Below are 56,101 nucleotides of genomic sequence, written 5' to 3'. Positions count from 1 at the left end.
TCGGTTTCGCGACATCGACGACGGCCCGGCGCAACCTGCCCGACGGCCTGACGCAACTCGATGACCGCGACCTCATGGGCGACGGGCGCATCTTCACCGAAGTCGGCACCGGCGATTTCCGTACGCTGTCCAGCGTCATCGACCTGGGCGAGGCCGACGCGATCTCGGACCAACCGATCATTGCCGTCGACTACCGCGTCGGCGGCACCCGCGAACGCCCGACGCTGGCCTTCGCCACCGTCGATGCGACAAACCAGGTCCGCGTCAGCCGCTCGCGCATCCAGGTCAACATGATGACCAACGAACGCACGGTGACGACCACGACCTCGGACCTGCCATCGCTCAACCTCGCGCCCGGCGTCGCGGTCACGCGCATCCTGCTTTCGGGCACCGGCGACCGGGCGATCGTCTCCACCGACGACGGCTTCGTGCACCGCTACGATCTTCGCAACATGGACGCCCCGCAACTGGCCGAATCGCGCCGCGTCGGCGACGCGGGCGTGGCGGTGACGGCGATGACCTTCCTATCGGGCGAGGATTCGCTCGTCGTCGGCTCCGAGGACGGCGAGATCAATGTCTATTTCCGCCTGCAGACCGGCACCTCGGCCACCACCGACGGGCGCGAACTGGTCCGCGCCCGCACCCATGTCCCCATGCCCGCCGCCATCGTCGATCTGTCCGAGGCGCAGCGGCAGAAGGAATTCGTCGCCGTCGATGCGCAGGGCAATGTCTGGGTCTACCATTCGACCTCGGATCAGATCCTCTTCGAACTCGCGCGTTCGGGCGACGTCACCACCGACTCGACCGCAATGATCTTCCCGCGCTCGAACGGCGTGATGCTGGTCAGCCAGGGCGGCGAGGTCGAGGCCTGGCAATACAACCAGCGCCACCCCGAAGTGACCCTGCGCGTCCTCTTCGGCCGCATCTGGTACGAGGGCTACATGGAGCCCACCTTCGTCTGGCAATCCACCGCCGGCACCGACCTGGCCGAGCCGAAGTATTCGCTGGTCCCGCTGATCTTCGGCACGATGAAGGCCGCCTTCTACGCCATGCTCTTTGCCGTGCCGATCGCGCTGGGGGCCGCCATCTACACCTCGGAATTCGTCGACCGGCGGGTGCGGGCGACCGTCAAGCCGATGATGGAGATGATGGAAAGCCTGCCCACGGTGGTTCTCGGCTTCATCGCCGCGCTGGTGCTGGCGCCGCTGGTCGAGGAGTGGATCGGCGCGGTGCTGGTCGGGTTCTTCGCGCTGCCGATGGGGCTGATGCTGGGCGCCTTCGCCTGGCAGATGCTGCCGCCCAACCTGGCGATCCGGCTGGACGGGTTTCCGAAATTCTTTCTGATGGGCGCCTCGATCCTGATCACCGCGCAGGTGGCGATCTGGCTGGGCCCCCTGTTCGAACAGGTGCTCTTCTACGGCGACTTCAAGCAATGGACGACCGGCCGCGTCGGCACCGGCACGCCCTTCATGTTCCTGATCCTGCTGCCGCTCTCGTACCTGATCGTCGCCTGGTCCTTCCGCAAGCTGCTCGGCCACCAGTACCGCGCGTTCCTGGGCGACCGCGAGCGCGCCGCCGCCGGCCGCATCGACGCGCTGCGCTGGCTGGTGATGCTCGCCGCCGCGCTGGTCCTCTCCTACGCCTTCGCCGCCCTGCTCACCGCCATCGGCTACGACCCGCGCGGCGGCTTCATCGACAGCTACCAGCAGCGCAACGCGCTGGTCGTCGGCTTCATCATGGCCTTCGCCGTGATCCCCAACATCTACACCCTGGCCGAGGATGCGCTGAACGCGGTCCCCGGCCACCTGCGCGCCGCCTCGCTCGCCTGCGGCGCGACGCCCTGGCAGACCTCGCTCTGGGTGGTGCTGCCGACTGCCGCCTCGGGCGTCTTCTCGGCGGTGATGATGGGCATGGGCCGCGCCGTGGGCGAGACGATGATCGTGGTCATGGCCGCCGGCAACACGCCGATCATGGAATGGAACATCTTCTCGGGCCTGCGCACGCTCTCGGCCAACATCGCGATCGAGCTGCCCGAGGCCGTGAAGGACGGCACCAACTACCGCGTCCTCTTCCTCGCCGCGCTCACGCTCTTCATCATGACCTTCGTCATCAACACACTCGCCGAACTGGTCCGCCAGCGCTTCCGCAAGCGCGCCTTCCAGCTCTGACCCGGGGACCGCCATGACCACCTCCACCGACCACGACATCCCCGCCTCGGGCGGCGCCGGCCTTGCCGGGATCGCGGCGCGCGAAAGCGTCAGGGGCGGCCGGCGCGTGCGCCGCTTCTCGGCCGACATCTCGGCCGTGGGCGAACCCGGGCTCTGGGCGCTCGGTGGCGCGCTGGCGCTGGGGATCATCCTGATCGCGGGCTTTCTGGCATTCATCGCATGGAACGGCATCGCCACCTTCTGGCCGAAACCCATCGAACAGGTCGAACTGCGCGATGGGGATGTTCTAGCAGGCGTCGTGCGCCGGGGTGGCACCTACCGCGTCGGCGCCGACGTTCTGCCGCGCCTCTCCGACGAACAGCGGGCCGAGATCGAGGGCGACCTCGGCTTCGCCAACCGCACCCTCTACCAGACCGCCAACTACGACCTCTATGGCGACGATTTCCGCTGGGTGTCGGAATTCGAGGTGGCAAATGTCACCAGGCCCGCCGATTTCCACTATTTCGAACGCCAGACCTGGGGCGTCTTCATCGGCCGCGTCGCCGGACTGACCATCGACGGCGAGGCGCGCGCCTTCGACCCGGCGCTGATGGAACGCGAACAGGCCGCCGCCCGCGACCGCTTCCACGACATCCGCCAGTTGGAACAGCGCGACATCGGCCGCATCAACCACCAGATCGAACGCGAACGCCTCAACCAGCGCCGCGCCGTCCTGCGCCAGGGCGAGGAGGCCGCCGCCCCCACCGTCGCCGCCAGCCAGGCCCGCATCGCCGAGTTGCAGGCCGAATTCCAGATCCTGCAGACCCGCGTCAACGAGATCCGCGAAAACGACCGCCGCTACCGCGTCCAGATGGAGGAGGTCGGCGGCCGCACCGTCGATACCGAACTCAGCCAGATCGTGCGCTACTTCGCTGCGAACCAGCTCTCGCTTCTCGACAAGATCGGCATCTACTTCTCGCGCTGGTGGGAATTCGTCTCGGCCGAACCGCGCGAGGCCAACACCCAGGGTGGCGTTCTGCCCGCGATCTTCGGCACCGTCGCCATGACCCTTCTGATGGTGGTCTTCGTGGCCCCCTTCGGCGTCATCACCGCGCTTTACCTGCGCGAATACGCCAAGCAGGGGCGGCTGACCTCCATCGTGCGGATCTCGGTCAACAACCTTGCCGGCGTGCCTTCCATCGTCTACGGGGTCTTCGGGCTGGGCTTTTTCGCCTACACGATGGGCGGCACCATCGACCAGCTTTTCTACCCCGAGAACCTGCCCAACCCGACCTTCGGCAAGGGCGGCATCCTCTGGGCCTCGCTGACGCTGGCGCTGCTCACCGTCCCGGTGGTCATCGTCGCCTCCGAAGAAGCACTCGCCGCCGTGCCGCGCTCGATGCGCGAAGGCTCGCTCGCCTGCGGCGCGTCGAAATGGCAGACCATCCGCTACGTCGTCCTGCCCAAGGCCCTGCCCGGCATCATGACCGGCATGATCCTGGCGATGGCGCGCGGCGCGGGCGAGGTCGCACCCCTGATGCTGGTCGGCGTCGTCAAGCTGGCCCCGGCCCTGCCCATCGACACCTTCTTCCCCTTCATCCATCTCGACCGCAGCTTCATGCACCTGGGCTTCCACATCTTCGACGTGGGCTTCCAGTCGCGCAACTCCGAGGCCGGCAAGCCCATGGTCTTCGTCACAACGCTGCTGCTGCTGGCGCTGATCGTGGCGATGAATGCCACCGCCATCATCATCCGCAACCGGCTCAAGCGCCGCTACGCCACCGGCCAGTTCTGAAACGGATACCCAGATGAACACGACCCTCGACATCGAACCCACCGACTACCACATCACCCGAAGCCCCGACGGCCCGGTGCTGGAGATCAAGGATTTCAACCTCTGGTACGGACAGGCGCAGGCGCTCTTCGACTGCAACCTCGACATCCAGAAGGGCATGGTCACGGCCCTGATCGGACCCTCGGGCTGCGGCAAGTCAACCATGCTGCGCTGCCTCAACCGGATGAACGACCTGGTCGACGACCTGCGCATCGACGGCCGGATCCTCGCCGACGGGTTCGACATCTACGGCCCCGGCGTCGACGTGATCGCGCTCAGGAAACGCATGGGCATGGTCTTCCAGAAGCCCAACCCCTTCGCCATGTCGATCTACGACAACATCTCCTACCCGCTGCGCGTCGACGGCGTCACCCGCAAGTCGGTCCTGGATGAGACAGTGGAACGCGCGCTCCGCTCCGCCGCCCTCTGGGACGAAGCGAAGGACCGGCTGCAGGAAAGCGCGCTTGGCCTCTCGGGCGGCCAGCAGCAGCGCCTGTGCATCGCGCGCGCCGTCGCCTCCGACCCCGAGGTGCTGCTGATGGACGAGCCCTGCTCGGCCCTCGACCCGATCGCCACGGCGAAGATCGAAAGCCTGATCACCGACCTGCGCGGCCAGTATTCCATCGTCATCGTCACCCATTCGATGAGCCAGGCCGCCCGCGTCTCGGACAACACCGCCTTCATGTATCTGGGCCGCATCATCGAATACGGCGAAACCGAAACCATCTTCACCCGGCCGCACAAATCCCGCACCAATGATTATGTGACCGGGAGGTTCGGATGAACGACGATGCAGGCACGCGACGTTGACACGCTGATCGCCGCGCTGCCCGACCCGGTGCTTCTGGTCGGGCGCGACGGGCGGGTGCAGGCCGCCAACCAGGCGGCGACGGAACTGCTGGGCGGCCAGATCCGCGGCGCCCAGATCCGCGCCCATCTGCGCCAGCCCGAGGTCGCGGCGATGCTCGACCGCGCGCTCGCCGGCGATGCGGGGGCTTCCGCGCGCTTCGTCACCGCCTCGACCAGCGCCGAGACGGTCTGGCAGGTCACCGCCCGCCCCGCCGGCCCCGGCGCGCTGGTCTTCAGCTTCCGCGACGTCTCCGACCGCGAGGCCGCCGAGGCGCAGCGCCGCGAATTCGTCGCCAACGTCAGCCACGAGCTGCGCTCGCCCCTGACCGTGCTCGCCGGCTTCATCGAGACGCTGCAGGGTCCCGCCGCGCAGGACGCCGCCGCGCGTGCCGAGTTCCTGGCGATCATGGCCCGCGAGGCCGAGCGGATGACCGGCCTCGTCGCCGACCTGCTGTCGCTCTCGCGCGTCGAGGGGGCGGCGAAGATCCGCCCGCGCACGCCCGTCGCGCTCGACATGGTGCTGCGCGCCACGCTCGCCGCCCTGCGCCCGCAGATCGAAAGCGCCGGCCTCAAGGTCACGTTGACCCTGCCCGACGACCTGCCCGAGGTGCCGGGCGATTACGACCAGCTGGTGCAGGTCTACCACAACCTGGTGGAAAACGCGGTGAAATACGGCGCCACCGGCGGCGCGATCGAGATCCTCGCCGACACGCTGCCCACCGCACCGGGGGTCGAGGGGCCGGTCCTGCGCATCAGCGTCACCGACCACGGCGACGGCATCGACCCGATCCACATCCCCCGCCTGACCGAGCGTTTCTACCGCATCGACCGCGCACGCTCGCGCGAGCAGGGCGGCACCGGGCTGGGTCTCGCCATCGTCAAGCACATCCTCAGCCGGCACCGCGGCCGGCTCTGCATCCGCAGCGCGCCGGGCGCGGGGGCGACCTTCACCACGCTCCTGCCCGCATTCCCGGCCGCCCCGCCCGACACCCCGGCCGAACCCGCCCCCGACACCGTCACCGAACCGTCACATCCCGCCGCTAAGGCTGCGGTGAAATGAAAGCTCGCCCATGACCAAGCCGCATATCAACTCCGCCTTCGACCGCGATCTGGAAACCATCCGCCTGGGCGTGCTGGCCATGGGTGGCCATGTCGAGGAGGCGATCCTGCGCGCCGCCCGCGCGCTGGAAACCCGCGACGAGGATCTGGCCGCCGAGGTCGTGCGCGGCGACAAGGTCATCGACGCCGCCGAGGAGGAGATCAACAGCCAGGTGGTGCGCCTTCTGGCGCTGCGCCAGCCGCAGGCGGACGACCTGCGCTCGGCCGTCGCGGTGATGAAGATGGCGGGCGATCTGGAACGGCTGGGCGATTATGCCAAGAACATGGCCAAGCGCGTGCCCGTCCTGATCGCCAGCCCGGTGATCGAGGGCGCGGCAGGCGCGCTCCGCCGCCAGGCGCGCCTCGTCGGGCAGATGCTCAAGGACATGCTCGACGCCTTCGCGCGCATCGACGCCGCACTCGCCCGCGATGTCGTCACCCGCGATGTCGAGGTCGACGACATGACCAACGCGCTTTTCCGCGAATTCATCACCCACATGATGGAAGACCCGCGCAACATCACCCCCTGCCTGCACTACATCTTCATCGCCAAGAACATCGAACGCATGGGCGATCTGGTCACCCACGGCGCCGAACACGTCATCTACGTGGCCGAGGGCGCCCAGGCCGAGCCGCGCGTGAAGGGCCATTCCACCGCCACCATCGCCATGCCGAGGGACTGATCCGATGCAGGAGACCGAGAAGCCGCTGGTTCTGGTGGTCGATGACGAACCGGCGCAACGGGCGCTGCTCAGCTACAACCTGAAGGCCGCGGGCTTCCGCGTCGCCACCGCCAACGACGGCGAGGAGGCGATGCTCGCCGTGGCCGAGGAAGCGCCCGACGTGATCCTGCTCGACTGGATGCTGCCCCGCCTCTCGGGGCTGGAGGCCTGCCGCCAGATCAAGGCCACGGCCGGCGGCCGGCAATCGGCCGTGATCATGGTCTCCGCCCGGTCCGAGGAGGCCGACCGCGTCCGCGGCCTCGACACCGGCGCCGACGACTACATCGTGAAGCCCTATTCGGTGGCCGAACTGCTGGCGCGGGTGAAGGCCAACCTGCGCCGCGTGCGCCCCACCGCCGCCGGCGCCGTGCTCGAGGTCGGCGACGTCCGGCTGGATACCGAAAGCTACCGCGTCACGCGTGGCGGCATGGCCGTCCACCTGGGCCCGACCGAATTTCGTCTGCTCGCCGCGCTGATGGAACGCCAGGGCAAGGTCTGGACGCGCGAGGCGCTGCTCGACCGCGTCTGGGGGCGCGACATCTACATCGACACCCGCACCGTCGACGTCCATGTCGGCCGCCTGCGCAAGGCGCTCTGCATCCACGGCGGTGCCGACCCGATCCGCACCGTCCGCGGCGCCGGCTACGCGATGGATTGACCGCGCACGGAATTTTCCGGCGCAACCGGGCCTTGACCTTCCCGCAACCGGAAGCCCCATATCCCTGAAATCGGGCCGCCGAAGCGGCAACACAGCAGGGACCAGACCATGACAACCGCCCGCAAGACCCTCGTCGCCACCGCCCTGGCCGGCCTTCTGATCGGCACCGGCTGGACCGCCGCCTCGCTCGCCGGATCGCACGGCCAAGGGCACGGTCACGGACACTACCAGACCCAGCAGGAAACCCAAGGGCACGGTCAAGGCCATGGCCAGGGCCATGCGACCGGCCACGGCGCCCACCACGGCGGCGCGGCGCAGCCCGACATCCCCGCGGATGCGACCCCCTCGACCCGCGCCTATCTGGAAGCCAACGACCGGATGCATGCCGACATGGACATCGCCTTCAGCGGCGACGCCGATGTCGATTTCGCCCGCGGCATGATCCCCCACCACGAAGGCGCCATCGCCATGGCCCGGATCGTGCTGGAACATGGCCAGGACCCCGAAATCCGCGCCCTCGCCCAAGCGATCATCGCCGACCAGGACGCCGAGATCGCCTTCCTGCGCACCTGGCTGGCCAACCACGGCCACTGAACCCGCGCCGCGCCCCCTCCCCGCCGCGACCGGCCAAAAAGCCAACGGAAGTTCTCCCGCCCCTCGTCAGGCTGTGCGCGTTCCGCGCACGAACCTTCCTCGCGTTGGCCCGGGCGCCGCGCGCTTCGCGCGCGGCGAAAAGAGGCTCCGCCGCCAAGGTCGGGCTGGCCCTTCTTGCCGCGGACTTTTCCTGTCCGAAAATATCCCGGGGGGTGAACTGGCGCAGCCAAGAGGGGGGCAGCGCCCCCTTCTTCGGTTTGGTTACAACCCCAAACTCGCAGGCTGAGCCGTTACCAGAACCCTGCCGCACCGTTCGGAACTGCCATACGTTTGCCATACGCTTGCCAGCCGCTTGCCATACGCCCGCCAGCCCCTGCCGACGGGCGGCGGAAGGCCCTTATCGCCCCCGCCGGAGCACCCGAAACGCCCCCCGTCCGGCGCTACTGCGTGATGCGCCCCTCGATCGCCGGGCTGTACGGGGCGTGGCGCGCAAGGTACTCGGCCAGCGCATCGGCCATGTCGATGGCGGTGTCGTAACCCTCCTGCCCGTCGCTGGCGAGCATCGCGTAGCCGTCCCCGCCGCGGGCCATGAAGTTGTTGGTAACAAGGCCATAATTCGCCTCGGGGTCGATCGGCACCCAGCCGTCTTCGGTCGCCACCTCGACCCCGGACACCCGCCCCGCGTTCGGCGCGACGCCGGTGTCCAGCCGGAACCGCATCCCCGCGACCTGCGGAAACCGCCCCGCCCCTTCCTCGATCCCGTTCACGCCATGCTCCAGCGCCGCGACCAGCGTCCGCCCCGGCACCTGCATCGTGTAAAGCGTGTTCTGGAACGGCAGCACCGTCAGCACGTCCCCCACCGTCACCATCCCCGCCTCCAGCGACGCCCGCAGCCCGCCGCCATTGGTCAGCGCTATGGTGATCGCGGGATTGCCGACGCGCTCCAGCATGGCGTTGGTCACCGAATTGCCCATCTCGCACTCCATCGCCCGGCAGCTTTCGCGGCTGCCGTCGATCGAGGCGGCCACCTCGGCGATCTCGGTGCGCTTCAACTCCTCGATCGGCCCGGCCAGCGCCGCCACGCGCGTCGCCACGTCCTCGGCCGGCTCGAAGCTCGCGTCCAGCAGCACCGTGTCGCCCTCGGCGGCGATCACCGCGCCGTCCTCGTCGAATTCCACCGACAAATCGCCCAGATAGCGCGAGAAGGCATAGGCCTGCACGATCGGCACCGCGCGCCCGTCCGGCGCTTCGACCATCGTCGCGTAGTCCGGCGTGCCCTCGACCGTGTTCGACAGAAGCGTGTGACTATGCCCGCCGATGATCAGCGAGATCCCCTCGACCGCGGCGGCGATGCGCTGGTCCTGCACGAAACCCATATGCGACAGCACGATGATGCGGTTCACCCCCGCTTCGCGCAGCCGCGCCACCGCGCCCTCCAGATGCAGGGTCTCGTTCTCGAACGTCACCGGCTCGGGCGAGGACAGGAAGACCGTATCCGGCGTGGTGATCCCCAGGATGCCGACCCGCGCCGCGCCCGCCTCGACTATCAGGTGATCGCGCACCAGGTCCTTCAGCGGGTGGCCCTCCGGCACCACGACATTGCCGGCGACGATCGGAAACGCCGCCTCGGCCAGCATCTCGGCCAGCGCGTCCGGGCCGTTGTTGAACTCGTGATTGCCCAGCGTCATCGCGTCGAAGCCGATCATGTTCATGATTTCGACCTCGGCCTTGCCGCGATAGGTCGTGTAGAAGAGCGTGCCTTGCGACTGGTCGCCGGCATCCAGCGTCAGCACCGGCACGCCCTCGGCGCCCAGTTCCTCGCGCCGCGCGCGGATCGCCCCGGCCAGCCGCGGCGCGCCGCCAAAACAGCTCCCCTCGGCCGAGGCGGTGGGCGAGCAGGTGGCATCCGACCCCGAGATCTCCTCGAGCCGGCTGTGCATGTCGTTGATGTGCAGCACGTGCAGCCGCGTCCCGGTCCCCGCGCGGGCCGAGGCCATGCTGAACACACCCGCGCCGGTGACCAGCATGGTCGATCCGGCGATCTGCAGAAAACGGCGGCGGCTGGGCGCCGGGCTGGCAAACGGCGAACGGGGCATCTGTCTCTCCTGTTGGCGGCGTCGTGCGGGACCGGCGGAGGGCCGCCGCGACCGCAGAGAGCCATGAAATCGCGACGGCAGGATGACGGCCCCCGCATCCCGCGATTCTAGCGCTCGCACGTCGCCTCACTCAAGCGCGATCTGCGCCCCGGCCTCTGCGCACTGGCGCAGACCTGCCATGCCCGCACGCAGACCCCGCCCCCTTCCCCAGCCTGCCCCCTTGCGCTATCTGCACCTGAGCGACGAAAGGAAGTCCCATGACCTTCGAAAACCCCGGCCCGGTCGAGGAGAACTGGCGCGACGCGATCTCCTCCATCGAGGAGATCATCGACGATGCCCGCAACGGCCGGATGTTCGTCCTGGTCGACCACGAGGACCGCGAGAACGAGGGCGACCTGGTCATCCCCGCGCAGATGTGCACGCCCGAGGCGATCAACTTCATGGCCATGCACGGGCGCGGCCTGATCTGCCTGACGCTGCCCGGCCCGCGCATCGACGCACTGGGACTGCCCTTGATGTCGACCAAGAACGCCTCGCGGCACGAAACGGCCTTCACCGTCTCGATCGAGGCGCGCGAGGGCGTGACCACCGGCATCTCGGCCTATGACCGCGCCCGAACCGTCGCCGTCGCCATCGACCCGACCAAGACCGGCGCGGATATCGCCACCCCCGGCCATATCTTCCCGCTGCGCGCCCGCGAAGGCGGCGTGCTGGTGCGCGCCGGCCATACCGAGGCCGCGGTCGACATCTCGCGGCTCGCCGGGCTCAACCCCTCGGGCGTGATCTGCGAGATCATGAAGGACGACGGCGAAATGGCCCGCCTGCCCGACCTCGTGGCCTTCGCGCAGAAGCACGGGCTCAAGATCGGCACCATCTCCGATCTCATCGCCTACCGCCGCCGCCACGACAACCTGGTGCGCGAAACCGCAACGCATGAGGTCGCGTCGCTCCACGGCGGCACGTGGCAGATGCGGCTTTTCACCGACCAGACGCAGGGCGCCGAACATGTGGTCCTCAGCAAGGGCGACCTGTCCTCACCCGCGCCGGTGCTGGTGCGGATGCATGCCCTCAACCCGCTGGAGGATGTGCTGGGCATCGGCGCCGAACACGCGGGCGACCTACAGGGCGCGATGCGCGTCATCGCCGACGAGGGGCGCGGCGTCGTCGTGCTGCTGCGCGACACCGCGATGAAAGTCGCCGGCGGCGACGGGCATTCGCCGCAGATCCTGCGCCAGTACGGACTGGGCGCGCAGATCCTGGCCGCGCTGGGGCTGCACGATCTGATCCTGGTGACCAACTCGCCGCAACCCAAGGTCGTGGGGCTTGAAGCCTACGGGCTGCAGATCGCCGGCACCCGCCCGATCCCGAAGGAGTGAGACGCATGGCCGGACCCAGCCACTACACGCTGTCGCTGCCCGAATTCGACACGCCGGTGAAGGTGCTGATCGTCGTCGCGCCCTTCTACCGCGACATCGCAGACCACCTGCTGTCCGGCGCCCGCGCCACGCTGGATGCCGTCGGCGCCACATACGAGACGATCGAGGTGCCCGGCGCGCTGGAGGTGCCGACCGCGCTCGGCCAGGCGTTCCGCATGGCGCATTTCGACGGTTTCGTGGCCCTCGGCTGCGTCATCCGCGGCGAAACCACGCATTACGAGACGGTGTGCAACGACAGCTCGCGCGCGATAACGCTGCTCGGGCTGCAGGGCGCCGCCATCGGCAATGGCATCCTGACGGTCGAAAACCACGCCCAGGCCGCGGTGCGCGCCGATCCCGCCGATCAGGACAAGGGCGGCGGCGCGGCGGCGGCGGCTTTGCACCTGATCGCGCTCGCCCGGCGCTGGGGCGGTACCCGCCGCTCGGTCGGCTTCCGCGCCGACAGCGACGACACCATCCTGCTGGCCGAGGGCGGAGACCGCGCATGACCACCACCGATACCCGCGCGCTGCGCGGCGCCGCGCGCTTCTACGCCGTTCAGGCGCTGTTCCAGATGGAAAAGACCGACCAGTCGGTCGAGGCGATCCGCCGCGAATTCGAAACCCACCGCATCGGGGTCGAGGCCGACGGCACCGCCTGGATCGAGGCCGATCTCGCCCTCTTCGGCCGACTGGTCGACTTCGCCGTCGACCGTCAGGCCGAGATCGACCAGATGACCGACCGCGCGCTGGTCGCCAAATGGCCCATCGCCCGGATCGACCCGACGCTGCGGGCGCTGTTCCGTGCCGCCGGCGCCGAACTGATCGCCGGCGACACGCCGCCGCGCGTGGTGATCACCGAATTCGTGCAGATCGCGCAGGCCTTCTTCCCCGAGGGGCGCGAGGCGAAGTTCGTCAACGCCGTCCTCGACCACATGGCCCGCGAAGCCCGGCCCGAGGCCTTCTGACCCCGAAGACCGCCCGCGCCGCCTGCACCGCTCAAGGCAAAATCGCCGGCGCTTCAGCCGGGCCAGACCACCCCCGCGCGACACCGATCGCACCGGCGTTCCGGCCGCAATGTTGCGGCCAGCGCCAAAGCTTTCATTGCGGTTAACGGCAATCTTTTTCTATGATTTGCCAAAGGCTTGTCGAAGTGTCCAAATTTGGACGCCTCTCGGAAACCGCGGTCTCGCCCGCCTTCAGCGCCGGCGCGTGACCGCCTGCCAGACCCAGAGCAAGGCCATCGCCCCCAGCACCGCCAGCACGAAGGTCACGAACCAGCCCCCGACGGTCAGCAAGCCGCGCAGCCCCAACCCGCCCAGGACCGCGCCCAGCACGCCGATGCCCATCGCGGTCGGCAGATCGACATCGACGCGCATCAGGCGCGTCGCGACATACCCCGCCGCCGCGCCGATCAGGGCCAGCAGCAGAACCCCGGGCAGCATGTCAGACACCTGCCTCGGCGGTGATTTCCGAGGCCCGCTTCCGGCCCCGTTCGGTCGCGGACTTCAACTGCCCGCAGGCGGCCATGATGTCCTCGCCGCGCGGCGTGCGGATCGGGCTCGCATAGCCCGCCTTGAAGACGATGTCGGCAAATGCCTCGATCCGCGCCCAGTCCGACCGCTCGTAGGGCGCGCCGGGCCATTCGTTGAACGGGATCAGGTTGATCTTGGCCGGGATGCCGGCGATCAGCTTGACCAGCCGCCGCGCGTCCTCGTCGCTGTCGTTCACGCCCTTCAGCATGACGTATTCGAAGGTGATGCGTTCCGAATTCGACAGCCGCGGATATTCGCGCAGCGCGCCCAGCAGCGCCGCCAGGTCCCACCTCTTGTTGATCGGCACCAGCCGGTCGCGCACCTCGTCGGTGGTGGCGTGAAAACTCACCGCCAGCAGGCAGCCGATCTCCTGGGCCGTGCGCGCGATCTCGGGGACCACGCCGCTGGTCGACAGCGTGATGCGCCGGCGGCTCAGGCTGATCCCCTCGCCGTCCATGACGATCTGCATCGCGTCGCGCACGTTCTCGAAGTTGTAGAGCGGCTCGCCCATCCCCATCAGCACGACGTTCGAGATCAGCCGATCCTCGCGCCGCGTGGCGCCGGGCACCGGCCATTCGTCCAGATCGTCGCGCGCCACCATCACCTGCCCCACGATCTCGGCGGCGGTCAGGTTGCGCACCAGCCTTTGCGTGCCGGTGTGGCAGAACGAACAGGTCAGCGTGCAACCGACCTGCGAGCTGATGCACAGCGTGCCGCGCCCTTCCTCGGGGATGTAGACGGTCTCGACCTCGTGCCCGCCGGCGATGCGCAGCAGGTACTTGCGCGTCCCGTCGGCCGAGATCTGGCGCGTCACGACCTCCGGCAAGCGGATCTCGAACTCCTCGGCCAGCCCGGCGCGAAACGGCTTCGACAGATTGGTCATCGCGTCGAAATCGCGCACCCCCCAGTGATAGAGCCATTGCCACACCTGCCCCACGCGCATCTTCGCCTGCGCCTCGGGCGTGCCCGCGGCGATCAGGGCCTCGCGCAGTTGCGGGCGGGTCAGCCCGATCAGGTTGGGCTTGCCGGCCACGTCCTTGCGCGGCAGGGTCAGCACGTCCTGCGTGATCGGGGTGGTGGGACTCTGGGCGGTCATGTGTCTCTCCGGGGCGATCCCGCAGATATAGGTGAAACCCGCCGGACTGAACAGCCCGGCGCGGTTTTGCCTCGTCGCGGACGGCGGGTTACTCGGCGCAGCGGCGCTGCGCTTCCTCGGTCGCGGCGGTCACCCCGAACAGCGAAAACGTATCGCGCGTGTTGGTTCCGCGCGACGACCGCGCGCTGAGCACCGCGTTGGCGCCCCGGCGCATGGCGGCCAGGATGCGCGCGTCTTCCTCGGGCGAGGCCGCCCAAGCCCATTCCGGCGTGCTGGGGTTGGTGAACAACTCGAAGCGATCGTCGCCCACCTGCACCGTCACGGTCGATCCCTCGGCGAACGGATAGCCGCCGGTGAACGAGATCTCGGGCGCGCTTTCGCCCTGCCGGTAGGTCACGAAGTAAAGGATATCGCCGCGGCGCACGTTGGGCGCGGGTTGTCCGCCGCGGGTGTTCACGGTCTCGGTCGGGGCCGACACCACCCAGCATTCACGCGGATCGCCATCCACGAACACGCTCCAGGCGGTTTCCACCGCGACCCGGTTCGTCGATTCCTGTGCTTGCGCACCCGTTGCGGCAGCCATCGCCAAAGCGGCGGCCGCGAACCCCTTCATCCATCCTGTCATCTGCGCCTCAGCCTCCGACACTCGCTTGTCCCGCCGGTCGTCGACCCCGCCCTGCGGTTCGGGTCTGGCGCCGCCGGGTTTTGCCCGATAGCCTTCCTCTTAACGCGATTCAGCCGTGCAGCGGAACCCCTCTGCGCGGAAAATTGCGCAGTTGTGAGGGAGGGTTGAATGCAGGTGACCGCTGGCGCACCGGACGTCGCGCAAGGCGCTATTCCGATGGTCGAACTGTGGCGCGGCGGGCGGCTGGAAAGCCGGCACCGCGGCCATGCCGTGATCTGCGACGCGACCGGCGCGGTCGTCGCCGCCTGGGGCAACCCCGCCGCCGTGATCTATCCCCGATCGAGCTGCAAGATGATCCAGGCGCTGCCCCTGATGGAATCCGGCGCCGGCGACGGGCTGAGCGCGGCGCAACTGGCGCTGGCCTGCGCCTCGCACCAGGGGGCCGGGACGCATGTGCGCGCGGTGGAACGCTGGCTGGCCGATCTGGGGCTGGCCGAACCCGACCTGCGCTGCGGCACGCACGATCCCGCCGACCGCCCGGAACTGGAACGCCTGATCCGCGCGCAGGAGGCGCCCTGCCAGCTGCACAACAACTGCTCGGGCAAGCATGCCGGGTTCCTGATGCTGGGCCGGCATCTGCGCGCCGGAGCGGAGTATGTCGAACCGGACCACCCCGTCCAGCGCGCCGTCCGCGCGGCATTCGAAGAGGTGACCGGCGAAGCAAGCCCGGGATACGGAATCGACGGCTGCTCGGCGCCGAATTTCGCCTGCAGCCTGCAGGGCCTCGCCGCGGCGATGGCCCGCTTCGCGGCCGCCCGTCCCGATGGCGACGCGCGCGCCCGCGCCATGGTCCGCCTGCGCGAAGCGATGGCGCAGCACCCCGAGATGGTCGCCGGCGAGGGCCGCGCCTGCACCGAACTGATGCGCGCGATGGACGGCATCGCCATCAAGACCGGCGCCGAGGCGGTCTTCGTCGCCATCCTGCCCGGCAGCGGCCGCGGCATCGCATTGAAGATCGTCGATGGCGGCACCCGCGCCGCCGAAGCCGCGATCGTCGCCCTGCTGGCGCGCGAAGGCGTGCTGGACCCCGCCCATCCCGCCGCCCTGAAGCGTCTGGGCGGCCCGATGCGAAACTGGCGCGGCCTGACCGTGGGCGAAACGCGGCTGGCCGCGGAATTCGCCTGAACCGGCCCCCCGCCACGAGGCAGGCTATCGCCGCAACCCTTCCTCTCCGCGGCTCGGCGGCGGAGAACCGGCGACCCGCGCGCCGAAACCCTGCCAGGGACCCCCAGCACGAAAGTTTCATTGCGGTTAACGCCACCGTTTTTTGTCCATAAATCAAACGCTTGCCCAACTGCGCAAATTTGCGCACCCCGGCCTTCCCGGCCCCCGCACGCGCCCGGCAGCCCTCAGCGCAGGTCCAATCCACGGGCGCGAAACAGCTCTTCGGCGATGATCAGCTTGCGCACCTCCGTCGTCCCCCCGCCGATCGAGGCGATCCGGGCATTCCGGTAGTGCCGGTTCACCTCGGTCTCCCAGACAAACCCCGCGCCGCCGTGAATCTGCACCGCCTTGTCGGTCACGCTGGCGATCATCGCCGCCCCGTGCAGCACCGAGGCCGCGGTCAGCATGTGGATCGCCCCGCGCCCGCCCTCGCCGCGCGCCAAGCCGTCGCAGGCCGCCAGCGCGCGATAGGCAAGCGTGCGCGCCGCCTCGATCTCGGCATACATTTCGGCCAGCATCCCCTGGATCATCTGGAAGCTGCCGATCGGCTGTCCGAATTGCCGCCGCGTCGCCGCATGCTCCAGTGACAGGTCCAGGCACCGCTGCGCCGCGCCGATGTACGGCAGCCCCAGAAACGCGCGCTCGATATCGAGCCCGCTCATCACGATGCCGACCCCGCCATTCTCCGGTCCCAGCCGGTTCGCCGCGGGCACCCGCACGCCGTCGAAGATCAGCTCACCCGTCGGGCAACCCCGCCACCCCATCTTCCTCAGGGTCTGCGCGACCGAGAAACCCGGCGCATCCGTTTCCACGACAAAGGCGCTGATCCCCTTCGCCCCGCGCTCCGGCGCGGTCTTGGCATAGGTCAGCACCAGATCCGCCACCGGCCCGTTCGAGATGAACATCTTGCGGCCCGTGAGCACGTAATCGTCGCCCTCCCGAGCCGCGCGCAGGGCCATCGACCCCAGCGCGTCCGATCCCGCCCCCGGCTCGGTCAGCGCCAGCGCCCCGACCTTGCGCCCAGCGCACAGGTCGGGAACGAAGCGCTCCACCTGCTCGGGCGTGCCGTTCCTCAGGATGTTGTTCAGGCACAGGTTCTCGTGCGGCCCCCAGATGAACGCGGCGTTGAGGTTCCAGTAGCCGAAGGCCTCGGCCACCAGACCCGCGCCCATCAGGTCCATCCCCGCCCCGCCCAGTTCCACCGGCGCGGTCAACCCGCAATAGCCATCCGCGCCCAGCTTCGCCATCAGGTGGTCGGGATACCAGTCCTCGTCATCCATCCGCGCCAGAAGCGGGTGCAGCTCCGCCTCGGCATAGCGCAAGGCGGCATCGCGGATCGCGCGTTGGTCCGCGGTCAGATCGAACTGCATCGGCTCTCCTCCTTGTGCCGAGAGCCAGGGCGCTGCCTGTGCACCGCCCCCCGGACCGGTTTCAGGCCCTCACGGCGTCCCCGGAACGCCCGGCGCGAAAGTTTCATTGCGGTTAATGGCGCCAAATCTGCCATCCACATCAACAGCTTGCCGAAGCGCACTAATTTGTGCACCCTGGCCGTGACCGCGTTTTGCGCCATCATCGGCGGCGGCGCGGGCCGGTCTCAGATCAGGTCTCCCTCGGGCGTGATCCGGCGCTTGCCGCCCAGCCAGGGCACCAGCGCCTCGGGCAGCGTGACCGAGCCGTCGACCTCCTGCCCGTTCTCCAGCACCGCGATCAGCGCCCGCCCCACGGCGAGGCCCGAGCCGTTGAGCGTCGCCACGAATTCGGGCTTGCCGCCGCCCGCCGGCCGGTAGCGCGCGTTCATCCGCCGCGCCTGGAATTGCCCGCAGGTCGAGACCGAGCTGATCTCGCGGTACTTGCCCTGCCCCGGCAGCCAGACCTCGATGTCATGGGTCTTCTGCGCCCCGAACCCCATGTCGCCGGTGCACAGCACGACCGTCCGGTAGGGCAACTCCAGCTTCTGAAGGATCGCCTCGGCGCAAGCGGTCATGCGCTCGTGTTCCTCCAGCGCCGCCTCGGGCGTGCAGATCGTCACCATCTCGACCTTCTCGAACTGGTGCTGGCGCAGGATGCCGGTGGTGTCCTTGCCGGCCGATCCCGCCTCGGACCGGAAACACTGCGAATGCGCGGTCATCCGCATCGGCAGCGCGCCCTCGTCCAGGATCTCGCCCGCCGGCACGTTGGTCAGCGTCACTTCCGAGGTCGGGATCAACCACCAGCCGTTCGTCGTGCGATAGCTGTCTTCGGTGAATTTCGGCAGTTGCCCGGTGCCAAACATCGCCTCGTCGCGGACCAGGACCGGCGTCCAGGTCTCGTCCAGCCCATGCTCGGTCACATGCGTGTCGATCATGAACTGCGCCAGCGCCCGGTGCAGCCGCGCGATCGCGCCCTTCAGCACCATGAAGCGCGATCCCGACAGCTTTGCCGCCAGCGGCAAATCCAGCCCCGGCTGCACGCCTGCGATCTCGAAATGCTCTTTCGGGTCGAACTCGAAGTTGCGCGGGTTTCCCCAGCGGCGGATCTCCACGTTCTCGGACTCGTCCGCCCCTTCGGGCACCTCCTGCAGCGGCAGGTTCGGAACGCCGGCCAGGATCGTTTCCAGCCGCGCCTGCTCGGCAGCGGCCTCCTCGTGCAGGCGGGCGACCTCGGCCTTCTTCTCGGCCACCAGCGCGCGCAGGCGCTCGAACTCGGCCTCGTCCCCGCGGGCCTTCGCGGCGCCCACCTCCTTCGACGCGCGGTTCTGCTCGGCCTGGGCATTCTCGGCCGCGGTGATGCGCGCGCGCCGCTCGGCATCCAGTTCCAGCAGGTCTGCGGACAGCGCCGAAAGCCCCCGGCGCCGGAGCGCATCGTCAAAGGCGGCGGGGTTTTCGCGGATGGCGCGGATATCGTGCATGGTCGTCCCTCTGGTTTTGCCTGTAATGCACCAAAGCTCAGCCTGGGTGAAGGGGCGCGGGCCTGCTTGCATGGCTTCCGGCACACGGGTAAACCCGCGCCAGACCCGCAACCGGAAAACACCGGAGAGCCCATGTCCACGATCGACCTGGAAACCGCGCGCCGCGTGGCGAAACTCGCGCGTATCCGCGTGCCCGATGACAACCTGCCGGCGCTGGCCGGAGAGTTGTCGCAGATCCTCACCTTCATGGAACAGCTCAACGAAGTCGACGTCGAGGGCGTGGAGCCGATGACCTCGGTCACGCCGATGCGGCTGAAGCGGCGCGCCGATGTGGTGACCGAGGGCGGCATGCAGGACCGCATCCTGTCGAACGCGCCCGAAGCGCGCGAGGGCTTCTTCGCCGTCCCGAAGGTGGTGGAATGACCGCACCCAACGAATTGACCATCGCCGAGGCCCGCGACGCGCTGCGCCGGGGCGAGATGACCTCGGTCGAGTTGACCGAGGCCTGTCTGAACGCGATCGAGGCTGCGGGCGCGCTCAACGCCTTCGTCCACAAGACGCCGGAGATCGCGCTGGACCGCGCCAGGGCCGCCGATATTCGCCTGCAGCAGGGCGATGCCCCGGCTATGTGCGGCATCCCGGTGGGCATCAAGGACCTGTTCTGCACCGAGGGCATGCCGAGCCAGGCAGCCAGCCGCATACTCTCCGGCTTCCGCCCCGAATACGAATCGACCGTCTCGGCGCAATTGCGCGACGCAGGCGCGGTGATGCTCGGCAAGCTGAACATGGACGAGTTTGCCATGGGCTCGTCCAATGAGACGGCGTGCTACGGTCCGGTCGTGAACCCCTGGCGGCGCTGCAACGACGACACGGCCCTGACCCCCGGCGGCTCGTCCGGTGGCTCGGCGTCGGCGGTCGCGGCGAACCTGTGCCTGGGCGCGACCGGCACCGATACCGGCGGCTCGATCCGCCAGCCCGCGGCATTCACCGGCACCGTCGGGATCAAGCCCACCTACGGGCGCTGCTCGCGCTGGGGGATCATCGCCTTCGCCTCCTCGCTCGATCAGGCCGGGCCGATGACACGCACCGTGCAGGACGCGGCGATCATGCTGCAGGCGATGTGCGGGCATGACGCGAAGGATTCGACCAGCGCCGACCTGCCCGTGCCGGATTTCGAGGCCGCGCTGACCGGCGACATCCGCGGCAAGCGCATCGGCCTGCCCCGTGAATACCGCATGGACGGCATGCCCGACGAGATCGAGAAGCTCTGGGCCGACGGTGCGCAGATGCTGCGCGACGCGGGCGCCGAGGTTGTCGATATCAGCCTGCCACACACGAAATACGCATTGCCCGCCTACTACGTCATCGCCCCGGCCGAGGCCTCGTCGAACCTCGCGCGCTACGACGGCGTGCGCTACGGGCACCGCGCGAAGCTCAGCCAGGGCGACGGCATTACCGAGATGTACGAAAAGACCCGCGCCGAAGGCTTCGGCCCCGAGGTGCAGCGCCGGGTGATGATCGGCACCTATGTGCTGTCCGCCGGCTTCTACGACGCCTATTACAACCGCGCACGCAAGGTCCGCGCGCTGATCAAGCGCGACTTCGACCAGGTTTTCGGCGACGGCATCGACGCGATCCTGACCCCCGCCACCCCCTCGGCCGCGTTTGGGCTGGGCGAGATGGCGGATGCCGACCCGGTGCAGATGTACCTCAACGACGTCTTCACGGTGACCGTGAACCTCGCCGGCCTGCCGGGGATCGCGCTGCCGACCGGGCTGGATCGGCAGGGCTTGCCGCTGGGGCTGCAACTGATCGGCCAACCCTGGGGCGAGGCCGATCTGCTGAACGTCGCACATGTTCTTGAACGCGCCGCGGGCTTCGTGGCGAAACCCGCGCGCTGGTGGTAGGACGATGTCGAACAGCAAGGGAATTGGCAGCATGCGTTTCGTCCTCGTTCTGGCAACCGCGACGGTGGCGCTGGCGGGTTGCGCCGGCACGGTCGGCGCTCCGGCGGCGAACGAGCCGGCGCCCCTGCGCAGCGATGTGAGCGATCAGAACCGCTTCGTGCCGCCGCCGGGCGGTTTCGCCGGGGCCTCGGCTGCGGCGCTCGCGTCCAATGCCGCGAACCCCAACCCGATGCAGGGCACCGGAACCGGTGCACCGGCCGCGGGATTCGTTCCGATTGACGACGACGGGTTTGCCGAAACCTCCACTGCCGCCGCCGCGCGCGAGTCCTCGGCCCCTAACATCGTCGACTACGCCTTGCGCACGTCCCATCCGGTCGGAACGGAACGCTACCGCCGCAGCAACCCGCTGCGCTGGCAACTCTGGGAACGCAACTGCACGCAGTTCAACAGCCATGATGCCGCGCAGGAAGCCTTTTTGGCCGCGGGCGGGCCGGAACGCGACCGTCGCAATCTTGACCCCGACGGCGATGGCTATGCCTGCTGGTGGACGCCCGAGCCGTTCCGCCGGGCCTTCCAAGCGGACGAATGATCCGACATCCTTCGCCGAATTTCGGACCGCGGCGTGACGGCTTGCAGCCCGAACTGATCGTTCTGCACTACACCGAGATGTCCTCCGCCGAAGCCGCTCTGGACCGGCTTTGCGCGCCCGAGGCGCAGGTTTCATCGCACTACCTGATCGGCGCGGACGGCCGGCTGTGGCAACTCGTCGACGAGGCCGCGCGCGCCTGGCACGCCGGCGCAGGCGCCTGGCGCGGACAGGGGGACGTCAATTCGCGCTCCATCGGGATCGAACTCGACAACGACGGGCGCAGTCCCTTTACCGAACCGCAGATACGCGCGCTGGAATCGCTGCTTCCCGCGATCATGACACGATGGCAGATCGCGCCCGCCGGCGTTATCGCGCATTCCGACCTCGCGCCCGAGCGAAAGATGGACCCTGGCCCGCGCTTCGACTGGCGGCGGCTCGCGCTGCGGGGGCTTGCGATCTGGCCCTGGACCCTCGAGAATGCCGATGCCGCACTTGCCGAATCACTGGACCGAATCGGCTATCCGCGCGTGCCCCCGGAAACGCGACTTGCCGCCTTTCGGCTGCGCTTTCATCCCGGCGCCACCGGTCCCGAGGCGGCAGAGGACCGAAGCCTTGCTGCCGCCGTCGCCGCCGCCTGCTGAAACGATCCCAAGGCAACTTTCGTGTCACGGGGCCCACCTCAGTGCAGCATCCGGCGCAGCCGACGCACCACGAACCAGACAAGCAGGATCACGAACGGGGTCAATCCCGCCATCACCAGCGTCCGCCCGATCCCCATCGGTTCGACCAGGGGCATGGCGATGTTCGCGGCGAGATTCACGCCATAGTAGCTTATCGCGACGACCGACAACCCCTCGACCGTGCGCTGCAATCGCAACTGAAGATCGGCGCGGCGGTCCATGCTTTGCAGAAGGTCCTGGTTCTGCGCGGATCGCGCGACCTCGACCTGGGTCGAAAGCAATCGGGCGGCGCGGATCGCCCGTTCGGACATTCCCGCCAGCCGGGTTTCGGCCGCCTTGACGGTGCGCATGGCCGGATCGAAGCGCCGCTGCATGAATTCGGCCAGTGTCTGCCGGCCCTGGAACCGGGTCTCGCGCAGAACCTCGATGCGGGCGTGAACCAGCGCCTCGTAGGCGCGGGTGGCACCGAAGCGGAACGAGGTGCTGGTCTGCAGCCGCTCCAACTCGGCCGAGACGCCCATCAGCGAATCGAGCGATGCCTCCGGCCGCGGCATGCCGGCCGCCATGTCGCTGATCAACGCGCCCATCCGCCGATCGAGCGCCCCCATCTCGGCCGAGATCTGGCGAACGCGTGCAAGACCCAGCATGGACATGGTCTTGTAGGTCTCGATCTCGCACAGCCGCTGGACCACGCGTCCCACCCGTTGCGGCCCGGTCCCGGCGCGCACGAAGACCGCCATGCGGATATGCCCCGCCGGGTCGATGCGAAAATCCGACGCCACTAGCACCGCCTCGTCGACCGCCCAGGACACGGCAAGGCTTTCGCCGACGAACCAGTCCCCAAGCCAGGCACTGATCGACGGGTCGGTCCCGTCGGCTGCGTCAGCGGGCAACTCGGCCAGTTGGATCAGCACCGAGGTGATGCGCACGCCAGGCGCCGCTTCCAGCCAGTCCTGCGGATAGAGGTCGAAGACCGCGGGATCGAAGGGCCGTTGCGGCAACCCGGCGGCGAAGCCGGTATAGGACACGAACTCGGTATGGCTTTCCCATTTCAACCCGTGGCGGCCCAGTTTGCAGCCGTGATGCGTGGCGCCGGGCGCAGGATGCGTCGCGCCGGACCGATCGAGCAGCGCCTCCAGATGTGCGCGATCGCGGTCGCGATCCCGCGCCGCGGCGTCCTTCTCGGGCTTGATCGCCAGGAAAGCGACCGTGCCCGGTACCGGGATGACCGGCGCGGGACGGGCGTGCAGCTCGTTGGTCAGGCTGTATCGCAGCGGATGATCGGCAATCGACGGCATGTCAGGGGTCGCTCTGGTCGGGGCCTGATTGTTGCCAGCACTACGCACGCCTGCAAAGATCGGATTTGTCCGGCCACCCGCCTGCGGTCAGTGCGCAATGGTGTACTTGTATTTCTGCAACGATCGTGACCGGGGATTTATGGCTCAACCGCGGCGGAAGGCCCCCTGCAGCGCCCGCCCGACAAGCGCGCTGACCGAGGGGCGCCTGCCTGCGCGAAACGGCAGCGGCCGGCAGACCTCGATCGCGCTGACGCCGACACGCGCCGTCAGCGCACCGTTGACCACGCCTTCGCCGAACCGGCGCGAAAGCTTCGCCGCTAGCCCGCCACCGGCGAACGAGCCGATCATGTCGTCGCCCACCGCGACGACGCCCGTCGCCATCAGGTGCACGACCACTGCGCGCGCCAGCCGCAAGCTGCCCAGCGCCCCGGCGCGTCCGCCGTAAAGTTCGGCAATGCGGCGGATCATTCGTAGATTGGCCAGAAGCGCCGCCGCGACATCGGCCAGCGCGACGGGGACAAGCGCGGTGACCATCGCCACCTGCCGCGCGGCCAGTTCCACCTCGGCCCGCGCGCGCGCATCGATCGGCACCAGCCACCGCGCCTCGGCCGCATCGATCACGGCATCCGCGTCCAGAAGCTCGTCCGCCGCTGCCCAATCCTGCGCAAGCGGCCCGGCGTAAAGGCGGGCCAACCGGTCGGCGACCGCGCGCGCGCCGGCAAGATCGCCCCCCGCCAGCGCCCGATCGGCGTCGAGGCGAAGTCCGTCGAGCCGGCGCAGGCGATAGATTCCCAACGCCTCGCGCACAGCAAGAACCAGAAGCCCGACAACCAGGACCCCAAGCAATCCGGCCCCCAGGGCGCCCAGCCAGGGCTGACGCGCAATCAGACCCGTGGCGAAGTCCCAGGCCGCCACCCCAAGGACAAGGATCAGGAACGCACCCGCCGCACCCCAGAAAAGCCGCGCCCAGGGACGCGCCGGCCGCGACAATGCGCCGATCGTGGCCTGCATCGCGCGACCTTCGAGGGGCAGTTCATCCTCGATCGGCGGCGCCGCACCGGGATCGGGCGATGGCTCCCCGTCGATTTCGATCAGGACAGGCCCTTGCTTGGGGCGGCCGGGGTCGGTCATGCCTTCCTCCGTTGCAGGGCGGAAACCGCAGGACACGCGCACCGAACCGGCGCCGGGTCGCGGCGGGATCTTCTTCGACAATGAAACGCGCTCATTCATGCTCAGGCCAGCCGGTCACCGAAAAGAAACTCCGCTGCTCGGTCAAGGCGGATATGCGGCAGCCCGTCGCCGGGTCGACGGTCGAGCAACGGCGGCGCAAAGCGCATGGCGGAGAAATCGTCCTGCAACCACGCCTCGGCGCCGGCGCGCGCAGGCGCAAGCAGCCGTGCGGGATCGTCCGGCAGATCGCCGGGATGAAAGGCCGCCTGACGCCCGTCCGGCAATCGCCCGCGCACCAGATCGCGCGCAACGCCTTGATGAGGGCGACTTTCCTCGACCGTCGCGCGCAGCGCGGCGATCGCCATCGCCTCGGTCCGGGCACCGGAAAACCGCGCCCGGTCGCGCGCCTCGGCCAGCATCGCGGTGATCAATGCGGTCATCCGGGGGTGCTGGCTGTGGTGCAGATGGTCGGCCTTCGTCGCCGCAAAGAGTATCCGCTCCACCCGACGACCGCGCAAAAGCGCCGACAGCCAACTGTTCGGCCCGGGCCGGAAGGCCGTCAGCACCTCGGCCATCGCGCGGCGCTGATCCTCCAGGGCGGCGGGGCCGCGATGCACCGCCTCCAGCAGGTCGATCAGCACCACCTGCCGGTCGATGCGCGCGAAATGCGTCTCGAAGAACGGCCGCACCACCGCGCGCTTGTAGCCGTCGAAACGGCGCTCCATCTCGCGCCAGAGGCTGCTTCGGCGCGGGTTTTCGGGACGCGGCATCGGCACGAAGGTCAGCACCGGGGACCCGGCCAGATCGCCCGGCAGCAGGAACCGGCCAGGGCTGCAGTCGGACCAGCCGGCGGCGCGCGCGGCGATCAGCCCGGCGGTGTAGGTCTGCGCGAGTTTCTGCGCGACGGCTTCGTCATGCGCGCCGGCGGGGTCTGCCCCGGCCAGCTCCTGCAGAAACGCGTGCGCCTGCGGCCGTGCCGCCAGGCGGTCCAGGGTGGCCCGCGACCAGTCGGCAAAGGACTTGTCCATCAACCCTAGGTCCAGAAGCCATTCGCCGGGATAGTCGACGATATCGAGATGCAGGCGCCGCACCCCGGTCAACGGCCCGAAGAAGCCCGAGGGCGCCAGCCGAAACGACAGGCGCAACTCCGAGATGGCGCGCGTTCCATCTGGCCATCTCGGCTCCGCCCCGGTCAGCGCCGCCAGATGCCCCTCGTAATCGAAGCGCGGCAGCGTCAGGTCGGGCTGCGGCTGCAGATAGGCCGCGTCGATCACACCGTCGCGCACGGCGCGCAACTGGCTCATGCGCCCCGATTCCAGCAGGTTGTTGACCAGCGACGTGATGAACACCGTCTTTCCCGCCCGGCTGAGGCCGGTCACGCCCAAGCGCAGCACGGGCTCGAAAAAGGCCTCGGACACGGTGGCCGAAACCGCCTCGAACGACTGGCCCAGACGGTCGGCGATCGGGCCGAGAACCATGGCTCCTCCGGAAAGTGACGCCCCGTAAGAATAGGGGCGCGGAGGTGCGAGTTAAAGGCGGCGATCTTGCCGGCGCGCGCGCAACGCGCATATTGGGCCTATGGAACAGGTTCTTCTGAGCATCGGGCACGGATACGCCGCCGAATACGTCGCGCGCGCGCTGGGTCCCGGATGGCGCGTGCTGGCCACGACCCGGTCCGCCGAACGCGCGGAAACCCTGGCGAAGGCCGGGCGCGAGCCGGTGATCTGGACGGCGGGTCAGGACGGCAGTGCGTTGCGCATGGCGCTGGAACAGGCCACCCACCTGATCACATCGGTCCCTCCCGACGACGCTGGCGATCCCGTGCTGCGCGCGCTGACCCCGCTGATCGCCGATGCCGAGCGGCTGAAATGGATCGGTTATCTTTCCGCGACAAGCACTTACGGCGACGCGCAGGGCGGCTGGGTGGACGAGCGGACGCCGGCGGCGCCGGGGAGTGCGCGGGGGCGGGGGCGGTTGGCGGCGGAGCGGGCGTGGGAGGCGCTGGGAAAGGCCGCGGGGGTGCCGGTGGCGATCCTGCGGATTGCCGGGATCTACGGGCCGGGGCGGTCGGCGTTTGATCAGTTGCGCCGCGGCACCGCGCACCGGATCGACAAGCCCGGGCAGGTCTTCAGCCGTATCCATGTCGAGGATCTGGGCCGCATCGTCGCCGCGGCGGCCGATCAGCGGGCGGCCGGTCCATTCAACTTGTGCGACGATGAGCCCGCGCCGCCCCAAGATGTGGTGGCATATGCCGCCGAACTGGCTGGCCTGCCCTGCCCGCCCCTGGTCCCTTTTGACACCGCCGACCTCAGCCCGATGGCGCGCAGCTTCTACAGCGAGAGCAAGCGCACACGCTCGGTCCGGGTGGGGCCGGAACTGGGCGTGACCCTGCGCCATCCCGACTATCGGGCGGGCCTGCGGGCGATCCTGGAGGGCGGCGGGTGACGCCGGCAAGGGTGCTGGAAAGTGTATGGCAAGCGGCTGGCAAGCGTATGGCAAGCGTATGGCAGTTCCGAACGGTGCGTTCACACATCGCCAAGGATCGCGCCCACGGATCTCGCCAGAGAAACGCGCCAGGGAACGCGCCCGGCCCGCGCCCGCGCCACGGGGCGGGTGGGTGGGCGTGGCGTGGGCGCGGGCCGGGCGTCCGGCACCACGCCTGCTGCGCGCAATGGACGCCCCGCGACATTCGCGCTAAGGCGCAGCCATGCCCCGCTTTGCCTTCCGCATCGAATACAATGGCGCCCCGTTTCGCGGCTGGCAGCGCCAGTCCGACCAGCCCTCGGTCCAGGGCGCGGTCGAGGCGGCGCTGGCGCGGCTCGACCCCTCCGCGCCGCCGATGACGGCGGCGGGGCGGACCGATACCGGCGTCCACGCGAAGGGCCAGGTGGCGCATGCCGATCTCGCCCGCGACTGGGACCCGTTCCGGCTGGCCGAGGCACTGAACTTCCACCTGCGCCCGGCCCCGGTGGCGATCACCGCCTGCGCGCGGACCGATCCCGCCTTCCACGCCCGCTTCGATGCCACCGAACGGCGCTATCTCTTCCGCGTCCTTTGCCGTCGCGCGCCGGTGGTGCTGGAGGCCGGGATGGTCTGGCAGTTGCGCCATGCGCTGGATCTCGCGCCCATGCAGCAGGCCGCGCAGGCGCTGATCGGCCGGCACGATTTCACCACCTTTCGCGCCGCGCTCTGCCAGGCGGCCTCGCCCATCAAGACGCTGGACGAGGTCACGATCGACGCGCATCCGCATTCCGGCGGGACCGAGTTCCGCTTCACGCTGCGCGCGCGGTCGTTTCTGCACAATCAGGTCCGCTCCATCGTCGGCACGCTGGAACGGGTCGGCGCCGGGGCCTGGCCGCCCGACCGGGTCGGCGCCGCGCTGGTGGCGCGCGACCGCGCCGCCTGCGGCCCCGTGGCCCCGCCGCAGGGCCTCTACCTGACCGAGGTGCGCTATCCCGCCGATCCGTTCGGCTGAGCGCCCGTTGAAGCCACGGCGACAGGTCAGGCCTTGTTGACGTCCTTCTGCAGCCGACCGTGGCGGCGCACCTCGGCCAGCACATCGCCGAAGGTCTGGAAGCCGCGGGCGCGCAGCATCGGCAGCAGCTTCAGAAAGGCATCGGCCGTGGCCACCGTGTCGCCGATGGCGGTGTGGCGGGCCTCGTCGGGGATGGTGATGCCCAGCCGGGCGGTCAGCGCATCCAGCGAATGCTGCTCCATCTGCCCGAAGACCACGGCCGACAGCAGCACGGTATCCAGAACCGGGTTGTCGAAGCTGGCGCCGATCCCGGCCTCGTGCCGGCGCAGGAATTCCAGATCGAAGGGCGCGTTATGCGCGATCAGCACCGCGCCGCGCGCGAAGGCGTGGAACTGTCGCCCGGCCTCGGCAATCGTCGGCGCGCCCTTGACCATCGATTCGGTGATGCCATGCACATCGGTGGACGAGGGCGGGATCGGCCGCCCGGGGTCGACCAGCGTGTCGAAGACCTCGGATTCCAGCCGCCGCCCGTTGACCAGCCGCACCGCCGCGATCTGCACGATTTCGTCCGAGGCGGGCGACAGGCCCGTCGTCTCGGTGTCGAAGACGACATAGGTCAGATCCTCCAGCCGCGTGTCGGCAACGGCGGCGCTGCGCGCCTTCGACAGAAGGTCGAAGTCGTAGACCACCTTGCGCGCGATGGGCGGCGGGCGGCGGCCGGCGCGGCGGGCGTTGCGGATCGGCATGCAGACGGCGCCCTGCTCGGGGCTCGGGCTTTCGGTCCAGGCCTCGGTCCCGTGCGCCTGCAGGACCGCGCGCCCGGTCAGATCGCCGATGGCCTCGTCCAGCGCCTCGGTCAGCCAGGCGTCGAAGCGGCCGACCGGCAGCGGCGGCCCCTGCCAGTCGAGGCGCAGGAGCGCGCCAGGGCCATCCTCCTCGATCAAGGTCAGGCGGAAGGCGCGGGCGTGGCCCTTGTCGGCCAGCCGGCGCCCCAGCCAGCCGAACAGCGTCACGATCTCGAACCCGTCGAGCGTGACGATCAGTTCGGGCCCCTCGACGTCCAGCTCCAGCCCCTCGGCCTCGAACCGGGCCTTGAGGCTGTCCAGCAGATCGGCCGAGCGGGTCTGCGGCAGCGGCCGCCAGTCGGCCTGGCTGGCGTCGTAGCGCGCGCCCAGGTCGGTAATCGCGTGGGTCAGGGTCTGCACCTCGTCCAGCATGGCGCGGCGCAGGTCGTCGGTGGTCTCGGCATCCAGTTCCGACATGACGCCGATCACCGTCTGCAGGTTGGCCGCCGGGCGGCGCACGCGCTCGAAGACCTCGGACAGCAGGGCGTCACGGTGGTGGTGCGCGGCCAGATCGGCGGTCACGTCGCGAAGCGTCAACACGTAGCCCGGCGCCATGCCCGGATCGCGCCGGCGCAGCACCCGCATCCGCCCGGCGAGGACGCGCCCGCCGGTGACCGTGGCACACAGAAGGTCCGACGCGGTGTCGGAATCGCCCGCGCCCGACAGGCGCTGATAGGCGTGCGTGATCGGCCCCTCGCGCAGGTAATCCAGGAGGTTGCGGTCCAATCCCGGCGCGTTGCCGCCGCCCAGGATGTCGACGGCCGGACCGTTGTAGAAGACCAGCTGATGCTCCGCCGTGCAGAGCAGCACCGCCACCGGCACATCGGCCAGCAGGGTTTCCAGCCGCGACTTCTCGGCGGCGAGGCGCGTGGTTTCGCGCGCGATCGCCTCGGCCAGGGCGTTGCGGGTCTGCGCAAGCTGGCGGGTCACCGCCTCGGCCGCGGGGGCCAGATCGCCGAGGTAGCGCGCGGCCTCGGCCTCGCGCGTCAGGTCGTTGTCGATCTCGGCATGGGCGCGGGCGCGGATGGCGCCCGAGAGCCGGTCGATGGCGCGCGCGACATTGGCGTCGAAGAGGTACCAGATGGCGGTGACCAGACCCAGCGACAGGAAGCCCGCGATCAGCCCGGCCTGCAGCGCGACGGGGGCGAAGGCCGGCGCGTCGCTCCGCGCCAAGGCCGCCCAGAGCCCGAAGCCGATGGCCAGCGCGACGCCGGCCGCGATCAGGGCGAAGAAAAGCAGGATGCGCAGCCTGAGGCTCAGGCGCTGGATCATTCAGGGCGCTCCGGGGTGATAGCCTCGAGGTCGGGGGCCGGCTCGCCGGCCAGAATTCTGCGAACTTCGGCGCGCAACTCCTTCAACTCGAAGGGTTTCGAGATGAAGCCGTCGGCGCCCATCGCCAGCCCCTTGCGCCGCTCCATGGCCGAGCCGCGCGCGGTCATCATCAGGATGCGCACGTCCTTCAACTCGGGGTCCATGCGCACCGCCTGGCAGATCTCGTAGCCCGACACCTCGGGCAGCATGACATCGAGCAGCACCAGGTCCGGGCGCATCTCGCGGATCAGCTCGACCGCGCCCTCGCCGGTGGCGGTGCGGGTGTGCTCGTACCCCTCGCGCGAGATCAGATAGTCGAGCGCGATGGCGATGTTGTCCTCGTCCTCGACGATGAGGACGCGCTTAGCTTCCCTGCCCTCTGGCATGTCGGATCTCCTCCCCCGCCGCGCAGACGGTGCGCAGCAAACTGTCCCCGGCACTCAATGCCCGCCAGTCCGCCCCCTCCAGCGACCCGTCGGGCAGTACCTCCACGCCCGCGCCGATCGGGGCCAGCGCGGGTGTCTCGCAATCGATCAGAACCTCTGCCGCGCGCACCGGTTCCCAGCGCGCCATCGACACGACCAGCGTGCGCACCAGATGCGGCTGTTCGGGATGCACCAGCGTGCGCGTCAGGTCGATCGCGCGCAACCGGTTGACCGGCGTGCGCAGATAGCTGAGCGGGCGCAGCGGCGACGGGTCGGCGACGGTATCGGTCAGGCGCAACTGCGGCTGCGCCTCCATCATCCGGTCGGCCCAGGAATATTCCGCCCAGACCGAAAACGCGAGCATGCCGGCCGCGACCGCGGTGGGATACATCCACCCCGGCAACCGGCCGCGCCCGAGAATGCGCCAGCCCAGCATGGCCACGCCCATCAGCCCGAACCCCGCCGACAGTGCCCCGATCAGTTCGAACAGCATCCTTGCCCCCTAGCCCAGCGTGCCGCCGCGATGCCCCAGCGCCGATTGCATCGTGCGCACCACCACGAAGGCGTCGCGCAGGTGGCTGCGTTCGAAGTCGCTAAGGTCCGACGGCGCCAGGAAATTGTCCGGCTTGCGCCCCGACCGCACCAGCGCGGCCTGGTTTTCCAGCCGCAGGCGGGCGATCAGGTCGTAAGCCTCGATCAGGTCGCGCGCGCCCGAGATCGAGATGACGCCGGCATGCTCGGCGCCTTCCAGGCGGGCGCGGGTGTTGACGGCGGACAGGCGCCCCTTGATCGCGTAGACTCGCGCCAGGTCCGCCACCGGCACGACGCCGCCCAGCTTCAGGTCGATATGGTTCTTGTACTCGCCCGAGCGGATGGTGGCGAACCCGCGCAGAAGCCCCAGCGGCGGCTGGTGCTTGAGCGAGTTCGAGATCATGTGCGCGACGAAGATCGAGTTCTTCGAGGCCATCGCCAGCGTCTCGGTCTGCAGGTCGCGAAACAGCGCCGGCGTGCCGCCGATCGGGCGCAGGTCGAACATGACCGAGGCCAGCATCTGCGCCTCGGGGCTGGGCGAGTCGACCCATTTCTCGAAGTAGCGGCGCCAGACGCGGCGCGGCTGGCACCAGCGCGGATTGGTCGCCATCATGTCGCCGGGGCAATAGACATATCCCGCCGTGTTCAACCCGTCCGAGACGTATTTCGCCATCTGGCGGAAGAATTCCATGTCGTCGTCGGTGACCGAATCGTCCAGGATCAGGCAGTTGTCCTGATCGGTGATGCCGGTCTGTTCCTGCCGGCCCTGGCTGCCGCAGGCGAGCCACAGCCACGGCACCGGGGCGGGGCCGAACTGGGTCTCGGCCAGCTTCAGCAGCCGGCGGGTGACGGTGTCGGCGATGTCGGTGATCAGGCGTGTCACCACCTCGTGGGCGTTGTTGGCGGCGACCAGCTGCATCAGCAGCCGGGGGATGCGCGCGGTGACCTCGGCCATTTCCTCGGCGCTGTCGGCGACGGCGGCGTCGCGCACCAGCTGCGCCGTGCTGACCGCCTGAAACCGCGTGAGGTCGGTCTGCGTGATGATGCCGCGCAGCTCGCCCCCCTCGACGATCGGCAGATGGCCGATGCGGCGCTCCAGCATCGTGTGCAGGATGTCCGAGCCCAGCGAATCCGGGGTCAGGGTCAGCGGATCGGCGGTCATCACCTCGGCCACGGTGGTCGTGGCCGCCAACCCCTCGGCCAGGACGCGGGCGGTCAGGTCGCGGGTGGTCAGGATGCCGACGAGCGTGCCGTTTTCCGTCACCGCAAGGCTGGAGATATGCTTCTCGCGCATCAGCCGCGCGGCGTCCTGCACGCTGTCACCGGGCTGGCAGGTGACCGGGTTGCGCGCCATCAGATCGGCGACCTTGAGCGTGCTCAGGTCGTTGCCGCGCGATTCCGCCGGGCGCGAGCGGTTGAAGAAACGGGTGAAGGCGGGCGAATTGGCGATCAGCCGCTTCAGTTCCGCCACCGGCAGCATCAAGATCACGCTGTCCTCGGTCGCCCGCGCCGAGGTCAGCGCCAGCCCGTCGCGCATCAGCCCGCGCTCGCCGAAGGAATTGCGCGGCCCCAGGATCGAGACCAGCTCGCCGTTGCGGTCGATCACCTCGACCGCGCCGCGCTTGATCAGGAAGATGCCCTTGAGCGGCTCGCCCGCCGCATAGATCTCGGACCCGGCGGGGTATTCCCTGCGGCTGAAGGAATCGACGACTTGCGTCAACTCGTCCCGCGGCAGGCTGTCGTAGGGGTGCACGCTTTCCAGAAAGGTTCTGATCGCGTCGGCACGGGTTTCCATGGCCATCGGCATCCCTTGGGGGGTGGGGTGGAAGGGCGCGGCATGCGCGCCCTTCCGGTGTCAGGATCAGTGCGCCTGGGCGGTTCCGGCGCCGCGCGGCACGCGGATCGATTCCACCAGTTCCTGGATTTCCGGCGGAGCGGGCCGGGTCATCGCCAGCACGATATAGGCGGCGGCGAAGTTCAGGATTGCACCCACGGCACCGAAGCTGAGCGGCGAGATGCCGAATAGCCAGTTGTCCGCCGTGTTGGCCAGCATGTTGGTGCCCGGGATGAAGAACCAGCCCAGATAGGTGAAGATGTAGAGGACCGTCGTGCCGAGGCCCACCAGCATCCCCGTGACCGCACCCGCCGAGTTCATCTTCTTCGAGAAGATGCCCATCATGATCGCCGGGAAGAGCGACGAAGCCGCCAGACCGAAGGCCAGCGCCACCACCTGGGCCGCGAAGCCCGGAGGATTGAGCCCCAGGTAGGTCGCAAGCGCGATGGCAAAGCCCATCGAGATGCGCGCCGCCAGAAGCTCGCCCTTTTCCGAGATGCCGGGGTTGATCATCGACTTGATCAGGTCGTGACTGACCGCCGACGAGATGGCGAGCAGAAGCCCCGCCGCCGTCGACAGCGCCGCGGCCAGACCGCCGGCGGCGATCAGCGCGATCACCCAGCCCGGAAGCTGCGCGATCTCGGGGTTGGCCAGCACCAGGATGTCCTGGTTGAAGGTCACCATCTCGTTGCCCTGCCAGCCCTGTTCCGTCGCGATCGCCGGCGGGTTGGCTTCGTTGTAGTAGCGGATCACGCCGTCGCCCGCCTTGTCCTCGAACGCCAGAAGGCCGGTCTGCTCCCAGTTGACCATCCATTGCGGCTTGTCGGCATAGGAGATCGGATTCTCGAGGTCGAGTTCCCCGGTCGCCAGCGTGTTCGGGTAGATGGTGGTGATGATGTTCAGACGCGCCATCGCACCGACCGCCGGAGCGACCGTGTAGAGCAGCGCGATGAACACCAGCGCCCAACCCGCCGATTTCCGCGCGTCCGAAACCTTCGGCACGGTGAAGAAGCGGATGATGACGTGCGGCAGACCGGCGGTGCCGATCATCAGCGACATGGTGAAGAGGACCATGTTCAGGGTCGAGCCGTGGTGCCCGGTGTAGTCGCGGAAGCCCAGTTCCACCAGCACCTGGTCGAGCTTGGTCAGCAGCGGCAGACCGGATTCGGTATGCGTGCTGAACAGGCCGATCTGCGGCAGGAACTGCCCGGTCAGCTGCAGCGAGATGAAGACCGCCGGGATGGTGTAGGCGACGATCAGCACGCAATACTGGGCAAGCTGGGTGTAGGTGATGCCCTTCATCCCGCCAAGCACCGCGTAGATGAAGACGACCGTCGACGCGATGAAGAGGCCGGTCGACGCGTCCACCTCGAGGAAGCGCGAGAAGGCCACGCCCGCCCCGGTCATCTGCCCGATGACGTAGGTGATCGACATGACCAGAAGCGAAACGACGGCGACAAGCCGCGCCGTCTGGCTGTAGAACCGGTCGCCGATGAAGTCGGGCACGGTGAAGCGGCCGAACTTGCGCAGGTAGGGCGCAAGCAGCAGCGCCAGCAGCACGTAGCCGCCGGTCCAGCCCATCAGGAAGGTGGAGTTGCCGTAGCCGACAAACGCGATCAGGCCCGCCATCGAGATGAACGAGGCCGCCGACATCCAGTCGGCGGCGGTCGCCGCCCCGTTGACGATCGGATTGACCCCGCGCGAGGCGGCGTAGAAGTCCGCGGTGGTGCCGGCGCGCGCCCAGATGGCGATGCCGACGTAGAGCGCGAAAGAAGCGCCCACGACGATCAGGTTGAGTGTAAACTGGTCCATCAGCCCTGTTCCTTACTGCTCGTCCACGCCGTACTCGCGATCGAGCCGGTTCATGTACCAGGTGTAGTAGAAGATCAGCACGATGAAGGTCAGGATCGAACCCTGCTGGGCGAACCAGAAACCAAGATCAGTGCCACCGATGGGGATGCCCGACAGCAGCGGGCGCAGTACGATGCCGAAACCGAACGAGACAAGCGCCCAGATCACCAGTGATATGGTGATGATCCGGATGTTCGCCTTCCAGTAGGCATCAGAAGACTTGTCAGACATGTCATGTCCTCCCAGGGTTCCTCCTGCCGTCGCCCCCGCGCGGGACGCCGGCTTCTTGTCTGCACCTTTTCCCCGGCCCGCGGACGGGGCGGCGGTGCGTCAGGCCGTCACCTTGTCGACGATCGCGCCAAGTTCCTCTGCGATGGCAGTGATGGAACCCATTCCGTCCACCCGGGACAGAACGCCGCGCTTGTCGTAATAGGCGATCAGCGGTGCCGTCTGCGCGTGGTAGGCCGAAAGCCTGGCCGCCACGGTTTCGGCATTGTCGTCGGCCCGTCGGGTGAACTCCGTGCCGCCGCATTTGTCGCAAACCCCGGCCACGGCCGGTTGCTTGAATTCGTCGTGATACCCCTCGCCGCAGGTGGCGCAGGTGTAGCGCCCCGACACCCGGCGCACCATCGCGTCGTCCTCGACCTCGATAGAGATGGCGGCGCCGATGGACATGCCCTGCCCCTCCAGTAGCGCGTCCAGCGCCTGCGCCTGCCCGGTGGTGCGCGGAAAGCCGTCGAGGATGACGCCGCGCGCGACGTCGGGGTCCTGCATCCGGTCCTTCAGGATCTCCAGCACGATCTCGTCGGAGACCAGCTCGCCCGCATCCATCGCCGCCTTCGCCCTCTTGCCGGCGTCGGTCCCGGCATTGACCGCCGCGCGCAGCAGGTCCCCGGTGGACAGCTGCACAAGCCCGAATTTGTCCTCCAGCATGCGCGCCTGGGTTCCCTTGCCCGCCCCCGGCGGGCCCAGCAGGATCAGCACGGCAGGCTTGGTTCGGGTCTGGCTGTCGGCCTCAGGCATCGGTACGGCTCCGGTTCATGCGGTTATCGATCAGGTCATCGACGACCGACGGATCGGCCAGGGTCGAGGTGTCACCCAGCGCGCCGAAATCGTCCTCGGCGATCTTGCGCAGGATGCGCCGCATGATCTTGCCCGAACGGGTCTTCGGCAGGCCCGGCGCCCACTGGATCAGGTCGGGGCTGGCGATCGGTCCGATCTCGTTGCGGACCCACTTGACCAGGTCCTTGCGCAGATCATCGCTGGGCTCGACGCCGTTCATCAGCGTGACATAGGCGTAGATGCCCTGCCCCTTGACCGCGTGCGGGTAGCCCACGACCGCGGCTTCGGCCACGACATCGTGCGCGACCAGCGCCGATTCGACCTCGGCCGTGCCCATCCGGTGGCCCGAGACGTTGATGACGTCATCGACCCGGCCGGTGATCCAGTAATAGCCGTCCGCATCCCGCCGGCAGCCGTCGCCCGAGAAGTAGTAGCCCTTGTACTGCTGGAAATACGTCTCCTGAAAGCGCTGGTGATCGCCCCAGACGGTGCGCATCTGCCCGGGCCAGCTGTCGGCGATGCAGAGCACGCCCTCGGCCTCGGTGCCCGTCTGCTCCTCGCCCGTCGTGGGGTCGAGGATCACCGGCCGCACGCCGAAGAAGGGTTTCGTCGCCGATCCGGGCTTGGCGGCGATCGCGCCGGGAATGGGCGTGATCAGATGCCCGCCGGTCTCGGTCTGCCACCAGGTATCGACGATCGGGCATTTGCCCTTGCCGACATGGCTGTTGTACCAGTTCCACGCCTCGGGGTTGATCGGCTCGCCGACCGTGCCCAGCAGCCGCAGGCTCGACAGGTCATGCTTTTCCACCCATTCCGGCCCATGCGCCATCAGCGCGCGGATCGCGGTCGGCGCGGTGTAGAACTGGTTGACCTTGTGGCGGGCGCAGACCTCCCAAAATCGGCCGGCGTCGGGCCAGGTCGGCACGCCCTCGAACATCAGGGTCGTGGCCCCATTCGCCAGCGGGCCGTAGACGATGTAGCTGTGGCCGGTGACCCAACCCACATCGGCCGTGCACCAGAAGACATCCCCGTCATGGTAGTCGAAGACGTACTGATGCGTCATCGCGGCAAAGACCAGATACCCGCCCGAGGTATGCACAACCCCCTTCGGCTTGCCGGTCGACCCGCTGGTATAAAGGATGAACAGCGGATCCTCGGCGCCCACCTCGGTATAGGGGCAATAGGCGCTGGTCTCGGCCATCTCGGCCTTCATGTCGATGTCGCGCCCGGCGGTCCAGGTCGTCTGGTCGCCGGTGTGCTTCACGACGAAGCACTTCACCGAATCCTTGCAGTCCAGCAGTGCCCGGTCGGTATTGCCCTTCAGCGCCGTGCGCTTGCCGCCCCGCGGGGCGGTATCGGCGGTGATCACCGCCTTGGCCTCCGAGTCGTTGATCCGGTTGGCCAGCGCGTCCGGCGAAAAGCCGGCGAAGACGATCGAATGCACCGCGCCGATCCGCGCGCAGGCCAGCATCGCATAGGCCGCCTCGGGGATCATCGGCATGTAGAGCACGACGCGGTCGCCCTTGCCGATCCCGTGCTCCTTGAGCACGTTGGCCATGCGGCTCGTCTGCTCCAGCAACTCCTTGTAGGTGATGTGCCTCGCCGGCGACTTCGGATCGTCGGGCTCGAAGATGATCGCGGTCTGGTCGCCACGCGTCACCACATGGCGGTCGATGCAGTTGGCCGACACGTTCAGCGTGCCGTCTTCGAACCAGCGGATGTCGACCTTGCCGAATTCGAAATTGGTGTTCTTGGCGCTGCTGTAGGGGCGGATCCAGTCGATGCGCTTGCCATGCTCGCGCCAGAACGCCTCGGGGTCCTCGATGGAGGCGGCGTACATCTTTTCGTAACCCGCGGCATCGAGATGCGCCCGGCTCACGAAATCCTTCGGGGCGGGATAGGTCTGCGGCTGGCTCTGATCCGACATGGTGCTCCTCCAAGCATCGTGGAAACGGGGCGCGTGTACCGCGGCCTGCCTCCAACGTCTCCTCCGTGAGGGGCATTCTAGCGTAGGGGTCAAGAAAATGGTAACTCTTTTTTTACAAAGGATATTCGTGTAAATCCTTTAACAGAATGTCCGGAATAAGTGTAAATCGTTTGCCCGGGTCGCGGCATTCGCCACCTGATTTCAGCCCACTGCCGTCCATTCGGGCGTCAATCAACCTGACGTAACGTCACGCCCCGGCCCAACGACCCGCCGCGCCGCCGCGCACAGCCATGGGAGGGCCGGAGCGGCCACAACCCGCGGTAGCGCTCACAAATGGTTGATTGTCGCAAAGGTGATTCGGCGGTTACCCGCCCGTGCGTCGACTTACGCTCAGGCGCCGGCCTCGGCCCCGCGCAGCAGCCGCACGCCGTTGATCAGGTAACGCCCGTCGAGGTCGATCATCTCGTATTCCAGCAGGTGCACCCGCCCCGCCCCGTCGGTGATCAGCACCCGCTGCACGATGCCACGCGTGCCGTCGCGGGCCTCCAGAAAGCGCAGGGTGTCGGGGCGATGGACCATCGGATAGCCCTGCTGCACCATCGCACCGAAACGCTCGGGCGTTCCGAAGATGCTGCGGATCGCGGGGCTTGCGAACTCAAAGGCGGCGGCGAAATCATCAGCCTCGAAGGCCGCGATCTGATCGCCGATCACCTGCCGCACCGCGGGCTCGTTCGCGGCGGCGGGGGTCGTCCACAGTACGGCGATGACGGCAAGGTGGACGGCGAAACGGCGCATCCGGAACCTCCTGCATATCTCAGGAATACGCAGGAAGCGCCGAAACGGATCAAAGCGAAATCGATGGGGCACCCCCTTGGCGCCGGTCAAGCGGTCGTCTGCGCCTCCGCCAGTTCGCCCGCCAGCGCGCGCTCGATTAACGCCACGGTCTCATCAATCCCGTAAAGCGCGATGAACCCGCCAAAGCGCGGCCCCTCCGACGCGCCCAGCAGAACCTCGTAGAGGCCCTTGAACCAGTTGCGCAGCGGCTCGAACCCGTGCTCCTTGCCGACGGCGAAGACCATCGTCTGCAGCGCCTCGGCATCAAGGCCCCCTTCCCAACCCTTCAGCCGCTGGACCAGATCCGCCATCGCCGCGCGCTCCTGATCGTCGGGCAGCCGGAACCGCCGCTCGGGCGCGACGAAATCGCGGAAGTAGCGCACGGCATATTCGGCGGCGGCATCGAGGTCGGGATGCGTCTCGGGGCTGGCTTCGGGCGCGTAGCGGCGGATGAAGCCCCAGAGCCCCGCCTTGTCCTGCGCGCCGGCGACCGAGGCGAGGTTCAGGAGCATCGCGAAGCTGACCACCATGCGCGACTCGGGCGGCTTGCCCGCGTGAATGTGCCAGACCGGGTTCGCCAGTTGCTGATCCACCCCCTGCCCCGGATAGGCGCGCAACTGCTGGTGGTATTCGTCCACCGCTTTCGGGATCACGTCCCACCACAGCCGCTTGGCGGTCTTCGGCTTCTGGAACATGAAATACGACAGCGACTCCGTCGCGGCATAGGTCAGCCATTCGTCGATGGTCAGCCCGTTGCCCTTGGATTTCGAGATCTTCTGCCCCTGGTCGTCGAGGAACAACTCGTAGGTGAAATGCTCGGGCTTGCGACCGCCCAGGATCGCGCAGATCGCGTCGTAGATCGGCGTGTTGGTCGAATGGTCCTTGCCGTACATCTCGAAATCGACATCGAGCGCCGCCCAGCGGGCGCCGAAATCGGGCTTCCACTGCAGCTTCACGTTGCCCCCCGTGACCGGCAGCGTCCATTCGCGCCCGGCCTCGTCGTCGAAGGTCACTGTGCCGTCCTTCGCATCGACATGCTTGATCGGCACATAAAGGACGCGCCCGGTTTCGGGGTGGATCGGCAGGAAGATCGAATAGGTCTGCTGGCGCTCCTCGCGCAGTGACTTCAGCATCACCGCCATGATGTCGTCGTAACGCTCGGCCGCGCGGCGCAGCACCGTGTCGAACTGGCCGGTATTGTAGAACTCGGTGGCCGAGATGAACTCGTATTCAAAGCCGAACGTATCCAGGAACCGCCGCAGCATCGCGTTGTTGTGGTGCCCGAAGCTTTCATACTTGCCGAACGGGTCGGGGACCGAGGTCAGCGGCCGCTGCAGGTGTTCGCGCAAGGCCACCGGGTCGGGCACGTTGTCGGGGACCTTGCGCATCCCGTCCAGGTCGTCCGAAAAGCAGATCAGCCGCGTGGGGATGTCCGAGATCACCTCGAACGCGCGGCGGATCATCGTGGTGCGCGCGACCTCGCCGAAGGTGCCGATATGCGGCAGGCCCGAGGGGCCGTAGCCGGTTTCGAACAGCACATGCCCCTTGGCCGGCGGCGCCGCCTCGTAGCGTTTCATGAGCCGGCGCGCCTCTTCGAAAGGCCAGGCCTTGGAGGTCATCGCAGCGTCGCGCAGGGTGGTCATGGCTTCATTTCCGGCTGGGCGGGCGGGCGGCCCGCAACCCCGGCTTCCTATTGCCCGACCCCGCGTCAGTCAATATTGTCGCCCGATACGTTCGCGACAGGTGATTTCATGGCCAAGCGCCCCCCCGCCCTTTCCCCGCAAGACAGTCTGGTGGCGATCATGGTCGCCATTTCGGTGGCGGATTCGAACATCCGCACATCCGAACTGCTGAACATCGAGCTGCAGGTCGGCATGCTGCCGGTCTTCGCCGACTACGATGTCGACCGGATGAAGAACGTGGCCCAAACCGTCTTCGACCTGCTCGAGGAGGAAGACGGCCTCGACGCCCTTTTCGGCCTGATCCGCGAGGCGCTGCCGGATCGGCTGCGCGAGACCGCCTATGTGCTGGCCTGCGACGTGGCCGCGGCGGACGGCAAGCTGCAGCAGACCGAACTGCGCATGCTCGAGGAGATTCGCCACGAACTGGCCGTCGACCGGTTGGCCGCCGCGGCGATCGAACGCGCCGCCCGCGCGCGGCACATGCATTGAGCCGTCCATTCCCCGTGGGGAAATAAAGGCGGCAAGGGCGTGCAGTTTCCCCGCGGGGCAACAAGAGGCGAGGCTGCGCCATTTCCCCGCGGGGAAATGGCGGGGCGCCAGATGGGATTCTCCCCGCGGGAAATCATGTACGGTCCGTTACTTTCCCCGCGGGGAAATACTGGGCCAGCCGGGGGACTTCCCCGCCGGGAAACGGGTGGCCGGCGCGTGAGTTTTCTCGCCGGGATACGAGGCCCCTCCGCGCTGGATTTCCCCGCGGGGAATAAATGATCTCTTCATGATCTCCCCGCGGGGAAATACGGGGCCTGCCGGGCGACTTCCCCGCGGGGCAATGGGTAGCCGACGTGTGAGTTTTCTCGCCGGAATCCGAGGACCCCCCGCACTGGATTTCCCCGCGGGGAATTAACAGTTTCTTCATGATTTCCCCGCGGGGAAATCGCGGGCCGTTCCGGCCCTCACCACCGTCGCGGGTCATCGCGGCGCTCAATCGCTGGCCGGATGCGGGCTGGCCGCCCACGGTGCGGTCGGGGCGGGTCCGTCCGCGACGCCGTCCGCGGCAGGCTCTGCCGGTGGGGGCCGGCGTTCGGCATGCGCCTCGGCGGCGCGCAGATGGGCCAGCAGGCGCTCTGCATGGGCGGTGGACCGGCGCAGCCAGCGCAGGGCATCGGTGACCGCGAACAGGCGCGGCGGGGCGGCGCGCGTCGACAGGATGCGCCGGCGCAGCCGATCCTCGCGGCGTCCGAGCCGCGCCTGACCGCGATGCAGCCGCTTGTGCAGTGCCGAGAGCGTCCGGTCGCGCGCCTCGCGGGCGATGCCGTCGCCGGGTTCGGCCTCGGGCAGGGCGTCGGCGGTGCGGCGCAGGATCGCGCCCAGATAGCGCGCTTCACGGCGCAGCAGCGGCTCGTAGAGCGCGACGGTCATCCGCCCGCACTGCCCCGCCCGGAACCCCAGCCGGCGCAGATGATCGGCCATTGACATCAACTCGCCGTAGCGCTCCGTCTGGCGGCGGTCGCCGTCGGGCAGCGAAATCTGCGACAGGTAGGCGATCAGAACCTCCATGTCGCGGGCGAAGGCACTGGCGTCGAACGCCGGATCGGGCCGGCGCGCGCCCGCCGACAGCGCCCCGCCGAGCGAGGTGGCGAGTTGCCCGAACTGGCTTCGCGCCTGCGCCAGCACCAGGTCCAGCGCCGCCGGCGGGTCGGCCTTGAACCGCGGGTCGAGGAGGGCGGCCGGGGTTTCGGGGCGGTCGGGGACCAGCCGCTCGATCAGGCGGGCAAAGGGCGCGACGAAGGGCAGGAACAGCAGCGCGCCGACGATGGTGAAGCCGGTATGAAAGAGGACCAGCGCCAGCGTCGGATCGGCCACCCAGGGGTTGCCGGTCAGCGGGCGCAGCAGCAGGTCCAGAACCAACAGCGCGATGGTGCCCTTGGTCAGGTTGAAGATCAGGTTGGCCAGCGCCGTGCGCCGCATCGCCACCGTCCCGCCCAGGCTGGCGAGGATGCCGGTGAAGGTGGTGCCGACGGTCATGCCGATGACCATCGCCGCCGCCTGCGCGAAGTTCAGATGCCCTTCGGACAGAAGCACGATCGCGGCGGCGACCCCGGCGCTGGAGCTTTGCGTGACGACGGTGACGAAGATGCCCAGAAGCACCAGTTGCGCCCGGCCGAGCAGCGTGTCGGTGGGCAGCGCCTCGGGCTGCAGGAGGCCGTCGAAGACGCCCATCCCCTCCTTCATCAGCTCGATCCCGATGAAGATCAGGCAGAGCGCGGCCACCACGCCGCCCAGCCGCGCCACCCGCCCGGACCCCAGCACACCGGCCAGCGCCGCGACGAAAAGCGCCGGATAAGCAACCGTGCCCAGGCTGACCTTGACGCCGAGCGCCATCACCATCCAGCCGGTGAAGGTGGTGCCGATATTGGCGCCCAGCACGATGCCCAGCGACTGGCTGAAGCTGAGGATCCCGGCGCCGACGAAGCCCAGCGTCATGACCATGGTCGCGCTGGAGGACTGGATGATCGCGGTGACCGCCGCCCCGGCCAGGATGCCGCCCACCGGCCGCCCGGCGCTGCGCCGCAAGAGGTCGCGCGCGCCGCCGCTGACCAGCACGCGCAGGTCCTGCGTCAGCAGGTGCATGCCATAGAGGAAAAGCCCGACACCCCCCAGCAGCGCCAGCAACGCGCCGGACATCCCTAGACAGCCCGGACGGACGGGCGGCGGTCCTGCCGGCCGCCTGCCCGTGAAGGGATCGGCGCCTTTCCCATGTCAGGCGTTCAGGCCCGACCAACGCTCGATCAGGGCCTGCTGGAGCGCGCGCGCGCGTTGTGTCCATTCGCGCGCGCCCGGCGGGCGTTCCCGCTCGCCCGGGCCGAGGCGGGCGCGGCGCTCCACGTCGGCGCTGAAGATGGCGAAGGCCAGGTCGCGCCCGTCCGGCGTGCGCACATACCCCCCCAGCCCCGAGGCGAAGAAGAGCGTGCCGGTCTTGGCGCGCACGCGAATCGGGTGGTCGCGAACCTCGCGCCCGCGCGGGTCGCGCATCGGATGGACGCGCAGCAGGTCCGGCAGGATGCCCTCCTGCCCCGCGGACTGCAGGAAGCGGGCCATCGACCGCGCGGTCACGCGGCTTTCGACGTTCAGGCCCGAATGATCGACGAAGCGCATGCCCGGCGCGTCGTAACGCGCGGCGATCCAGCGCGCCATCTCGGCCCCCGACTGATCGAGCGTGCGCACGTCCGCGTCGCGCCGGCGCGTCGCGGCCAGTCCTGCCGCCTCGGCCGTCAGGTTGGTGGAAAAGCGCAGCATCGAGCGCATGAGTTCCGGCAACGGCTCCGAGCGATGCTCGACCAGGATCGCGCCGCCGACGCCCTGCATCAGCTGCGGAGCCGGCACGCTGCAGCCCCGCGCGGACAGCAGGGCGCGCAGCACGTCGCCGGCGTAAAGCGCCGGGCGGCGGACCGGCAACCAGCGCGAGCCGTTGCCGGTCAGCGCCGCGCGGGCCACGGTCCACATCTCGCGCGCGCCGGTATTGGCGTGGGAATAGACGGGGCCGGCGCGGGCCACGGCCTCGATCCCGATCACCGAGACCGGCGGCACCTCACGCTCGCTACGCGCGTCCATCGACAGGTTCACCCCGTTACCCGACTGTTCCCAGAGGAAATGCACGCGGTTGAAATTCAGGTTCAGCCCGGTGACGGCCGGGTTGTAGCCCGCCTGCACCGGCTGGTCCGCGGCAATCGACGGGATGCCCGGCAGGGCGGCATCATCGACCAGGAAGCGCCCGTTGACCCGGCGCAGGCCCAGATCGACCAGCCGCTGCGCCAGCACCGCCAATTCGGCGGTCTGCAGCACCGGGTCGCCGCCGCCCTGCAACACCAGATCGCCGTTCAGCACCCCGCCCTGAAGCGACCCGCCGCTGGCCAGCACGCGCGTGGTGAAGCGATGCTCCAGACCCAGGCCGAAGAGCGCGTAAAGCGCCGTCGGCGCCTTGCTGACCGAGGCCGGTGGCAAGGCGATGTCGGCGCCGTGCTCCTCCAGCAGCGCGCCGGTCGACATGTCGATCACCGCAACCCCGGTCCGCCCGCCCAGCCGCGCCGCGTCGATCAGCGCCTCGATCGGGAGCGGGCTGGCCGCCGCCCGGCCGAGGATCCCCGGCGGGCGCGCCGGCGGGCGCGGGGCGCGTTCCGGGGCGACGGCGGCAACCGGCCCCGCGGCGCCGATCACCAACCCGCCGGCCAGACCGGCAAGCAGGCGCCGGCGGCTCAGTCGGTCATGCGAGAGGTCGGTCAATGGACTGCTGTCACCGGACAGTCCGGTCTTTTCCCGTATCATGCCGGGATCATTGACGATGCCCTGACCGGAGGCAAGAAAAACCTTCGCCATCGCGCGTGATCTCTCAGCCGGCACCCGCATCCGACGGCCATGCCCCCGCCAGACGCAGCGCGGTCGACGAATCGCCACGCATCGGCATGTCCAGAAAGGTCCAGACCGGGGTCGGATGAAAGGCCAGCCGCGCCGCGTCGCGTGCCGGCAGTCGATAGCGCGCGTACTGCCGCGCCGCGCGCGAGGTCAGCGCCGGCATCCGCTGGCCGGGACGGGCCAGCACCGCGATGGGCACCGCCGCCATGATCGCCTGCCAGCGGTCCCAGTGATGGAACGCGGTCAGGTTGTCGGCGCCCATCAGCCAGACGAATCGCAGATACGGATAGCGCCGGCGCAGCGCGTCGATCGTGTCGACGGTGGCGCGCGTGCCCACCCGCGCCTCGATGTCGGTGACGGCGACGCGGGGGTGGGTGATGACCTGACGACAGGCCTGCAACCGTGCCGCCGCCGGCGCAGGCCTGTCCCGCTTGAGCGGGTTGGCGGGGCTGACCAGCCACCAGACCCGGTCCAGCGACAGGCGCTTCAGCGCCTCGCGCGTCAGATGCGCGTGGCCCGCGTGCGGCGGGTCGAACGAGCCGCCGAAAAGACCGACCGTCTGCCCCGGCCCCGCCGTCGGATCCTGCCAGCGCATCACCTGCCCTGCCCCTTGCGGATTTCACGGCCCGGTACCATGACCGCAAACCGCGCCCGCGCCAAGGTGCGACGTGGCCCGGCAGGTCGCATCCGCGCAACGGGGCGTCGGCGCGGGCGAAGGGCCGGCGCGGAAAGCGCCTATTCTGCGCCTCATCCCCGGTTCTGTCCGAATGAGGCGCGCCATGATCCTTTACCCCACGATCCAGTTGCAGGGCGGGCGCTGCGTCGCGCTGCACCGCGGCCGTCTGGAAGAACCCGAGATCTGGCATGTCGACCCGGTGGTAAAGGCCGCCAGCTTCGCCGCCGCCGGCGCAAGCTGGATGCAGGTGATCGATTTCGACGCGGTCGCTGGGCTGGACTCCAGCCGCGACATCGTGGCGCGCATCATCCGCGAAACCGCCATCAACGTCGTCGTAGCCGGCGGCATCCGCACGCGCGAACGGGCCGAGGCCTGGCTGGACGCGGGGGCGGCGCATGTCGTCTTCGGCACCAGCGCGGTCATCAATCCCGACGAGGTGCTGGAAACCGCGCGCTTCCACCCTGATGCGGTGATCCTGGCCGTCGACGTCTTCAACGGCCGGGTGATGAGCCACGGCTGGCGCGAGACCTCGTCCTTCACGCCCGAGGATTTCATCGCCGCCTTCGAGGAGGCGCCGCTGGCCGCCATCCAGATCACCGATATCGACGCTTATGTCGGCGATACCGACGCGGTTCTGGCGCTGATCTCGGCGCTCGCCGGGAAGACCCGAAAGCCGGTGATCGCCAGCGGCATGGTGCGCACGCTGGATGACATCAGCAGGCTGAAATATGTCGGCAACGTCGCCGGCGTGGTGATCGGGCGGGCGCTGTTCCGGCGCACGGTCGACCTGCGCGAGGCGCTGGCCGTCGCCAACACCCCGGCCGAAAAGGTCGCCCCCTTCGCATGAAGAAACCCGGCCGCGGGCGGCCGGGTCCTCTGATGTCGTGGTCGGGCTGTTCGATCCGGTCGCGGATCAGGCCTCGGCGTCCGCGGCGCGGGCCTCTTCGGCGCGCTTGCGGGCGCGCTCGTCCATGAAGGCGTCGAACTCGGCCTTGTCCTTGGCCTCGCGCAACCGGTCGAGGAAGGCGCCGAAGGCGGCCTGCTCGTCCTCGAGGCGCTTGAGCGTCTCGGACTTGTAGGAGTCGAACGCGGCATTGCCCGACGGGCGGTGAACGCCCAGATGGGTACGGTTGGCGCGATTGGCCTTGCAGGATTTTCCGAACATCTGCTTTCCCCAGATCATGTAGGCCAGGATCGCCAGTCCGATCGGCCAGAAGACGATGAAGCCGACCACCATGGCGGCGATCCATGCGCCCTTGCCACGATCGTCGAGCCAGGATTCGGCCCGTCCGGGCCAGGTTGCAACTGCGGTCATCGAAAGGGTCTCCTCGGTTGGTGATGCGGTTGGTGTCGCGGTGGGTGTTAATGTTATTAACATTTACATAGGTGGGAAGGTCAAGAGCGGATTCAAGAGGGCGCGAAAGTTTTTTCGATGCCCTGCCCGGCTCAGCAATCGCCGTCGATCAGCCCCAGTCCGCGCAGGTAGATGCCGACGCCGGTTTCCAGCAATTCGTCGGGCGAAAACGGGCTGCGCGCGCCGGGCTTGCCGCGGGCGTAAAGCTCGACGATGCCGTGGCTGAGCGCCGCGACATGGGCCGAGAACATCGCCGCGGGCGGACGCTTTTCAGGCGGCAGACGGGCCGACAGCGCCTCGGCGGCGCGCTGCATGACGCGGTTCACGCGCTCCACCGCAGCGGCGAGTTCGGCGGTCTGGTTGGGCGCGAGGCCGCTTTCGAACATCGCGATATAATGGCCCGGATGCTTGCGCGCGAAGGCCAGATAGGCGCGGCCCACCGCCTCGAACGCGCGCAGGACCGAGGGCTGGCCGTCGTTCCAGGCATAGTCCAGAAGATCGGCGAAAAGGTCATAGCCCTGCAGCGCCACCTCGGCGATCAGGTCCTCGCGCCCGGTGAAATGCCGATAGGGCGCGGCGGCCGAGACCTCGGCCAGCTTCGCCGCCTCGGACATGGTGAAGCCCGCCGGCCCCTTTTCGGCGATCAGCTCCAGCGTGGCGTCAACCAGGGCCTGGCGCAGGTTTCCGTGATGATAGCCGCGTTTGCTCATGAGAACCGGGGGTTGCGGGCGATCGGCCCCGCCGCGCAGTATCGCAGATCGCGGGCCGGGCGCAATCTGACGCGATGGCTTGCATCAGGGCTGCGAAACGCATAAGTGGCCGTCGAGAGGTCGGCGCGGGCAGGTATCTCGCCAACCCGGTCAGGTCCGGAAGGAAGCAGCCGCAACGAGTTCCGCCTGGGTCGTGCCCGGCCTCTCACCTTTCCCTCGATCACCGACTGGATCACCGCCTCGGGCGCTTGCCGCCCCGGTTCGGGCCGCCGGAACCGGCGCCGGGCTTCATGCCCCGCGCCGCCTGCGCCGCGCCGCGCAACTCCTCGGCGATCTCCTCGGCCTCCTCGGGATCGAAGTCGAGTGGCAGTTCGATGCCGTTGGCCTCGATGTAGATGCGCACCATGCCCAGCGTCGTCGGCCCGATCTGGAGGTTGGCGGCGATGTCGCTCTGCTTGTCGATACCCATCCATCCCTCCAGCTTCGACAGGCCCGAGGGTTACGCCAGCCACCACGCAAATTCAAGCACCGAGCCCTTGCAATCGCGAGGTCAGCCGAGTAAATCGCAGCCAGTGCCGCCTTAGCTCAGTTGGTTAGAGCACCAGATTGTGGATCTGGGGGTCGCCCGTTCGAGCCGGGCAGGCGGTACCATCCAGGCCCCTGATCTTGTTGGCGCTGCACCGGCGAGGGATTCCCGATTTCGGATTTCTCGCGATTCTTTTCGCGCGATCTCACGCTGATGCCACGCTCTGCAACAACTGGCGGGGCATTCTGAAAACGCGCCTCTACAGATTTGTCAGTAACCTTATCCGCCCTCCAGCGACCCCGGAGACATGGGGTCCCGCGACCGCAGGATGCCGGCCAGGCGCTGCGTTCGATTGCTCTCGATCAGAGGCCTGGCGCAAGGGCGCCTGTCGCGAACGTCGTCGGCAGGCCGTCGCACGACAATCAGGGCCGCTGGGAGCGCCGCTCTCAAGGACGTGCCAGCGGAACCTGAACCCGAGGCGCTCGCATCAACAGTAAACAGAAACAGGAAACAGGACGACAGATGACCGACCACACAGCCGACTAACGCTTCCGCATCCAGATGCAAGACTTCGAGGAGGGTGGGACCGGGAAGGTCCAGCCTTTCCCGTGGCCGTCAGAGGCGGATCAGCATGTCTCGGAAACTGCCGATTTGCGAATCCGCGCAGTGATCGCCTCGACTGTCGTGTCGGTCAGAGTCCAGCGGGGCAGATTCAAGATCCCTTCGTGAAGGCCGCTCACCAGGTCGTCGGGCATCTCCTCGCCGGGAGGGAGGCGCAGCGCCGCGACCAGGCCACCAAGCGCCGCGATTGCCGAGACCGCCCCATCTGGGTCCGCCGCATCGCGTCGGGATATGACCAGCCCGCAGATATCGATTTCGGTCCCGGCCAATCCCTCGGCCGGTGCGAGCAGATGACCGCGCAGCCCGGGAGACCAGAGATCCCGACGCGAACGCTTCGCCGGGTCAGCGGCCGCCGGTCCCGCCCCCTCGGCCATCGCCACCGGCAGCCCGAGCGCCGATGCCGCCCCGGATCCCCCGGCAGCCAGCGCAGCGCCCCAACCCAGATCCGCCTCCAGCGCTTCGGCCAGTTCATATGTCGCCGGGTCGATGAAGGTCTCGCGGTCCTGACCCGCGACCAGTATGGCCCGTCGCCGCCCGCCCGAGGGGTCTTCCCGCAAGCACAGCGTGGCCAGGGCCAGACCGATGGGAAAGGCAGGATCGCCGGCAAGCGCGATGTCGAACAACTGGTCGCACATCCTGGGAGCGAGCGTCGCCAGACTTGTCTGCGGCACCACGATCTCGCCGGCACGGGACAGCGCATATCCGCCGGTCCGGCGCAGGACCGCGATCCCGGCTTCCGGCGTGGCGACCGCTGCGGCCGCGACGTCAACGGCGAAGACCGAACGCAGCCGTGCTAGCGCCAGGCCGTCGCCCGGATCGACGCGGACGCGGGCCTTGCCCGCGCGCAGGACAATCGGCGCGGCCGGGGGTACCTCGCGCGTGATGTACGGGTGCCGGTCCGCGCTGAAACTGTCCGGTGCGGTCGGAACCCCGTCAGGTCCGGTCTTGCGCAGAAGCGCCAGTTCCACCCAATCGGCCAGCTGGTCCCAGACCAGACGGCGCACGTCCCATCGGCCGGCGGCATCGGTTCGGCCGCTGCGGCTGACCAGGTCCGCCGCGATCGCGTCGGGATCGGCGCCGCGCACGGCCTGAAGCCAGATCCACGCCGCGGTGTCGTTGAGCCGGTACATCTTGCCGCCCTGCCGGCAATGCAGCCACAGGGTGTCGTCGTCGATGATCTCTTCCACGCGGTGGCGCGCAAGCACCGGGCGGGGCACTTCACGACCGGCCATGGCGTCCGCCGCGACGATATCCGCCGCGCGCGGCAGGGGCAGGAACGGCAGGTAATCCTCGGGCGTGGGCGTCGGGGCAATCGGCTGCCAGCCGCCGGCGCGGGCGTGTTCCTCGCGCGTCTCCGCGACGATGCGTTCGGCCGGGTCGGCGACCTTCGTGTCGTCGGGGGCATCGCGGTTGAAACCCATCATGTCGACCAGTTCGCGCACCATGCGGGGCTTGATCTCGGCCTCGGCGGCGCCGCCATCCTGCGGGGCGGCGCAGACATCGAGCGAGGGGCTGAGATTGCATTCCAGGATCCACGGCTTCAGGTCGGCATCCACCATGACGTCCAGCCCGATCAGCTCGAAACACCGCCGTGTGTCGGCATTCAGCGTCGCGCTGCGCCGGCGCATGTATTCGCGCGCCGAGACGGTGGTGATGCGCACGAGATCCCGCACCCGGGCAAAGAGCGCGTCATCGTCATGGCCCTGCTCGCGCAGCCAGGGGCTATAGTTCTGCATCGGGATGAAGACGACGGGCGCGTCGCTTTCGGTGTTGGTGGCGTTCACGTCCGGATTGGTCAGATGGCTGAAGAGATCGGTGATGTCGTCGGGCGCATAGGGGTGCGAGGCGAGCTTCGCGAACCCCTCCTCGTAGAGATAGACGCGCAGCGGCTCGAGCGAGGTGAAAGCGACGTAGAACCGCAACACGTACTTGTGGCCGCGGATGGTGTGCGGCCGGTCCAGATAGCGCTGCACCATGAACGCCTTGTCGGCGGGCGCCAGCGCGGCGTCCGGCAGGATGGAAATACCGCGGCCGCGGGAAGAATTGCGCGGCTTGAGGATCCAGCGCTGCGCCGGCTCTGACGCGGCGGCGGCCTGCAGGCTGTGATAGGCGTCGGGCAGCGGAAAGGTTTCGGGAAAGAAGTCGACACGCCGGGCCGTGGCGCTGTCGGGGCCGGCCTCGGCGATCTGTCGGGCGCGGGCGATCGACAGGGTCCGCGCCAGCGCGCTCTTTATCGTCAGGCAGTTGTTGCCGGGGATGTGGTTGACCCATGACCCCGGGCGCCGCTGGCTGAAGGCGGCCGGGCGCGGCATGCCGGTGTACCAGCACGCATCCCAGTTGTCGGCATCGCCCGCACGCCAGCGTTCGCCGTCGAGGGCGCTCAGAAACGGGGCGTCCTGTGCCTCCTCGCGCCGGCCGCCGCACCAATGACGCAGCGGCTTGTCATTTTCGGATCGGGACATGGTCTCTCCTCTACAGCGATTCCGTTGGTGCTCCGGGTGACAGACCACGATCGATGACGCGCGCGGCGCAAACGATCGCCACCTCTTAAGAAAAAAACAAGACCGGCCTTGGCAGCACGTGCACCGTCGTCTTCAACGGCACGCGCTTCCCCGCTGGCGCAGGTTCTCGGTCTTTCGAGTGTACCCCGATGCAGGGCCCTGGCGGGCGCCCTGGAAGCCGCTGGCGGGGTGCCAGAATGCGTATGGCAGACGTATGGCAAGCGTATGGCAAGCGTATGGCAGTTCCGAACGGTGCGGTAGGATTCTGGCAGGATCTGGCACCGCCGCGCGGCCGCGGCGCGCGGCTTGCCAGGGTGCGCGCGCCGCGCCGAAATGCCCGAAACCCCGGCGACCGACAGCGCGCCGGCATGCTGAAAGGCGAGGGTCACCCGGTCGGGCCTCGTCATCATGGGATCCGATCCTGCGGGGACATCACGGGGGCGCTTCGGTGGCATCAGGCGCGCGGCGCATCCGGCGCATCGGCGGGGCGTGATCCCGGGCCTCGTCATCATTCCCCCTCCCCGCCGTCGCCGGGATCAGGCGCCGGGGCCGCAGTCGATGCTGCGCGGCGGATTTTCCATCCCGCGACCCAGATTGACGCTCAGGTCGCGCAGGGCCGTGCGCAGGCCCTCCTCGATCACCGGGTGGTAGAACGGCATCGCCAGCGCCGTGTCCACATCCATGCCGGCCTGCACCGCCCAGGCCAGCAGATGCGCCAGATGCTCGCCCCGCGGCGCGACCATCTCGGCGCCGAGCAGGCGGCCCGTGCCGCGCTCGCCATAGACACGCAGCAGGCCGCGATTGCGGCGCAGGACCCGCGCGCGCCCCTGATCGGCGAAGTCCACCTCGCCGGTGGCGAAGTCGCACGCGGCGTCGGAGAGCTCGCTGAAGGACGCGCCCACTGTGGCCAAGTTGGGCTCGGTGAACACGACGCCCAGAGGCGTGCGGCGGCGGTGGGTCTGCACCTCGGGATGGCGCCCGGCGTTGTCGCCCGCGATGCGGCCGTCGTCGGCGGCTTCGTGCAACAGCGGAATGCGCGCCGCGACATCGCCGGCGAAGAAGATGTGGCTGCCCGCCGCCTGCATGGTCAGTGGGTCGATGTCAGGCGCGCCGCGATCGTCCAGCGCCAGCCCCGAGGCGGCAAGGTCGAGCCCGTCGAGCGCCGGCGCCCGACCGGTCGCGGCGAGAAGCCAGTCGAACCGCTCTTCGCGCGTGGCGTCTCCCTCGCGGAACCTTACCACCACGGTGTCGCCCTCGCGCGTGATGCCCTGCACATCGGCATCCGGATCGAAGGGTAGATCGGCGCCAAGGGCCGCGGCGGCCGCATCGCGCACCGCGGGATCGGACAGCGGACCCACGCCGCCACCCTTGCCGAAGAGCCGCACGCGCACGCCCAGCCGGTGCAGCGCCTGCGCGAGCTCCAGCCCCAGCACGCCGCCGCCGAAAACCGCGACCGAGCCCGGCAGATCAGTCCAGCCGAAGACGTCGTCATTGACGATCAACCGGTCGCCGACGGCGTCGAACACATCCGGCTTCACCGGGACCGCTCCGGTGGCGACGACGATGCGCTTGGCGCGCACGACCTCGCCGGTGTCGAGCCGCAGGGTGTGCGGATCCTCGAACCGCGCGCTGCCCTTCAAGCGATGGGAGGGGTCGAACCCCTCCACCGCCTCGATCACGAAGCCGACGAAGCGATCGCGTTCACGACGGACGCGATCCATGACCGCGGCCCCGTCGATGCGCGGCGGGCCGGCATGGACGCCGAAACCCGCAGCCTCGCGCACCGCTTCTGCCGCGTCCGCCGCCGCGATCAGCAGTTTCGACGGCATGCAGCCGACCCGCGCACAGGTGGTGCCGTAGGGGCCGCCCTCGATCAGCGCCAGCCGCTCGGTATGCTTGCGCGCCGCGCGATAGGCCCCCATGCCGGCCGTGCCGGCGCCAATGATGGCGACATCAACTTCTTGCATGGGTCACTCCCTCGTGCATGGGTCAGTCCGTCCTCCGGCTCTCGCTGGTCACAACGTGTAAATCGGGAGCCGGGACCGGACCGATCACGTACACACAGGTGGGGCGCGCTGGGAAGCCTTTGCCCACCCGGCGCGCCACTGACTGACACGGCTGGCGGCTCAGGCCGCCAGGCGCCCGCGGATCGGATAGTCGTTGTCACGGATGAATTTCAGACCTTTGGCAAGGCCGGCCAGTTCCGGCCGCGCGAACGGTGCGTTCGAGATGTCCACGACCTGAAGTCGCCCGTCTGCGTTGATCACGAACACGCCCGGCTCGGCGAAGGGACGATCCGTCTCCTTCTCGGAGCGCGGCTCCGAGACATAGAGGCCGAGTTTCCGCATCTGATCCACGGTCAGGCCGTACCCGACCGGGAACGAAACGCCGATCTCGTCGGTGAAGCTTCGGGCGCGATCCTCGGGATCGCTGGAGATGGCGACGATCCCGACACCCGCCTTGGCGAATTCGGGCGCGGTGCGCTCGAGTTCCGCAAGATAGGTCTTGCAGATCGGACAATGCTTGCCGCGATAGACCACGACCATCTGCCAGTCGTGGGCGTCCACGGGAACCCCGAGTCGCAATTCGTCCCCGCCAAGCAGCGGCAAGGTGATTTCAGGAAGGCGTTCGCCGGATTTCAGGTTCTCTGTCATGATTGTCGCCAGACTCCGTCTGTTCGAGTTGATCCATAAGCAGGTTCGCTGTGGAACCGCTTAGGTTACACCCGGAATCAACGATAGGTTCAGCTATCCGTTCCTCCTGCCGGGCAGCAACGTGGAAGCCGACAATGATCCAGATTTCTTTCGTGACGGAGATCGGTAGTCGGCTGGTCGAGAGAGTACGCGGAGCCGCCCCGCCTCGACTCCGACGAGGAACAATCCGGACTTCGATTCGTTTGTCTGTCGATGCAGTTCAAGGAATGTTTCCATGGGTGTCGAGAAAAGAGGTGCCGTTCCAGAGAGATTGCCGGTGCGAACGGTTCTTGCTGATTTGGGCCGGGCCAACCCCCTGCCTGTGGAAAATGACGCCCCGGTCCCGGGGGCGCCAGGTGGAAATGAGGCACGGCACTTCGACGCCGTGGTCCCCCGGCGGTCGTTGTCGAACACTGCCGCGCCCGACCCGAAACCTGATCTGTCTGTCTCACCGGGATCTTGTCGCGTGCTGGTTGTCGTCGGTCATCCGCGTCGCGAAAGCCTCACCACAGCGCTGGCCGAGGCGTTTGCCGAGGGCGCGCGCGAGGCCGGCTGTGACGTGAAGACGCTCTATCTGTCCGAACTGGCGTTCGATCCGGATGTCATCGCCGACTCTCCGGCCGCCCAGACGCTGGAACCCGACCTGGCCGAGGCGCGGGGCCTGATCGCCTGGGCCGAGCACCTGGTCTTTGCCTTTCCCAACTGGTGGGGGACAATGCCGGCGCGGCTGAAGGGCTTTCTGGACCGCATCCTCTATCCCGGCTTCGCCTTCCGCGAGGAGGATGGCCATTACTACGGCTTGCTGGCGCCGCGCACCGCCGAGTTGCTGATCACGATGGATGTGCCCCCGCTCGTCTATCGATGGATTCAGGGCGCGCCGGGGCACAGGGCGATGGCACGTGCCACACTCGGCCTCTGCGGGATCAGGACGGTGAGGATCACGACCTTCGCGCCGCCCAGCCATACCGACGCCGCGACGCGGGAGGGCTGGGTCACACAGGCGCGCGGTCTGGGCTTGCGGCTGCGCGGCGGACCCCGGCGTCCGATCCGGCGGCGGTTGCACGAAGCGGGGCGGTGGCTGCTGGCGGTGCGCCCGCAGTTCTATCCGATGAGCGTGCTCGCCTACACGCTGGGGGCGTTGCTGGCGGCGGGGACGCTCGACCTGCTGGCCTTTGTCTTCGGTCTGGTGGCGATGGTGGGGCTGAAGGTCGCTACCGTCCTGACCAATGACCTCCAGGATTTCGAGAGCGACGCGCAGAACCGCTTTTTCAGCCCCTTCAACGGCGGCGGGCGAAGCCTGCTGGAGGGTGGCTTTTCGCCAAGCGAACTCTGGCGCGGCGTCTGGGTCGCGCTCGGCGTCAGCGCGCTCGGCGCGGTGGCGACGCTTGTGATGGCGCCCTCCCCGGTGACCGTGCTGATAGTCCTGGCGGTGCTGGCGGTGCTGGCGCTGGGCTATACATTGCCACCGCTCAAGCTGTCCCACCGCGGACTGGGGGAACTGGATGTGGCGGTCACGCATGGGCCGGGGGTGCTGTTGCTGGGGCATGTCGTACAGGGGGGCAGTCCCTTTTCCGGGCAGGCGTGGTTCCTGGCGCTGGTGATCGCGCTGGCCGTGCTGCCCGCCATTTTGCTGGCCGGGATCCCCGACCGCACGGCTGATCGCGACGCGAGGAAGCAGACGCTGGTCGTGCAACTGGGAACTGTCCGCAGCGTCGACCTGGCCATCGGTTTTCTGGCCCTGTCCGCGCTGGCGGCGCTGGCTTTGGTGCAGAGCCCGGTTCCGGTAGGACTGGCCCTGTCGCTTTTCGCACTACCGCATGCGGCCGGGCTGATCTGGCTATTGCTGCGCTACCGGGGCGTGGGCGCGCCCGAAAAGCGGATCGATCTACTCGTTGGCCTGGCGCTGCTCTACGTCGCGTGGTTCGTGATCGTGCCCTTCGTCGAAATGGTCTGATACGGGCGCCGCTTTGGAAAACCGGATCGCGCGGAAGTCTTGATCTGGAATCGGAACATTCGCCAGTCGCTGTGCGTTCGAAATGAGAACCCAGAACATTCCGAAGGAAAGACGATGGCCGAGAGCAACCACAACGATACGGACACGCGCCGACGGCCGGCTCGCCCGGATTCGAGAACGGGCGAGGTTCCGGCGGGGCCCGGCGACGCCGGGCTGGAGGACCGTCCGGAGCTCAACGCCGGCAGCTCCGGAACCAGGCAGATGTCGAACAGACGCCTTGGCATCGGTTTGGGCATCGCCGCGTTGCTGGCGATCTTCGTCTTCATCTTTGCAGCGGTGCTCTGATCGCGGCCCGGCACTCTGATGCCGACGCAAGTGTCACCCTTGGGCGGGTCATCTGTTATCGGCTCGATGCGCTGATGGCGATTCCGTGTACCAAGCGCGAATTCTGCCGGT

49 protein-coding genes, 1 tRNA gene and 1 other RNA gene (1 of these 51 cut by a window edge) are annotated in these 56,101 nt (G+C 68.5%); 23 read left to right on the top strand and 28 right to left on the bottom strand.

Annotated features, from left to right (window positions below):
- The 7 genes from IM708_RS12485 to IM708_RS12455 all read left to right on the top strand — a co-directional run.
- A protein-coding gene (locus tag IM708_RS12485; RefSeq protein ID WP_209426908.1) for an ABC transporter permease subunit crosses the window boundary here: on the top strand, positions 1-2,168 show its 3' portion. The gene continues 466 nt to the left of window position 1, outside the view; 2,168 of the gene's 2,634 nt are visible here — the last part of the coding sequence; its start codon lies beyond the left edge, outside the window; it ends in the stop codon at positions 2,166-2,168.
- A 13-nt stretch (positions 2,169-2,181) separates the two neighbouring features.
- The gene (pstA, locus tag IM708_RS12480) at positions 2,182-3,942 is read left to right on the top strand and encodes a phosphate ABC transporter permease PstA (protein ID WP_209426907.1); all 1,761 of its coding nucleotides are present in this window, start codon (positions 2,182-2,184) and stop codon (positions 3,940-3,942) included.
- Between the two features lie 13 nt (positions 3,943-3,955).
- Positions 3,956-4,765, top strand: coding sequence for a phosphate ABC transporter ATP-binding protein PstB (pstB, locus tag IM708_RS12475; RefSeq protein WP_209426906.1), 810 nt, complete (start codon positions 3,956-3,958; stop codon positions 4,763-4,765).
- Between the two features lie 6 nt (positions 4,766-4,771).
- Positions 4,772-5,890 (top strand): ATP-binding protein, encoded by a 1,119-nt coding sequence (locus tag IM708_RS12470; RefSeq protein ID WP_209426905.1) that lies wholly within the window; start codon positions 4,772-4,774, stop codon positions 5,888-5,890.
- 10 nt (positions 5,891-5,900) lie between these two features.
- Positions 5,901-6,611: a phosphate signaling complex protein PhoU gene (gene phoU, locus IM708_RS12465; RefSeq protein WP_209426904.1), complete on the top strand. Its 711-nt coding sequence runs from the start codon at positions 5,901-5,903 to the stop codon at positions 6,609-6,611.
- A 4-nt stretch (positions 6,612-6,615) separates the two neighbouring features.
- Positions 6,616-7,308 carry a phosphate regulon transcriptional regulator PhoB gene (gene phoB, locus IM708_RS12460; RefSeq protein ID WP_209426903.1) on the top strand — a complete coding sequence of 231 codons (693 nt, stop codon included), beginning with the start codon at positions 6,616-6,618 and terminating at the stop codon, positions 7,306-7,308.
- A gap of 108 nt (positions 7,309-7,416) precedes the next feature.
- On the top strand, positions 7,417-7,902 hold the full coding sequence (locus tag IM708_RS12455) for a DUF305 domain-containing protein (protein WP_209426902.1): 486 nt from the start codon (positions 7,417-7,419) through the stop codon (positions 7,900-7,902).
- Positions 7,903-8,342: 440 nt separating this feature from the next.
- Here IM708_RS12455 and IM708_RS12450 read toward each other — a convergent pair whose 3' ends face one another.
- Positions 8,343-9,998: a 5'-nucleotidase C-terminal domain-containing protein gene (locus tag IM708_RS12450; RefSeq protein WP_209426901.1), complete on the bottom strand. Its 1,656-nt coding sequence runs from the start codon at positions 9,996-9,998 to the stop codon at positions 8,343-8,345.
- 257 nt (positions 9,999-10,255) lie between these two features.
- On the opposite strand from IM708_RS12450, the gene ribB reads away from it, so the two are divergent.
- Genes ribB through nusB form a run of 3 tightly spaced genes read left to right on the top strand, consistent with a single transcriptional unit; the run spans position 10,256 to position 12,380 of the window.
- Entirely contained in the window at positions 10,256-11,374 is a 1,119-nt protein-coding gene (ribB, locus tag IM708_RS12445; protein WP_209426900.1) for a 3,4-dihydroxy-2-butanone-4-phosphate synthase, read from the top strand.
- A 5-nt stretch (positions 11,375-11,379) separates the two neighbouring features.
- Positions 11,380-11,922 carry a 6,7-dimethyl-8-ribityllumazine synthase gene (locus tag IM708_RS12440; protein WP_209426899.1) on the top strand — a complete coding sequence of 181 codons (543 nt, stop codon included), beginning with the start codon at positions 11,380-11,382 and terminating at the stop codon, positions 11,920-11,922.
- Complete coding sequence (gene nusB, locus IM708_RS12435; protein ID WP_209426898.1) at positions 11,919-12,380, top strand: transcription antitermination factor NusB; 462 nt, start codon at positions 11,919-11,921, stop codon at positions 12,378-12,380. Before IM708_RS12440 ends, nusB begins: the two co-directional genes overlap by 4 nt.
- 231 nt (positions 12,381-12,611) lie before the next feature.
- On the opposite strand, the gene IM708_RS12430 is transcribed toward nusB, so the two are convergent.
- The 3 genes from IM708_RS12430 to IM708_RS12420 form a co-directional block, all read right to left on the bottom strand.
- A complete protein-coding gene (locus tag IM708_RS12430) occupies positions 12,612-12,857 on the bottom strand; it encodes a GlsB/YeaQ/YmgE family stress response membrane protein (RefSeq protein WP_348524968.1) in 246 nt (81 codons plus the stop codon).
- Between the two features lies 1 nt (position 12,858).
- Positions 12,859-14,043, bottom strand: coding sequence for a 23S rRNA (adenine(2503)-C(2))-methyltransferase RlmN (gene rlmN / locus IM708_RS12425; protein ID WP_209426897.1), 1,185 nt, complete (start codon positions 14,041-14,043; stop codon positions 12,859-12,861).
- An 88-nt stretch (positions 14,044-14,131) separates the two neighbouring features.
- Entirely contained in the window at positions 14,132-14,668 is a 537-nt protein-coding gene (locus tag IM708_RS12420; protein WP_209426896.1) for an invasion associated locus B family protein, read from the bottom strand.
- Between the two features lie 168 nt (positions 14,669-14,836).
- Here IM708_RS12420 and IM708_RS12415 point away from each other — a divergent pair, with 168 nt between their 5' ends.
- A complete protein-coding gene (locus IM708_RS12415; protein WP_245243164.1) occupies positions 14,837-15,853 on the top strand; it encodes an asparaginase in 1,017 nt (338 codons plus the stop codon).
- Positions 15,854-16,077: 224 nt separating this feature from the next.
- Here IM708_RS12415 and IM708_RS12410 read toward each other — a convergent pair whose 3' ends face one another.
- Positions 16,078-17,262 carry an acyl-CoA dehydrogenase family protein gene (locus tag IM708_RS12410; RefSeq protein ID WP_209426895.1) on the bottom strand — a complete coding sequence of 395 codons (1,185 nt, stop codon included), beginning with the start codon at positions 17,260-17,262 and terminating at the stop codon, positions 16,078-16,080.
- A 224-nt stretch (positions 17,263-17,486) separates the two neighbouring features.
- Positions 17,487-18,779 (bottom strand): serine--tRNA ligase, encoded by a 1,293-nt coding sequence (serS, locus tag IM708_RS12405; RefSeq protein ID WP_209426894.1) that lies wholly within the window; start codon positions 18,777-18,779, stop codon positions 17,487-17,489.
- Positions 18,780-18,911: 132 nt separating this feature from the next.
- Here serS and gatC point away from each other — a divergent pair, with 132 nt between their 5' ends.
- Genes gatC through IM708_RS12385 form a run of 4 tightly spaced genes read left to right on the top strand, consistent with a single transcriptional unit; the run spans position 18,912 to position 21,916 of the window.
- Positions 18,912-19,202, top strand: a complete 291-nt coding sequence (gene gatC / locus IM708_RS12400) for an Asp-tRNA(Asn)/Glu-tRNA(Gln) amidotransferase subunit GatC (protein WP_209426893.1) — start codon at positions 18,912-18,914, stop codon at positions 19,200-19,202.
- On the top strand, positions 19,199-20,686 hold the full coding sequence (gene gatA / locus IM708_RS12395; RefSeq protein WP_209426892.1) for an Asp-tRNA(Asn)/Glu-tRNA(Gln) amidotransferase subunit GatA: 1,488 nt from the start codon (positions 19,199-19,201) through the stop codon (positions 20,684-20,686). The genes gatC and gatA overlap by 4 nt, the downstream gene beginning before the upstream one ends.
- Positions 20,687-20,717: 31 nt before the next feature.
- Positions 20,718-21,275, top strand: a complete 558-nt coding sequence (locus IM708_RS12390; RefSeq protein WP_245243163.1) for an excalibur calcium-binding domain-containing protein — start codon at positions 20,718-20,720, stop codon at positions 21,273-21,275.
- Positions 21,272-21,916, top strand: a complete 645-nt coding sequence (locus IM708_RS12385) for an N-acetylmuramoyl-L-alanine amidase (protein WP_209426890.1) — start codon at positions 21,272-21,274, stop codon at positions 21,914-21,916. Before IM708_RS12390 ends, IM708_RS12385 begins: the two co-directional genes overlap by 4 nt.
- 38 nt (positions 21,917-21,954) lie before the next feature.
- Here IM708_RS12385 and IM708_RS12380 read toward each other — a convergent pair whose 3' ends face one another.
- From IM708_RS12380 to IM708_RS12370, 3 genes are all read right to left on the bottom strand, one after another.
- The gene (locus tag IM708_RS12380; RefSeq protein WP_209426889.1) at positions 21,955-23,253 is read right to left on the bottom strand and encodes a DUF3422 domain-containing protein; all 1,299 of its coding nucleotides are present in this window, start codon (positions 23,251-23,253) and stop codon (positions 21,955-21,957) included.
- Positions 23,254-23,397: 144 nt separating this feature from the next.
- The gene (locus tag IM708_RS12375) at positions 23,398-24,384 is read right to left on the bottom strand and encodes a TIGR01620 family protein (RefSeq protein ID WP_209426888.1); all 987 of its coding nucleotides are present in this window, start codon (positions 24,382-24,384) and stop codon (positions 23,398-23,400) included.
- 101 nt (positions 24,385-24,485) lie between these two features.
- Positions 24,486-25,901 (bottom strand): YcjX family protein, encoded by a 1,416-nt coding sequence (locus tag IM708_RS12370; RefSeq protein WP_209426887.1) that lies wholly within the window; start codon positions 25,899-25,901, stop codon positions 24,486-24,488.
- A 100-nt stretch (positions 25,902-26,001) separates the two neighbouring features.
- Between IM708_RS12370 and IM708_RS12365 the strand changes: the two genes are divergently transcribed.
- The gene (locus tag IM708_RS12365; protein ID WP_209426886.1) at positions 26,002-26,868 is read left to right on the top strand and encodes an SDR family oxidoreductase; all 867 of its coding nucleotides are present in this window, start codon (positions 26,002-26,004) and stop codon (positions 26,866-26,868) included.
- Positions 26,869-27,130: 262 nt separating this feature from the next.
- Positions 27,131-27,898: a tRNA pseudouridine(38-40) synthase TruA gene (gene truA, locus IM708_RS12360; RefSeq protein ID WP_209426885.1), complete on the top strand. Its 768-nt coding sequence runs from the start codon at positions 27,131-27,133 to the stop codon at positions 27,896-27,898.
- 26 nt (positions 27,899-27,924) lie between these two features.
- On the opposite strand, the gene IM708_RS12355 is transcribed toward truA, so the two are convergent.
- From IM708_RS12355 to IM708_RS12310, 10 genes are all read right to left on the bottom strand, one after another.
- Positions 27,925-30,015: an exonuclease domain-containing protein gene (locus IM708_RS12355; protein WP_209426884.1), complete on the bottom strand. Its 2,091-nt coding sequence runs from the start codon at positions 30,013-30,015 to the stop codon at positions 27,925-27,927.
- Positions 30,012-30,440 carry a response regulator gene (locus tag IM708_RS12350; protein ID WP_209426883.1) on the bottom strand — a complete coding sequence of 143 codons (429 nt, stop codon included), beginning with the start codon at positions 30,438-30,440 and terminating at the stop codon, positions 30,012-30,014. Before IM708_RS12350 ends, IM708_RS12355 begins: the two co-directional genes overlap by 4 nt.
- The gene (locus IM708_RS12345) at positions 30,418-30,972 is read right to left on the bottom strand and encodes a hypothetical protein (protein WP_209426882.1); all 555 of its coding nucleotides are present in this window, start codon (positions 30,970-30,972) and stop codon (positions 30,418-30,420) included. Before IM708_RS12345 ends, IM708_RS12350 begins: the two co-directional genes overlap by 23 nt.
- A gap of 9 nt (positions 30,973-30,981) precedes the next feature.
- Positions 30,982-32,817 (bottom strand): DUF294 nucleotidyltransferase-like domain-containing protein, encoded by a 1,836-nt coding sequence (locus IM708_RS12340; protein WP_209426881.1) that lies wholly within the window; start codon positions 32,815-32,817, stop codon positions 30,982-30,984.
- Between the two features lie 54 nt (positions 32,818-32,871).
- A complete protein-coding gene (locus IM708_RS12335; RefSeq protein WP_209426880.1) occupies positions 32,872-34,656 on the bottom strand; it encodes a sodium:solute symporter family protein in 1,785 nt (594 codons plus the stop codon).
- 12 nt (positions 34,657-34,668) lie between these two features.
- A complete protein-coding gene (locus IM708_RS12330) occupies positions 34,669-34,926 on the bottom strand; it encodes a DUF4212 domain-containing protein (protein ID WP_209426879.1) in 258 nt (85 codons plus the stop codon).
- 99 nt (positions 34,927-35,025) lie between these two features.
- The gene (locus IM708_RS12325; RefSeq protein WP_209426878.1) at positions 35,026-35,718 is read right to left on the bottom strand and encodes an adenylate kinase; all 693 of its coding nucleotides are present in this window, start codon (positions 35,716-35,718) and stop codon (positions 35,026-35,028) included.
- Positions 35,711-37,684, bottom strand: a complete 1,974-nt coding sequence (gene acs / locus IM708_RS12320; protein ID WP_209426877.1) for an acetate--CoA ligase — start codon at positions 37,682-37,684, stop codon at positions 35,711-35,713. The genes IM708_RS12325 and acs overlap by 8 nt, the downstream gene beginning before the upstream one ends.
- Before the next feature lie 390 nt (positions 37,685-38,074).
- Positions 38,075-38,479, bottom strand: coding sequence for a DUF4864 domain-containing protein (locus IM708_RS12315; RefSeq protein WP_209426876.1), 405 nt, complete (start codon positions 38,477-38,479; stop codon positions 38,075-38,077).
- Between the two features lie 86 nt (positions 38,480-38,565).
- The gene (locus IM708_RS12310) at positions 38,566-40,161 is read right to left on the bottom strand and encodes a lysine--tRNA ligase (protein ID WP_209426875.1); all 1,596 of its coding nucleotides are present in this window, start codon (positions 40,159-40,161) and stop codon (positions 38,566-38,568) included.
- Between the two features lie 108 nt (positions 40,162-40,269).
- Between IM708_RS12310 and IM708_RS12305 the strand changes: the two genes are divergently transcribed.
- A complete protein-coding gene (locus IM708_RS12305) occupies positions 40,270-40,689 on the top strand; it encodes a tellurite resistance TerB family protein (protein WP_209426874.1) in 420 nt (139 codons plus the stop codon).
- 492 nt (positions 40,690-41,181) lie between these two features.
- Here IM708_RS12305 and IM708_RS12300 read toward each other — a convergent pair whose 3' ends face one another.
- From IM708_RS12300 to IM708_RS12290, 3 genes are all read right to left on the bottom strand, one after another.
- Positions 41,182-42,885 (bottom strand): Na/Pi symporter, encoded by a 1,704-nt coding sequence (locus tag IM708_RS12300; RefSeq protein WP_209426873.1) that lies wholly within the window; start codon positions 42,883-42,885, stop codon positions 41,182-41,184.
- Between the two features lie 75 nt (positions 42,886-42,960).
- Positions 42,961-44,574 (bottom strand): D-alanyl-D-alanine carboxypeptidase/D-alanyl-D-alanine-endopeptidase, encoded by a 1,614-nt coding sequence (gene dacB, locus IM708_RS12295; protein WP_209426872.1) that lies wholly within the window; start codon positions 44,572-44,574, stop codon positions 42,961-42,963.
- A 13-nt stretch (positions 44,575-44,587) separates the two neighbouring features.
- Positions 44,588-45,205: a nicotinate-nucleotide adenylyltransferase gene (locus IM708_RS12290; RefSeq protein WP_209426871.1), complete on the bottom strand. Its 618-nt coding sequence runs from the start codon at positions 45,203-45,205 to the stop codon at positions 44,588-44,590.
- A gap of 184 nt (positions 45,206-45,389) precedes the next feature.
- Between IM708_RS12290 and IM708_RS12285 the strand changes: the two genes are divergently transcribed.
- Positions 45,390-46,133 carry a 1-(5-phosphoribosyl)-5-[(5-phosphoribosylamino)methylideneamino] imidazole-4-carboxamide isomerase gene (locus IM708_RS12285; RefSeq protein WP_209426870.1) on the top strand — a complete coding sequence of 248 codons (744 nt, stop codon included), beginning with the start codon at positions 45,390-45,392 and terminating at the stop codon, positions 46,131-46,133.
- 66 nt (positions 46,134-46,199) lie between these two features.
- Here the strand turns inward: IM708_RS12285 and IM708_RS12280 are convergent, their stop codons facing one another.
- Positions 46,200-46,601 (bottom strand): DUF2852 domain-containing protein, encoded by a 402-nt coding sequence (locus IM708_RS12280; RefSeq protein ID WP_209426869.1) that lies wholly within the window; start codon positions 46,599-46,601, stop codon positions 46,200-46,202.
- Between the two features lie 131 nt (positions 46,602-46,732).
- On the bottom strand, positions 46,733-47,350 hold the full coding sequence (locus tag IM708_RS12275) for a TetR/AcrR family transcriptional regulator (RefSeq protein WP_209426868.1): 618 nt from the start codon (positions 47,348-47,350) through the stop codon (positions 46,733-46,735).
- Between the two features lie 113 nt (positions 47,351-47,463).
- Between IM708_RS12275 and ffs the strand changes: the two genes are divergently transcribed.
- An RNA gene (gene ffs, locus IM708_RS12270) (signal recognition particle sRNA small type) lies at positions 47,464-47,561 on the top strand.
- Between the two features lie 21 nt (positions 47,562-47,582).
- Here ffs and IM708_RS12265 read toward each other — a convergent pair.
- Complete coding sequence (locus tag IM708_RS12265; RefSeq protein WP_209426867.1) at positions 47,583-47,819, bottom strand: DUF6324 family protein; 237 nt, start codon at positions 47,817-47,819, stop codon at positions 47,583-47,585.
- A gap of 105 nt (positions 47,820-47,924) precedes the next feature.
- On the opposite strand from IM708_RS12265, the gene IM708_RS12260 reads away from it, so the two are divergent.
- A tRNA-His gene (locus tag IM708_RS12260) sits at positions 47,925-48,001 on the top strand.
- A gap of 501 nt (positions 48,002-48,502) precedes the next feature.
- Here the strand turns inward: IM708_RS12260 and IM708_RS12255 are convergent.
- The 3 genes from IM708_RS12255 to IM708_RS12245 all read right to left on the bottom strand — a co-directional run bounded on the left by IM708_RS12255 (position 48,503) and on the right by IM708_RS12245 (position 53,652).
- Positions 48,503-50,959 carry a hypothetical protein gene (locus tag IM708_RS12255; protein ID WP_209426866.1) on the bottom strand — a complete coding sequence of 819 codons (2,457 nt, stop codon included), beginning with the start codon at positions 50,957-50,959 and terminating at the stop codon, positions 48,503-48,505.
- Positions 50,960-51,534: 575 nt separating this feature from the next.
- On the bottom strand, positions 51,535-52,965 hold the full coding sequence (locus IM708_RS12250) for a dihydrolipoyl dehydrogenase (RefSeq protein ID WP_209426865.1): 1,431 nt from the start codon (positions 52,963-52,965) through the stop codon (positions 51,535-51,537).
- A gap of 159 nt (positions 52,966-53,124) precedes the next feature.
- Positions 53,125-53,652, bottom strand: a complete 528-nt coding sequence (locus IM708_RS12245; RefSeq protein ID WP_209426864.1) for a peroxiredoxin-like family protein — start codon at positions 53,650-53,652, stop codon at positions 53,125-53,127.
- A gap of 505 nt (positions 53,653-54,157) precedes the next feature.
- Here IM708_RS12245 and IM708_RS12240 point away from each other — a divergent pair.
- Positions 54,158-55,645 carry an NAD(P)H-dependent oxidoreductase gene (locus tag IM708_RS12240; RefSeq protein ID WP_209426863.1) on the top strand — a complete coding sequence of 496 codons (1,488 nt, stop codon included), beginning with the start codon at positions 54,158-54,160 and terminating at the stop codon, positions 55,643-55,645.
- Between the two features lie 114 nt (positions 55,646-55,759).
- Positions 55,760-55,990 carry a hypothetical protein gene (locus IM708_RS12235; RefSeq protein ID WP_209426862.1) on the top strand — a complete coding sequence of 77 codons (231 nt, stop codon included), beginning with the start codon at positions 55,760-55,762 and terminating at the stop codon, positions 55,988-55,990.
- The last annotated feature ends 111 nt before the right edge of the window (positions 55,991-56,101 follow it).

Origin of the sequence: Pararhodobacter sp. SW119 (assembly GCF_017811755.1) — a bacterium.
Lineage (GTDB): Bacteria > Pseudomonadota > Alphaproteobacteria > Rhodobacterales > Rhodobacteraceae > Pararhodobacter.
Note: the sequence above shows the minus strand (reverse complement) of the source record. Positions and strands in the feature narration are given on the sequence as shown.

Excerpts from the sequence above, each read along its gene's own strand:
- IM708_RS12450 (WP_209426901.1), bottom strand. The coding sequence starts at position 9,998 with ATGCCCCGTTCGCCGTTTGCCAGCCCGGCGCCCAGCCGCCGCCGTTTT.
- IM708_RS12255 (WP_209426866.1), bottom strand. The coding sequence starts at position 50,959 with ATGTCCCGATCCGAAAATGACAAGCCGCTGCGTCATTGGTGCGGCGGC.
- IM708_RS12305 (WP_209426874.1), top strand. The coding sequence starts at position 40,270 with ATGGCCAAGCGCCCCCCCGCCCTTTCCCCGCAAGACAGTCTGGTGGCG.
- IM708_RS12330 (WP_209426879.1), bottom strand. The coding sequence starts at position 34,926 with ATGTCTGACAAGTCTTCTGATGCCTACTGGAAGGCGAACATCCGGATC.
- dacB (WP_209426872.1), bottom strand. The coding sequence starts at position 44,574 with ATGGCGAAGGTTTTTCTTGCCTCCGGTCAGGGCATCGTCAATGATCCC.
- IM708_RS12280 (WP_209426869.1), bottom strand. The coding sequence starts at position 46,601 with ATGACCGCAGTTGCAACCTGGCCCGGACGGGCCGAATCCTGGCTCGAC.
- rlmN (WP_209426897.1), bottom strand. The coding sequence starts at position 14,043 with ATGACCGCCCAGAGTCCCACCACCCCGATCACGCAGGACGTGCTGACC.
- IM708_RS12340 (WP_209426881.1), bottom strand. The coding sequence starts at position 32,817 with ATGCCGATGGCCATGGAAACCCGTGCCGACGCGATCAGAACCTTTCTG.
- IM708_RS12385 (WP_209426890.1), top strand. The coding sequence starts at position 21,272 with ATGATCCGACATCCTTCGCCGAATTTCGGACCGCGGCGTGACGGCTTG.
- IM708_RS12455 (WP_209426902.1), top strand. The coding sequence starts at position 7,417 with ATGACAACCGCCCGCAAGACCCTCGTCGCCACCGCCCTGGCCGGCCTT.
- nusB (WP_209426898.1), top strand. The coding sequence starts at position 11,919 with ATGACCACCACCGATACCCGCGCGCTGCGCGGCGCCGCGCGCTTCTAC.
- IM708_RS12470 (WP_209426905.1), top strand. The coding sequence starts at position 4,772 with ATGCAGGCACGCGACGTTGACACGCTGATCGCCGCGCTGCCCGACCCG.
- IM708_RS12300 (WP_209426873.1), bottom strand. The coding sequence starts at position 42,885 with ATGTCCGGCGCGTTGCTGGCGCTGCTGGGGGGTGTCGGGCTTTTCCTC.
- IM708_RS12335 (WP_209426880.1), bottom strand. The coding sequence starts at position 34,656 with ATGGACCAGTTTACACTCAACCTGATCGTCGTGGGCGCTTCTTTCGCG.
- IM708_RS12250 (WP_209426865.1), bottom strand. The coding sequence starts at position 52,965 with ATGCAAGAAGTTGATGTCGCCATCATTGGCGCCGGCACGGCCGGCATG.
- pstA (WP_209426907.1), top strand. The coding sequence starts at position 2,182 with ATGACCACCTCCACCGACCACGACATCCCCGCCTCGGGCGGCGCCGGC.
- IM708_RS12290 (WP_209426871.1), bottom strand. The coding sequence starts at position 45,205 with ATGCGCTGGCAGGATCCGACGGCGGGGCCGGGGCAGACGGTCGGTCTT.
- IM708_RS12235 (WP_209426862.1), top strand. The coding sequence starts at position 55,760 with ATGGCCGAGAGCAACCACAACGATACGGACACGCGCCGACGGCCGGCT.
- IM708_RS12355 (WP_209426884.1), bottom strand. The coding sequence starts at position 30,015 with ATGATCCAGCGCCTGAGCCTCAGGCTGCGCATCCTGCTTTTCTTCGCC.
- truA (WP_209426885.1), top strand. The coding sequence starts at position 27,131 with ATGCCCCGCTTTGCCTTCCGCATCGAATACAATGGCGCCCCGTTTCGC.
- pstB (WP_209426906.1), top strand. The coding sequence starts at position 3,956 with ATGAACACGACCCTCGACATCGAACCCACCGACTACCACATCACCCGA.
- IM708_RS12430 (WP_348524968.1), bottom strand. The coding sequence starts at position 12,857 with ATGCTGCCCGGGGTTCTGCTGCTGGCCCTGATCGGCGCGGCGGCGGGG.
- IM708_RS12315 (WP_209426876.1), bottom strand. The coding sequence starts at position 38,479 with ATGCGCCGTTTCGCCGTCCACCTTGCCGTCATCGCCGTACTGTGGACG.
- gatC (WP_209426893.1), top strand. The coding sequence starts at position 18,912 with ATGTCCACGATCGACCTGGAAACCGCGCGCCGCGTGGCGAAACTCGCG.
- IM708_RS12380 (WP_209426889.1), bottom strand. The coding sequence starts at position 23,253 with ATGCCGTCGATTGCCGATCATCCGCTGCGATACAGCCTGACCAACGAG.
- IM708_RS12410 (WP_209426895.1), bottom strand. The coding sequence starts at position 17,262 with ATGCAGTTCGATCTGACCGCGGACCAACGCGCGATCCGCGATGCCGCC.
- phoB (WP_209426903.1), top strand. The coding sequence starts at position 6,616 with ATGCAGGAGACCGAGAAGCCGCTGGTTCTGGTGGTCGATGACGAACCG.
- phoU (WP_209426904.1), top strand. The coding sequence starts at position 5,901 with ATGACCAAGCCGCATATCAACTCCGCCTTCGACCGCGATCTGGAAACC.
- IM708_RS12375 (WP_209426888.1), bottom strand. The coding sequence starts at position 24,384 with ATGACCGACCCCGGCCGCCCCAAGCAAGGGCCTGTCCTGATCGAAATC.
- IM708_RS12345 (WP_209426882.1), bottom strand. The coding sequence starts at position 30,972 with ATGCTGTTCGAACTGATCGGGGCACTGTCGGCGGGGTTCGGGCTGATG.
- IM708_RS12350 (WP_209426883.1), bottom strand. The coding sequence starts at position 30,440 with ATGCCAGAGGGCAGGGAAGCTAAGCGCGTCCTCATCGTCGAGGACGAG.
- IM708_RS12415 (WP_245243164.1), top strand. The coding sequence starts at position 14,837 with ATGCAGGTGACCGCTGGCGCACCGGACGTCGCGCAAGGCGCTATTCCG.
- acs (WP_209426877.1), bottom strand. The coding sequence starts at position 37,684 with ATGTCGGATCAGAGCCAGCCGCAGACCTATCCCGCCCCGAAGGATTTC.
- IM708_RS12440 (WP_209426899.1), top strand. The coding sequence starts at position 11,380 with ATGGCCGGACCCAGCCACTACACGCTGTCGCTGCCCGAATTCGACACG.
- ribB (WP_209426900.1), top strand. The coding sequence starts at position 10,256 with ATGACCTTCGAAAACCCCGGCCCGGTCGAGGAGAACTGGCGCGACGCG.
- IM708_RS12275 (WP_209426868.1), bottom strand. The coding sequence starts at position 47,350 with ATGAGCAAACGCGGCTATCATCACGGAAACCTGCGCCAGGCCCTGGTT.
- IM708_RS12370 (WP_209426887.1), bottom strand. The coding sequence starts at position 25,901 with ATGGTTCTCGGCCCGATCGCCGACCGTCTGGGCCAGTCGTTCGAGGCG.
- IM708_RS12420 (WP_209426896.1), bottom strand. The coding sequence starts at position 14,668 with ATGACAGGATGGATGAAGGGGTTCGCGGCCGCCGCTTTGGCGATGGCT.
- IM708_RS12285 (WP_209426870.1), top strand. The coding sequence starts at position 45,390 with ATGATCCTTTACCCCACGATCCAGTTGCAGGGCGGGCGCTGCGTCGCG.
- IM708_RS12310 (WP_209426875.1), bottom strand. The coding sequence starts at position 40,161 with ATGACCACCCTGCGCGACGCTGCGATGACCTCCAAGGCCTGGCCTTTC.
- gatA (WP_209426892.1), top strand. The coding sequence starts at position 19,199 with ATGACCGCACCCAACGAATTGACCATCGCCGAGGCCCGCGACGCGCTG.
- IM708_RS12365 (WP_209426886.1), top strand. The coding sequence starts at position 26,002 with ATGGAACAGGTTCTTCTGAGCATCGGGCACGGATACGCCGCCGAATAC.
- IM708_RS12390 (WP_245243163.1), top strand. The coding sequence starts at position 20,718 with ATGCGTTTCGTCCTCGTTCTGGCAACCGCGACGGTGGCGCTGGCGGGT.
- serS (WP_209426894.1), bottom strand. The coding sequence starts at position 18,779 with ATGCACGATATCCGCGCCATCCGCGAAAACCCCGCCGCCTTTGACGAT.
- IM708_RS12265 (WP_209426867.1), bottom strand. The coding sequence starts at position 47,819 with ATGGGTATCGACAAGCAGAGCGACATCGCCGCCAACCTCCAGATCGGG.
- IM708_RS12325 (WP_209426878.1), bottom strand. The coding sequence starts at position 35,718 with ATGCCTGAGGCCGACAGCCAGACCCGAACCAAGCCTGCCGTGCTGATC.
- IM708_RS12245 (WP_209426864.1), bottom strand. The coding sequence starts at position 53,652 with ATGACAGAGAACCTGAAATCCGGCGAACGCCTTCCTGAAATCACCTTG.